The following is a 57,671-nucleotide window of genomic DNA, read 5'->3' on the forward strand; positions in this document are numbered from 1 at the left end:
GCCCGGTTACATTCCGAACCCGGAAGCTAAGCCTTACAGCGCCGATGGTACTGCAGGGGGGACCCTGTGGGAGAGTAGGACGCCGCCGAACAATTATTCCGAAAAGCCCCTTCCCATCCGGGAAGGGGCTTTTTGCGTTACCCTCTGCCAATGCAGAACCTGACCCTGACCTGGCAGTCCGCCGGGGCCGTCTCCGTCGGCCTCTACGCGGGCGCGTACGCCGCGGCGAAGGGCCGGAAGCCGGCGCTGTCCGCGCTGTTGCGGGAGGCCGGCACGCTGCTGGCGCTGTTCGCCCTCTGGCAGCTGGTCGGGCACCTCTCGGTGATGAGTACGGACCACGCGCTGGACCGCGCGAGCTGGATCCACCACACCGAGCAGGTGATCGGACTGCCGGACGAGGCCTCCTGGCAGAAGGCGGTCACGCCGTACCCGGTGCTGGTGAGGCTGGCGAACTACTACTACGCGGCCATGCACTTCGCCGTGATGCTAGGCGTCCTGCTCTGGGTGTTCGTGCGGCACCGCGAGCGCTACGCGTGGGTGCGCAACACGGTGGTGATCACGACCGCGGTCTGTCTGCTGGTGCAGTTCATCCCGGTGGCGCCGCCGCGGATGCTCCCGGAGAGCGGCTTCGTCGACGTGGCCGCCCAGTACGGGCAGTCCGTGTACGGTGGCGCGGTCGGCGGTGTGCTGGTGGCCGACCAGCTGTCGGCGATGCCCTCGGTGCACGTCGCCTGGTGCGTGCTGGCGGCGGTCGCGGTGATCCGGGTGTCGCGCAGTTCGCTGCGATGGGTGATGGTGCTGCACCCGGTGCTGACGGTGGCCGTGGTCGTGGTGACGGCCAACCACTTCTGGCTGGACGGCATCGTGGCGGTGGCGATCCTGCTCCTGGCCTACGCCGCGTTGGCGGTGGCGGCACGGCGCCGGGGCCGGGCCTCCGCCGGGACGGAGGTCCGGCCCCTCAGCGCCGCCGAGGAGCGGCTGGAGCAGGTGGGCTGAACCGACGGTCACTTGACCGGCAGGGCGAGCTTTCCCCAGGAGCCGTTGCTCAGTGCGGAGGTGGCCCGGTACCAGGCGGCGAGCCCGGAGGCGGCCGCGATCCAGCCGCCGGTCTTGGCCAGGCCGCCGTAGCCGCCGAAGCTGGCGACGGCGGAGAGCACCAGGGAGACCGTCAGCAGGCCGTAGACGGCGCGGCCGAGCAGGCCGGCGCCCCAGCTCGCGGCGGTCAGGGTGAGGCCGAGCAGGGCCCACAGCAGCAGGAAGAGGCCGGCGGCGTTCTTGCCGGCTCCGCCGGCCGCGGACCAGGCCGCCCAGAAGGCGCCGAGGCTGGTGAAGGCGGTTCCGGTGAAGCCCTCGCCGCCGCGGAGCTGCCAGAGGCCCGCGATGAAGAGGGTGACGCCGCCGAGGAGGAGGGCGAGGTCGGCCGCGTTCCCGACTCCGGCGCCGTGCAGGACGCCGGTGGAGAGCAGGCCGTAGGCGAGCAGTGTGAGACCGAGCGCGAGGTAGCCAAGGTTACCCGCGTCGGCTCCGGTGGAGCGGGCGTTCGTTGCCCCGGTAGCTTCGTTGCTCACCGGAGGCTCCTTTCACTCTGGGCGCGCGCAGGGCGCAGTGACGCTGTGGTGTCGTCCGGATGAGTGCGGAGAGGAGTGCAGAGAGGTGGAGAGAAGGAGTGGGGATGAGGGCCGCGCGCGACCGCGCCGAGGGCGCACGGCTGTGAGCGTGCGCGGCTGCGGTCGAAGGTGATGGGCCGGCGGACGTGGTGGGCCGGCGGAGAGCCGCCGGTCACGTCCCGGCCGGGGGATTCCCCGGTGGGATCGGTCTACCCGGCCGAAGGCGCTTGTACCATTGTGAATATAACAATTTGTGACTGCGTCAGCGGATGACCGCTCACACCTGACGCCGGGTGGGCACCCGCAGGGTCAGGATCGCCATGTCGTCGGACGGCGGCTCCGGGGCGAAGCGCTCGACCGCGCGCTGCACCCGAGCCGCGACCGCTCCGGCCGTCAGCCCGGTACAGCCGGTGAGCACCTCGGCGAGGCCGTCGTCGCCCAGCATCCGCCGGCCCTCGCGGCGTTCGGTGACCCCGTCGGTGACGCAGAGCAGGACCTCGCCGGGCGCGAGCACCAGGCGCTCGGCGGTGAGGTCGAGGTCGTCCATGACGCCGAGCAGCGGCTGCGGGGTGGCGGCGCGGTCGACCTGGCCGTCGGTGCGCAGTCGCAGCGGCAGCGGATGGCCGGCGCAGACCAGGGAGAGCTCGGTGCTGCCGTCCGGAAGGGGCGTCAGTTCGCCGTAGAGCAGGGTGAGGAAGCGGCTGCGCGAACCCTCGTCCAGGATGGCCGCGTTGAGCCGGCGCAGCACCTGCGGGGCGTCCAGGCCCTCGCGGGCGAGCAGCCGCAGTGAGTGCCGGGCCAGGCCGGTGACCGAGGCGGCCTCGGGGCCGGTGCCGCAGACGTCGCCGATGGCGAAGCCGTAGGTGCCCTCGCGGATGGTGAACAGGTCGTAGAAGTCGCCGCCGACCTCGTTGCCCTCGCCGGCCGCCTGGTAGTAGACGTCCACCTCGACGCCGGGGATCTCCGGCAGGTCCGGCGGGAGCAGGCTGCGCTGGAGGGCCTGGCTGGTGGCGGTGCGCTCGGAGTAGAGGCGGGAGTTGTCCAGGGCGAGGGCGGCCCGGCGGGAGAGGTCCTCGGCGAGTTCGAGGATCTCCTGGCGGAACCGGACGCCGGCCGGGACGCCGAGCACCAGCAGGCCGATGACGCGGTTGCGGGCGGTCAGCGCGAGGACGACGGTCTCGCCGAGCAGGCCCGCGAGGTCCGGGCCGTCGGTGAGGCCGCCGGCCTCGGCGGTCTCGGCGGGGGCCGTCCAGAACCGGACGCCGTGCGAGGGGCCGGCCTCCGGGACGGGGGTCTTGTCGAGCAGGGCGCGCAGCGGGTCGATGCGGTCCTCGTCCTCGTGCAGGACGAAGGCGAGCCGGGCCGGGGAGGCGTGGTCGGCGGTGGTGTAGACGGCGCACCAGGAGGCGAGGGTGGGGACGGCCATCTGGGCCATCAGCGCGAGGGTCTGCTCGTGTTCGAGGGTGCCGGCCAGCAGGTCGGAGGCCTCGACCAGGAAGGAGAGCGAGCCGCGGCGCAGCTGTTCGAGCTCGGTCAGCCGGGTGCTCTCGACGGCGAGGGCGACCCGGTCGGCGGCGAACTGGAGGCGCAGCGCGTCCTCGTTGTCGTAGCGGCCGGGCACGGCGGCGGCGATGCCGAGCGAGCCGATCAGCCGGCCCTCGACCTTGAGCGGGACGGTGATCAGGGAGCGCATGCCGCTGTCGGAGAGCAACGGCAGGCCGGTGGGCCGGGTGGCGAGGTCCTCGTGGACGGAGGGCAGCCGGGCGGAGTCGTAGCGGTTGCCGGTGCCGACCGGGAAGCGGGCGTGTCGGCGGTGCCCGGAGGTGAGTCCGGTGGCGGCGCGGACCTCGAACTCGGCCTCGTCGTCGGTGGTGAGCAGCAGGTACGCGGCGTCGCCGTCGAGCAGGTCGCGGGCGCGTTCGACGGTGCGCTGCAGCAGGGTGTCGAGGTCGTCGGTGGCGACCGGGCCGGCCAGCAGGTCGAGCCGGGGGCCGGCCGGGTCGGGGCGCTCGCCGGGCAGGGCGCGGGCGGGGGAGCGCAGCACCGCGCGGTCGGGTTCGAGGACGAGCAGGCAGAGGGTGGAGGGGACGCCCTCGGTGTCGCGCAGCCGGACCTGGACGCCGTACACCTCGACCTCGCGGCCGTCCTGGCGGCGGACGCCGTAGCCGCCCTCCCAGCGGGCCATCCGCAGGGTGTCGGTCAGGCCGAGGCCGCGGGCGGGGGCCTGCGGCCAGACCGCGAGGTCGGCCCAGGGACGGCCGAGGACGGTGGCGGCGGGGTGCTGGAAGAGCGCCTCGGCGTCCGGGTTCCAGGCCAGCACCCGGCCGTCCTCGTCGAGCTGGACGACGGCGACGTGCACCGGGCCCGGGCCGCTGGGCAGGTCGCTGCCGGGGGTCGCGGGAACGGCGTAGCGGGTGCCGGACACGTGTACGGGCAGGGCGAGGCGGAACCAGACGGTCTTGCGGCCGGCCGCGTACTCGACGCCCCACCGTTCGGCGAGGGCGGAGCACATCAGCAGGCCGCGGCCGCCCTCGCCGTCCGGGTCGGCGTAGCGGTCGGAGTCGACGACCGGACCGTCGCCGAGCGAGGGCAGGCCGCGCTCGGGGTGGTGGTCGGTGACCTCGATCCGGACGCTCTCCTCCTCGCGCAGGCAGCAGACCTCGGCGGCGGTGCCGGCGTGCACGACGGCGTTGGTGACGAGCTCGCTGACCAGCACGACCGCGTCGTCGACGACCTCGGGCAGCCCCCAGCCGAGCAGCGCGTCCCGGACGAAGCCCCGTGCGGCGGCCGCGGACCGGCCGTCGGGGTCGAAGGTGGCGGCTGCGCGCGCGGTGACCACGTTGCCACTTCTCCTCTGCTGCTCTTGCCCTGGCTGTCCGGGGGCGCGGCGCCGACTCCCCGTGCGCGCCGTCGGGGTGAGCGGCGGCGCTGGGTCGGGCCGTGGCCCGGTGCAGCGCTCCACCCTACTTTCCGCTTGGTTCCCCGTGGGGGCGGGGAGTCGAAACTGGCACCAGAGGGTGATTCTGCCCACCTGTTTCGGACGGTGCGGTACGAACCGAGCGCAACCGGCCCTTCACCCGGTGCCGGTGCTGCCAGACTGGGGGGTCCGCGACGGCCGGTGGGAGCAGTACGGTCGTCGGGGTGCCGGCGCGCCGCGGGCCGCCGGTACGCAGCCCGACCGGGCCGGTGCCCGGGTGCGTGCCGCACCGGCACGGGTCGGTCACCGGACAGTTCACGATGTGGGAGGGGCCCGTTGAGTTCGGCCACCAAGGACGCAACCGGAACGACGCCGCCCGCCCCGCGCGGTGGGCGCCCCGGGGCCGCGCCGCGGAACGCGGCCGGTCGGCGGGTGAGTCACAACCGTGGCGCGGAGCCCGCCGAGCTGCGCAAGCTGCTGTCGGCGCTGACCGCGATGCGGGACGGCAACTTCCGCCGCCGGCTGACCGTCCCCGGGGACGGGCCGCTGGCCGAGATCGCCGCGGTCTTCAACGAGGTCGCCGAGCGCAACCAGCACCTGACCGGTGAGCTGGCGCGGGTCCGCCGGGCGGTGGGCCGCGAGGGCCGGCTGAACGAGCGGCTGGAGACCGGCGCGGGCGAGGGCGCCTGGATGGCGGCGGTCGACAACTGCAACGCGCTGATCGACGACCTGGCCCGCCCGATGGCCGATGTGGGCCGGGTGCTCACCTCGATCGCCGAGGGCGACCTGGACCAGAAGATGGAGCTGCGCTCGCTGCACAGCAACGGGGTGAGCCACCCGCTGCGCGGCGAGTACCTGAAGATCGGGCGGACCGTCAACGGGCTGGTGGACCAGCTCTCCGAGTTCACCGACGAGGTGACCCGGGTGGCCCGCGAGGTCGGTACCGAGGGCAAGCTCGGCGGCCAGGCCAAGGTCCGCAGCGTGTCCGGGAGCTGGAAGGACCTGGCGGACTCGGTCAACACCATGGCGGGCCGGCTGACCGCCCAGGTCCGCAACATCGCCCAGGTGACCACGGCGGTCGCCAAGGGCGACCTGTCCCGCAAGGTCACCGTCGAGGTGGCCGGCGAGATGCTGGAGCTGAAGAACACCGTCAACACGATGGTGGACCAGCTGAACGGGTTCGCCGCGCAGGTCACCGGGGTGGCCAGGGACGTGGGGACGGAGGGCCGGCTCGGCGGTCAGGCCCAGGTGCCGGGCGTGGCCGGGGTCTGGCGGGACCTGACCGACTCGGTGAACTTCATGGCCGACAACCTGACCGGCCAGGTCCGCAACATCGCCCAGGTGACCACGGCGGTGGCGCGCGGGGACCTCTCGCAGAAGATCGAGGTGGACGCGCGCGGCGAGATGCTGGAGCTGAAGAACACCATCAACACGATGGTCGACCAGCTCTCCGGCTTCGCCGAGCAGGTGACCAGGGTGGCCCGCCAGGTGGGCACCGAGGGGCGGCTCGGCGGGCAGGCCCAGGTGCCCGGGGCGGCCGGGGTCTGGCGGGACCTGACCGACAACGTCAACTTCATGGCGAACAACCTCACCGATCAGGTGCGCAACATCGCCCAGGTGACGACCGCGGTCGCCAAGGGCGACCTGTCGCAGAAGATCCAGGTGGACGCGCGCGGGGAGATCCTGGAGCTGAAGAACACCATCAACACGATGGTGGACCAGCTGGGCGCCTTCGCGGACGAGGTCACCCGGGTCGCCCGGGACGTCGGCACCGAGGGCATCCTCGGCGGCCAGGCCAGCGTGCCCGGCGTGGCCGGCATCTGGAAGGACCTGACCAACTCCGTCAACCTGATGGCCAACAACCTGACCAGCCAGGTCCGGAACATCGCCGAGGTGACCACGGCGGTGGCGCGCGGCGACGTCTCCAAGAAGATCACCGTCGACGCCCGGGGCGAGATCCTGGAGCTGGTGACGACCGTCAACACCATGGTCGACCAGCTGTCGGCGTTCGCCGACGAGGTGACCCGGGTGGCCCGCGAGGTGGGCACCGAGGGCATCCTGGGCGGCCAGGCCCGGGTGCGCGGGGTGTCGGGCATCTGGAAGGACCTGACCGACAACGTCAACTTCATGGCGTCGAACCTGACCGGACAGGTGCGCAACATCGCCGAGGTCGCCGGTGCGGTGGCCCGTGGCGACCTCTCCAAGAAGATCGCGATCGACGCGCAGGGCGAGGTGGCGGCGCTCGCCGCGACCCTCAACACCATGGTCGACCAGCTGTCCTCCTTCGCGGTGGAGGTCACCCGGGTGGCCCGCGAGGTCGGCACCGACGGCACCCTGGGCGGCCAGGCGAGCGTGCCGGGCGTGGCCGGCATCTGGAAGGACCTGACCGACAACGTCAACCTGATGGCCAACAACCTCACCGGCCAGGTGCGGAACATCGCGCTGGTGATCACCGCGGTGGCCCGCGGCGACCTCTCGCAGAAGATCGACGTCGACGCGCGCGGCGAGATCCTCCAGCTCAAGACCAGCATCAACACCATGGTCGACCAGCTCTCCGCGTTCGCCGACGAGGTCACCCGGGTCGCCCGAGAGGTGGGCACCGACGGACGGCTCGGCGGCCAGGCCCGGGTACCCGGCGTGGACGGCACCTGGCAGGACCTCACCGAGTCGGTGAACGAACTGGCCAACAACCTGACCCGGCAGGTGCGCGCGATCGCCCAGGTCGCCACCGCGGTCACCAGGGGCGACCTGAGCCTGCGGATCGACGTGGACGCCGCGGGCGAGCTCGACGAGCTCAAGGACAACATCAACCAGATGATCGCCAACCTGCGCGAGACCACCCGCACCAACCAGGAGCAGGACTGGCTCAAGACCAACCTGGCCCGGATCTCCGGCCTGCTCCAGGGCCGCCGGGACCTGGAGGCCGTCGCCTCGCTGATCATGACCGAGCTGACCCCGGTGGTCTCGGCCCAGCACGGCGCCTTCTTCCTCGCCCAGCCGGCCGGCCGCACCGCCGAGCTGATCACCGAGGACGACGACGAGAACGACACCGTGCTGCGCCTGATCGGCAGCTACGGCTACCAGCGGCGGGCGATGCCGACCACCTTCCGGCCCGGCGAGTCGCTGATCGGCCAGGCCGCGGTGGAGAAGCGGGCGATCATCCTCAAGGAGGCGCCGCCCGGGTACCTGAAGATCGCCTCCGGTCTCGGCGAGGCCTCCCCGGCCCACATCGTGGTGCTGCCGGTGCTGTTCGAGGGCCGGCTGCTGGGCGTGATCGAGCTGGCCACCTTCAGCTCCTTCACCACCGTCGCGCTGGACTTCCTGAACCAGATCGCCGACCTGATCGGCGTCACCGTCAACACCATCAGCGTCAACACCAAGACCGAGGGCCTGCTGCTGGAGTCCCAGCGGCTGACCGCCGAACTCTCGATGCGGTCCGCCGAGTTGGAAGCCCGCCAGGAGGAACTGGAGCGCACCAACGAGGAGTTGCAGGAGAAGGCCGAGCAACTCGCCCAGCAGAACCGCGACATCGAGATCAAGAACGGCGAGATCGAGGAGGCCCGGCAGGTCCTGGAGGAGCGCGCCGAGCAGCTCGCCCTGGCCTCCCGGTACAAGAGCGAGTTCCTCGCCAACATGTCGCACGAGCTGCGCACCCCGCTCAACTCGCTGCTGATCCTGGCCAAGCTGCTCTCCGACAACAACGAGGGCAACCTCTCGCCCAAGCAGGTCGAGTTCGCCGACACCATCCACGGCGCGGGTTCCGACCTGCTCCAGCTGATCAACGACATCCTCGACCTGTCCAAGGTCGAGGCCGGGAAGATGGACGTCCGCCCGGCCCGGATCGCCCTGGTCCAGCTGGTCGACTACGTCGAGGCCACCTTCCAGCCCGTCGCGCTGGACAAGAACCTGGACTTCGCCGTCCGGGTCTCGCCCGCCCTGCCGGTCACCCTGCACACCGACGAGCAGCGGCTCCAGCAGGTGCTGCGCAACCTGATCTCCAACGCGGTGAAGTTCACCGACGCCGGAGCCGTCGACTTCTCGATCCGCCAGGCCGGCCGGGAGGTCCCGCAGCACGTGCGCGAGCGGCTGCTGGAGTCCGGCTCGATCCAGGGCCCGGACGACGAGCTGATCGCCTTCTCGGTCTCCGACACCGGCATCGGCATCCCCGACAACAAGCTGCGGGAGATCTTCGAGGCGTTCAAGCAGGCCGACGGCACCACCAGCCGCAAGTACGGCGGAACCGGCCTCGGCCTGTCCATCAGCCGGGAGATCGCCCGGCTGCTCGGCGGCGAGATCCACGCCGAGAGCGAGCTGGGCAAGGGCTCGACCTTCACGCTCTACCTGCCGCTGCGCACCGAGGCCCCGGAGCCCGTCGGCGACCCGCGCCAGGGCGCCCCGGGCAGCCTGGCGCCGCGGGCCTCGGTCGGGGTGACCCCGGTGGGCCTGCCGGTGCCGGTCGGCGAGAACCCGGCCGACCACTGGGCCCAGGAGGTCCGCGAGCTGGCCGAGGAGCGCCGCCGCGGCGCGGTGGAGCGCCGGCGCAGCGCCGCCCTGGAGAGCGCCGCAGGGCCACGGACGGTGGAGCCCGTACCGCCCCGCCCGGCCGGCGGCGGCCGCCGCTTCGACGGCCAGCAGGTGCTGATCGTGGACGACGACGTCCGCAACGTGTTCGCCCTCACCAGCGTGCTGGAGCAGCACGGCCTGACCGTCCTGTACGCGGAGAACGGCCGCGAGGGCATCGAGATGCTGGAGCAGCACGAGAGTGTGGCGCTGGTCCTGATGGACATCATGATGCCGGAGATGGACGGCTACGCGACCACCGAGGCGATCCGCCGGATGCCCCAGTTCGCCGGCCTGCCGATCATCGCGCTGACCGCCAAGGCGATGAAGGGCGACCGGGAGAAGTCGCTGCAGGCGGGCGCCACCGACCACATCACCAAGCCGGTGGAGACCGACCACCTGCTGTCGGTCATGCACGAGTGGTTGAGCGGCGACCGGGCGTGACCCGGGGGGAGGCGTGAACCCCGGCCCGGGCCCCGGGGTTCACGCCGGTCGGTCGGCCGGTTTGCTGGCGGTCGGGCCCGGGAACCCGGTAGGGTCACCGATCGTTGCGAACAGTGACCGGACGGCAACACGCTGGTGAGCGTGCGCCGGAGCACTGACTGCGCGCCGCCCCGGATCGGGTCACGACGGGGCGATGTGCCGGGCGAGGGGGTGCGGCTAGCATGACCGGGGTAGCGGTGGGCAGTACGCGGGTGCCTGCACCGGGCGGCAGGCAGGCGACAGGAGGGCGAGCCCTGATGCAGAAGGCCAAGATCCTCCTGGTCGACGACCGACCGGAGAACCTGCTGGCGCTGGAGGCGATCCTCTCGGCGCTGGACCAGACGCTGGTGCGCGCGGCCTCCGGTGAGGAGGCGCTGAAGGCGCTGCTCACCGACGACTTCGCGGTGATCCTGCTGGACGTGCAGATGCCGGGGATGGACGGCTTCGAGACGGCCGCCCACATCAAGCGCCGGGAGCGCACCCGGGACATCCCGATCATCTTCCTGACCGCGATCAACCACGGTCCGCACCACACCTTCCGCGGCTACGCGGCCGGCGCGGTGGACTACATCTCCAAGCCCTTCGACCCGTGGGTGCTGCGCGCCAAGGTCTCCGTCTTCGTCGACCTGTACGCGAAGAACTGCCAGCTGAAGGAGCAGGCGGCGCTGCTGCGCCTGCAGCTGGAGGAGGGCGGCGGCGAGCAGGCCCTCGGCGGGGCGCTGCTGGGCGAGCTGTCCGCGCGGCTGGCGGCGGTCGAGGAGCAGGCGGAGGCGCTCGGCAAGCAGCTGGACGGGGGCGAGGACGCCGGGGTGGCCGCCACCGCCGCGCACCTGGAGCGCAAGCTCGCGGGGCTGCGCCGGGCCCTGGACGCGATGCGTCCGGGCAGTTCCTGACCCGCGGTCGGCGTTCACCCGTCCGGGTGGTCCAGTGTGCTGCGACCGGGTGAATCCCGGTCAGGGTGACGGTGTGTCTGCGACACGTCCGGGCGCCCGGGCTCGGGCACATGTGCACTGGTCGCCCGCCCCGGTAGGCTGCTGACCCATGGCCACTCGCACGCCCGGGAACGCAGCACGTAAGACGAGTCCGGGAGCGTCCAGGAAGGCCGCGGCGAAGGCCCCGGGCAAGCCGCCCGCGAAGAAGGCGGCGGCGAAGAAGGCGGCCCCCGCGAAGAAGGCCGCGGCCAAGCAGGCCCCGCCCCCGCCGAAGCCGTCCAGGTCGGTGCTGATGGGCACGCTCAACGCCCTGGGCAGCCCGATCGCCGCGATCTTCCGGGGCTTCGGCGACGGGGCCAAGAACCTGCACCCGGCCCACCGCAAGGACGGCGTGGGCCTGCTGCTGTTCGGGCTCGCGCTGGTGACCGCGGCCGGCACCTGGTTCAGCCCGCAGGGCTGGCTGGGCGAGGGCGCCACCGCCGTGGTCTCCGGGCTGTTCGGCCGGCTCGACGTGCTGGTGCCGTTCCTGCTGGCCGCGATGGCGATCCGGCTCTGGCGCCACCCGGAGCTGCCGGAGGCCAACGGCCGGATCATGATCGGGCTGAGCGCGCTGCTGGTCGGCGTCCTCGGCCTGGTCCACATCGGCTGCGGCGCGCCCATGATGGGCAGCGGCGCCTCCCGGATACGGGCGGCCGGCGGGATCATCGGCTGGGCCGTCTCCACCCCGATGATGGCCGCCGCCGGACCGGCGCTCGCCGTGCCGCTGCTCCTGCTGCTGGCCTTCTTCGGCCTGCTGGTGGTCACCGCCACCCCGATCAACCGGATCGGCGACCGGGTGCGCGGGGTCGGCATACGGCTCGGCGTGGTCGAGCCCGGGCCCGAGGACGAGCAGCTCTGGGGGCGCACGCCGGAGCGCGAGCTGTCCACCGACCCGCCGGAGGACGCCGACCCCGACGCGCTGCCGTTCACCGTGGACACCGGCAGTGACGACCCCTCGGACGAGGTGGCCGCCCGCCGGCGCCGCCGTCGGCGCAAGCAGACCGACGAGCCGGAGGACGCCGAGCGGATCTCCCTCGACAAGGAGCCGCTGGACCCGTACGCCACCCGCGACCTCGCCGCCGGCGCGGCCGCCGACCTGGACGGCGCGCTGGTCTACGGGGTGCCCGCCTCCTCCGCGGTGGCGGACATGATGCACCAGGTGCAGGACCGCACCGCCCCGCCGGAGGAGGCCGCCGTCCCGGCCGCCCGCAGCGGCGGGCCGGGCGCGCCCGAGGAGCACGGCGCGGCGCCGGTGCGGATGGAGCAGCTCCAGCTCGGCGAGGGCGTCACCTACGCGCTGCCCTCGCTCGACCTGCTGGAGCGCGGCGGCCCGGCCAAGGCCCGCAGCGCCCTCAACGACGAGGTGGTCGCCCAGCTGACCGGCACCTTCGCCGAGTTCAAGGTGGACGCCAAGGTCACCGGCTTCACCCGGGGCCCGACGGTCACCCGCTACGAGGTCGAGCTCGGCCCGGCCGTCAAGGTGGAGCGGATCACCGCGCTCGCCAAGAACATCGCGTACGCGGTGGCCAGCCCGGACGTGCGGATCATCAGCCCGATCCCGGGCAAGTCCGCGGTCGGCATCGAGATCCCCAACCGGGACCGCGAGATGGTCAACCTCGGCGACCTGCTGCGCTCGCGCACGGCCGCCGAGGACACGCACCCGATGGTCGTCGGCATGGGCAAGGACGTCGAGGGCCACACCGTGATGGCCAACCTCGCCAAGATGCCGCACATCCTGGTGGCCGGCGCGACCGGCGCCGGAAAGTCCTCCTGCATCAACTGCCTGATCACCTCGATCCTCGCCCGGGCCACCCCCGACGAGGTGCGGATGGTGCTGGTCGACCCCAAGCGGGTCGAGCTGACCGCGTACGAGGGCATCCCGCACCTGATCACGCCGATCATCACCAACCCCAAGAAGGCCGCCGAGGCCCTCCAGTGGGTGGTGCGCGAGATGGACATGCGCTACGACGACCTCGCGGCGTTCGGCTTCCGGCACGTGGACGACTTCAACGCCGCCGTGAAGGCCGGCAAGGTCACCCCGCCGCTCGGCAGCGAGCGCGAGCTGAGGCCGTACCCGTACCTGCTGGTGATCGTCGACGAGCTGGCCGACCTGATGATGGTCGCGCCGCGCGACGTCGAGGACTCGGTGGTCCGGATCACCCAGCTGGCCCGCGCGGCCGGCATCCACCTGGTGCTCGCCACCCAGCGGCCCTCGGTGGACGTGGTCACGGGCCTGATCAAGGCCAACGTGCCGTCCCGGCTGGCCTTCGCGACCTCCGCGATGGCCGACTCCCGGGTCATCCTGGACCAGCCCGGCGCGGAGAAGCTGATCGGCAAGGGCGACGCGCTCTTCCTGCCGATGGGCGCGAGCAAGCCGATCCGGATGCAGGGCGCGTTCGTCACCGAGGCGGAGATCGCCAGGGTGGTGGAGCACTGCAAGGACCAGCTGAGCGCCGTCTACCGGGACGACGTGATGGTCGGGGCCGGGCCGAAGAAGGAGATCGACGAGGAGATCGGCGACGACCTGGACCTGCTGGTCCAGGCGGCCGAGCTGGTGGTCTCCACCCAGTTCGGCTCGACCTCGATGCTCCAGCGCAAGCTCCGGGTCGGCTTCGCCAAGGCGGGCCGGCTGATGGACCTGATGGAGTCGCGCGGGATCGTCGGCCCGAGCGAGGGCTCCAAGGCCCGCGACGTGCTGGTGAAGCCGGAGGAGCTGGACGGGGTGCTGATCACCCTTCGGGGTTGACGGTCGACCCCTGGGGCCGGCGGCCCGTGTCCTGACCGAGGTGTCACTCGTTCGGAGGAGGGTAGGCGCCGTGTGGGGAACCGAACGTCCGTACGCCGCGTCACACGGCGGAAAGCGACCGCCGGGCTCCCCCCGCACGGCTCCGCTGACGGTTCGTCAGCGCCGTGCCGGACCCCGGTCGGACCGGGCGCGCGCATTCGGCCCGTTCCGCTTGAGAAACGATCCGCCCGCGCCCCTAGACTGTTCCCCAGCAGGTGGCCATCCGCTCGAAAGGCGTGCCCCGTGACCATCGGCAAGTCCTCCGACCGCGAGAACGCCATGCCGTCCGTCGAGCCGACCGACGACGTGGTGCAGGCGGCCGATGCCCCGAGCATCGGCCGGGTGCTGTCCACCGCCCGGATCGACGCGGGGCTCACGGTGGACCAGGTGAGTACCGCCACCCGGGTGCGGGTGCCGATCGTCCATGCCATCGAGGAGGACGACTTCGCCCGCTGCGGCGGCGACTTCTACGCCCGAGGGAACATCCGGCTGATCGCCCGCGCGGTCGGCCTGGACGGCGAGGCGCTGGTCGCCCGGTACGACGCCGCGCACGGCGGCCCGCCCGCCGCCAGGCGCCCGGCGACCCAGCTGATCGACAGCGGCCCGATCAAGGTGCCCCGGCGCGGCCGGCCGAACTGGGCGGCCGCCATGGTCGCCGCGATCGTCGCCGTGGTCGCGCTGATCGGCTTCAACCTGGTCAGCGGCAAGGGCGGGCACGGCACCACCGGCTCGGCCAGCGCGCCGCTGCCCAGCGGCTCCGGGACCGGCTCGGTGGCCCCCGCCGCCACCCCCGCCGTCCAGCCGCCGGCGCCCGTGCCGAGCGCCGCCGCGATCGCCGCCGTCCCGGCCGACAAGGTCACCGTGAAGCTGGTCGCCGAGGGCACCAGCTGGGTCTCGGCGATGGACGGCAACGGCAAGTCGCTGTTCCAGAACAACATCGGCAACGGCCAGGACCAGACCTTCACCGACCCCAAGCAGATCAAGCTGGTGCTCGGCAACGGCGGGGCCGTGCACGCGTACGTCAACGGGAAGGACCTCGGCCTCCTGGGCAAGGACGGCCAGGTGGTGCACGTCACGTACACCCCCGGAGACCCGCAGGCGGGCTGACCACAGGGGCCGTCCGGCCCGCTGATGATCAGCTGATCCGAGGCGCGCGGCCTCCGGGGCGAACGGCACCGGAGCCCGCGCGTTAATCTTGGGCCTATGCCTGAACGCCGTACTGTCGCCCTTGTCACGCTCGGATGCGCCCGCAACGAGGTGGACTCCGAGGAACTCGCCGGGCGACTGGAGGCCGACGGCTGGTCGCTGGTCGACGACGCCTCCGAAGCGGACGTCGCCGTGGTCAACACCTGCGGCTTCGTCGAGGCCGCCAAGAAGGACTCGGTGGACGCCCTGCTGGAGGCCAACGACCTCAAGGGGCACGGCCGCACCCAGGCCGTCGTCGCGGTCGGCTGCATGGCCGAGCGGTACGGCAAGGAGCTCGCCGACGCCCTCCCCGAGGCGGACGGCGTCCTCGGCTTCGACGACTACGCGGACATCTCCGACCGCCTCCAGACCATCCTCTCCGGCGGCCACCACGCCCCGCACCTCCCGCGCGACCGCCGCAAGCTGCTGCCGATCAGCCCCGCCGAGCGGCAGAGCGCCGCCGAGACCGTCGCCCTGCCCGGCCACGGCACCGAGGCCGCCGCCGAGCCCATCGCCGACCTGCCCGACGGCCTCGCCCCGGCCTCCGGCCCGCGCACCCTGCGCAAGCGGCTGGACGACAGCCCGGTCGCCTCCGTCAAGCTCGCCTCCGGCTGCGACCGGCGCTGCTCCTTCTGCGCCATCCCGGCCTTCCGCGGCTCCTTCATCTCCCGCCGCCCCTCCGACGTGCTCAACGAGGCCCAGTGGCTGGCCGGGCAGGGCGTGCGCGAGATCGTCCTGGTGAGCGAGAACAACACCTCGTACGGCAAGGACCTCGGCGACATCCGGCTGCTGGAGACGCTGCTCGGCGAGATCTCCGCGATCGAGGGCGTCGAGCGGGTCCGGGTCTCCTACCTCCAGCCGGCCGAGATGCGCCCGGGCCTGGTCGACTCGATGACCGGCACCGCCGACGTGGTGCCCTACTTCGACCTGTCCTTCCAGCACTCGGCGCCCGCCGTGCTGCGCCGGATGCGCCGCTTCGGCTCCACCGACCAGTTCCTGGAGCTGCTGGGCACCATCCGCGGCAAGGCCCCGCAGGCCGGCGCCCGGTCCAACTTCATCGTCGGCTTCCCCGGTGAGACCGAGGAGGACTTCGCCGAGCTGGAGCGCTTCGTCACCCACGCCGGGCTGGACGCGATCGGCGTCTTCGGCTACTCGGACGAGGACGGCACCGAGGCCGCGACCTACGACGGCAAGCTCGCCGACGACGTGATCGCCGACCGGGTGGACCGGCTGAGCCGGCTGGCCGAGGAGATGACCGCCCAGCGGGCCGAGCAGCGGATCGGCACCGAGGTCGAGGTGCTGATCGAGTCGATCGAGGACGGCGTGGTCGAGGGCCGCTCCGCCCACCAGGCGCCGGAGACCGACGGCCTGACCACCCTGGAGGGCGTCGAGGCCCCCGCGGTCGGCCAGTTCTGGCGGGCCAAGGTGGTCGCCAGCGAGGGCGTCGACCTGATCGCCGAGGCGCTGGAGCAGGTGCGACTGCCCCGGACGTCGGGGGCCGAGGCCTCGGGAGCCGGGGAATGACCAAGGGGCCCGGCGCCCCGGCCGCGGCCCACCCGGGCAGACCGGTGGCCGCGGCGCCGTCGACCCCGGGGATCTGGAACATCGCCAACGTGCTCACGATGGTTCGGGTGCTGCTGGTGCCGGTCTTCGTGGCGCTGCTGTTCGCCGGCGGCGGGCACGACCCCAAGTGGCGCTCGGTCGCCTGGGCCTCGTTCGCGATCGCGATGATCACCGACCTGTTCGACGGTGAACTGGCCCGGCGCAAGGGCCTGGTCACCGACTTCGGGAAGATCGCCGACCCGATCGCCGACAAGGCGATCATGGGCTCGGCGCTGATCGGCCTCTCGCTGCTCGGCGACCTGCCCTGGTGGGTCACCGCGGTGATCCTGGCCCGCGAGCTCGGCATCACCCTGATGCGGTTCTGGGTGATCCGCTACGGGGTCATCCCGGCCAGCCGCGGCGGCAAGCTCAAGACGCTGACCCAGGGCACCGCGGTCGGCATGTACGTACTGGACCTGACCGGCTGGCTGGCCACCGGGCGGGCGGTCCTGATGGGGCTGGCGGTACTGCTGACCGTCGGCACCGCGCTGGACTACATCGGGCAGGCGCTGCGCCTGCGCCGCGAGGGACGGACCGCGGCGCGGGCCGGCCGCTGAGCGACGGGGGAACCGGGTGTCGGAGCGGGACGTGGCGGAGCACGGCGCGGCGGCGCGGGGCGTGCCGGTGCGGGACGCGGTGGCGCCGGACGCGGCGGCGCGGGACTTCGCACTGGCCGAGCGGGCGCACGCCGCGCTGCGGGCCGAGGGCGGCACGCTCGCCGTCGCCGAGTCGCTGACCGGGGGGCTGCTGGCCGCCGCGCTGGTGGACGTCCCCGGGGCGTCCGCGACCTTCCGGGGCTCGGTCACCGCGTACGCGACCGAGCTGAAGGCCTCGGTGCTCGGGGTGGACGAGGGCCTGCTGGACGTGTACGGGCCGGTCCACCCGGTGGTGGCCCGACAGATGGCCGAGGGCGTGCGCGCACTGCTGGGGGCCACGTACGGGCTCGCGACGACCGGGGTGGCCGGGCCGGACCCGCAGGACGGGCAGCCGGTGGGCACCGTACACCTGGCCGTCGCCGGCCCGGGGGGAACTCTGGTCAGTTCTCCCCTGCTGTCGGGCGGTCGTGCCACAATCCGTCACGAAGCGGTGACCGCCGCGCTGGAGCTGCTGGTCGGTCGGTTCGCGCGGTAGGCCGGTTCGTACGGCCGGCCGGTTTCGCGCGACCGGGGCCCGTGGGGAGGGCCTCCACCGACCGGGATCGCCGGGCGGGCGCGCGGGTATGGGACAGCGGGAGGATCGTGTTACATCCAACACCCTGGTTGGGCAGAAACCAGGTGGCGAACGAGTTGCGTGACGGTGGCCGGGTGGGTCGCTACGGGTACCACGAGGGGCCCGCGAACCCGGGTGCGACACCGGAACAAGGAGGGGGACGGCCTTGCAGCCCAGAGTGAACACGACCAGGGTCCCCGCACGCGAAGCGGGCAAGGCGGTACGGTGGGGTCGTGACATCTCGATCCGCAGTCCGAGGAGGGAGGCACCGATGATCCTGCTTCGTCGCCTACTGGGCGATGTACTGCGTCGGCAGCGCCAGCGCCAGGGCCGCACACTCCGCGAGGTGTCGGCGGCAGCCAGGGTTTCGCTCGGATACCTCTCCGAGGTCGAGCGGGGACAGAAGGAGGCCTCCTCGGAGCTGCTCTCCGCCATCTGCGACGCACTCGACGTCCGGATGTCCGAGGTCATGCGCGAGGTCAGCGACGAACTGTCGCTCGCTGAACTTGCGGCGATGGCCACCCTCTCCGAAGGTGATCTGCTGAGGCCGGTACTCGAACCGGTTCCGCTGCCCGCCCCCGGCACCGACCGGGCGAACATGTCGCCCAAGGCCGCCGCGATGGACGTGGTCGCCGCCTGATCCCGGCCTCGACTCCCGGGCGCCCCTGCCCGGGGCGAGCGAAGGGAGGGCGGTCGTGCGAACAGACGCGCAGACGCGCCCGATGGCCCGAATACGGGCCCGGGCGCGGCTGTTCCTCCGGGTACGGCGTCCGGTGCGGTGGGTGCTGGCGGCCTCGGCGGCCGGGCTCGCCTGGTGGCTCCTGGTGGTCCGGGGACAGCTGACCGACGGTGCGGCGCTGGGGCTGCTCGTGGCCGGCGGCTGGGGACTCGGTCTCATTCCGGTCCACGCCGACTGGAACGCGACCGGACCGGCCCGGCGCCCGCGCGCGGAGCCGGCGGGACCGGTGGAGGTACAGCCACCGCCGATCGGGTGATGGACGTGGCCGGAGGCCGCGGGGTCGACGACCCCGCGGCCTCCGGTGTCTTCCGGCCCTGGTTCCGTGGCCGTGGATCAGGGGCGCAGGCGCAGGCCGCGCGGGGTGGCGTGGAAGCCCGCCTCCTCCAGGGCTCGGCCGAGGGCCGAGCCCAGGGCGGGCTCGCCGTTGGCCCGTTCGACCGTGACGCTGCCGAGCGCGCCCTCCCGGACGGCGGCCGCGAGCGCCCCGGCCGCCAGTGCCCGGGTGGCCTCGTCCTCCGGCCAGGCCAGCAGGGACTTGCCGCCGCGCTCGACGTACAGCGCCGGCTCGCCGTCCACCAGGACCACCAGGGCGCCCGCCTTGCGGCCCGGGCGGTGGGCGGTGGGCTCCTTGCCGTCGGGGGCCGCCGGCGGGTCGGGCCAGGGCAGCGCCGCGCCGTAGGCGTTGGCCGGATCGGCGGCGGCCAGCACCAGCGTCTGCGGCGGCTCGCCCGCCGGGGCGGCCGGCCACTCGGCCGCGCGGGCCCGCTCCAACCGGCCGTTCACCGAGCGCAGCCGGTCGGCCGCGCCCTCCATGGCGAACTGGGCGCCGCCCAGGCCCTCGACGAAGTAGCCCCGGCGGGCCCGGCCGCGCTCCTCCATCGCGGCGAGCACCCGGTAGACCCCGGCGAAGCCGCCGGGCACCCGTTCGGCCGCCACCGCGCCCCGGGTGAGCAGGCCGTGGCGGTCCAGCAGGTTCTGTGCCTGGGCGGTGGCCCGGACCGTCGGGTCGGCGGCGAAGGCGGGCAGCAGCGACCAGCGGCCGGCCACCGTCGGCGGGCCGCTGCGCAGGGTGCCGCCGACCCGGCCGAGGGCGCGGCCGGCCCCGCCGTAGCGGCCGCGCGGGGTGGACCGGGGCGCGCGGTGGGCGGTGGCGCCCGCCGTCCGGCCGGAGCCGAGCAGGGCGCGCAGCGGGGCGAGGGTGTCGTTGGTGACGAAACCGGCCCAGACCAGGTCCCAGAGCGCCTCGACGACCTCCGGCTCGGCGGTCTCCTCCGGGAGTTGCTGGACGAGTTGGCGGAAGAACAGGCCGTAGCCGCCGGCCAGCGCGGACATCAGGGCGCTGTGCACCGGGGTGAGCGCGGGCGGGACGGGCTCGGGGCGCAGCAGGTGGGCGTTCTCGGCGAGGTGCAGGCTGAGCCAGCCGTCCTTGCCGGGCAGGGCGCCGGCCCCGCACCAGCCGATCTCGCCGGCCGCCATCAGCTCGTCCAGCAGGCCGGGGGAGTAGTCGGTGAGCCGGGCCGGGAGGATCAGCTTCTCCAGCGCGGAGGCGGGCAGGGCGGTGCCCTGGAGCTGCTCGACCACCCGCAGCAGGCCGTCCGGGCCGCGCAGCCGGTGGCCGGCCAGGTGCTGCCACTGCGGCAGGAAGGCGGCCAGGGCGCGCGGCGGGACCGGCTCGACCTCGTGGCGCAGGGCGGCGAGCGAGCGGCGGCGCAGCCGGCGCAGCACCTCGGCGTCGCACCACTCGGGGGCGGTGTGCCACTCGGGGTCGGTCTGGCTCCCGGCGGGCCTGAAGTGGCCCTGGACCAGGCGGCCGGCGGCGGTCAGGCGGTGCAGGGTGCCGGTGACCACGGCGGTGCCGAGGCCGTAGCGGGCGGCGGCCTCGGCGGCGGTGAACGGGCCGTGGGTGCGGGCGTGGCGGGCGATCAGATCGCCCAGCGGGTCCTTGACCGGCTCGGTGAAGGCCTCCGGGACGCCGACCGGCAGCGGGGTGCCCAGCGCGTCGCGCAGCCGTCCGGCGTCCTCGATCGCGGCCCAGCGGCGCTCGCCGGCGATCCGGACCTGGATCACCCGGCGGGCGGCCTCCAGCTCCAGGGCCCAGAGCGGCTCGGCGCCGCGGACGGTCAACTCGGCCTCGGAGAGCGGGCCGAGCAGGCGCAGGGCGTCGGCGACGCCCTCGGCGTCCTTGATCCGGCGCTCGGGGGTGAGGCGTTGGAGCTCGGCCTCCAGTTCGGCGAGCACCCGCGGGTCGAGCAGTTCGCTCAGCTCGGCCTGGCCGAGGAGTTCGGACAGCAGCCGGGAGTCGAGCGAGAGGGCGGCGGCGCGGCGCTCGGCGAGCGGGGAGTCGCCCTCGTAGAGGAACTGGGCGACGTAGCCGAACAGCAGCGAGCGGGCGAAGGGCGAGGGCTCGGGGGTGGTGACCTCGACCAGGCGGACGGCGCGGGACTCCAGATCGCCCATCAGCTCGACCAGGCCGGGGACGTCGAAGACGTCCTGCAGGCACTCCCGGACGGCCTCCAGGACGATCGGGAACGAGCCGTACTCGGAGGCGACTTCGAGCAGTTGGGCGGCGCGCTGGCGCTGCTGCCAGAGCGGGGTGCGGCGGCCGGGGCTGCGGCGGGGGAGCAGCAGGGCGCGGCCGGCGCACTCCCGGAAGCGGGAGGCGAACAGGGCGGAGCCGCCGACCTGGTCGGTGACCAGCTGCTCGATCTCGCCGGGGTCGAACAGGGTGGCGTCGGCGCCGACCGGGGCCTCGTCCTGGTCCGACTGCGCCGAGGGGCTGCCGAAGTCGAAGTCGAGGCTCAGCAGGTCGGCGTCGGGCAGGCGCAGCACGATGCCGTCGTCGGCGTGCATGACCTGCGGGTCCAGGCCGTGCTGCTCGCGCAGCCGGGCGCCGAGGGCGAGCGCCCAGGGGGCGTGGACCTGGGCGCCGAAGGGGGAGTGGACGACGATCCGCCAGTCGCCGAGCTCGTCCCGGAAGCGTTCGACCACGATGGTGCGGTCGTCGGGGAGGTGGCCGCAGGCGGCGCGCTGCTCGGCCAGGTAGTCCAGCAGGTTGGCCGCCGCCCAGTCGTCCAGGCCGGCCCGCTTGAGGCGCTCGGTGGCGGCCTCGGGCGGCAGGGCACCCAGTTCGCGGGTGAAGGCGCCGAGGGCTCGGCCGAGTTCGAGCGGGCGGCCGAGCGTGTCGCCCTTCCAGAACGGGAGCCGGCCGGGGACGCCGGGGGCGGGGGTGACCAGCACCTTGTCGTGGGTGATCTCCTCGATCCGCCAGGAGGTGGTGCCGAGGGTGAACACGTCGCCGACGCGGGACTCGTAGACCATCTCCTCGTCGAGCTCGCCCACCCGTCGCCCACCACCACCCTTCTTCTCGGGGTCCGAGCCCGCGATGAAGACGCCGAACAGGCCGCGGTCGGGGATGGTGCCGCCGGAGGTGACGGCCAGTCGCTGGGCGCCGGGGCGGCCGGTCACGGTGCCGGCCACCCGGTCCCACACCAGGCGGGGGCGCAGCTCGGCGAAGGCGTCCGAGGGGTAGCGGCCGGCCAGCATGTCGAGCACGGCGTCGAAGGCGGACTGCGGGAGGGTCGCGAAGGGCGCGGCGCGGCGGACCACGGCGAGCAGGTCGTCCACCGGCCAGGTGTCCAGGGCCGTCATCGCGACCAGCTGCTGGGCGAGCACGTCCAGCGGGTTGCGCGGGATGCGCAGCGCCTCGATCCGGCCGGCCCGCATCCGCTCGGTGACCACGGCGGACTGGACGAGGTCCCCCCGGTACTTGGGGAAGAAGACGCCGGTGGAGACGGCGCCGACCTGGTGGCCGGCCCGGCCGACCCGCTGCAGGCCGGAGGCGACCGAGGGCGGGGACTCGACCTGGACGACCAGTTCGACGGCGCCCATGTCGATGCCCAGCTCCAGGCTGGAGGTGGCGACCACGGCGGGCAGCCGGCCGGCCTTCAACTCCTCCTCGACGAGCGACCGTTGCTCCTTGGAGACGGAGCCGTGGTGGGCCCGGGCGATGACCGGGGGCGCGCCCTTGGCCGCGCCCGAGCCGCCCATCAGCTCGGCCGGGGAGTGCGCCTCGGGGACGGCGGTGCCGGTGGCGCGCTCGTAGGCGATCTCGTTCAGCCGGTTGCACAGCCGCTCGGCCAGCCGGCGGGAGTTGGCGAAGACGATGGTCGAGCGGTGCGCCTCGACCAGGTCGACGATCCGCTCCTCGACGTGCGGCCAGATCGAGGCCTGCCGCTGCGGGTCGGTGCCGGCGGCGCCGCCGGTGGCCGGGGCGGCGGGCAGGTCGTCCAGGTCGGGGACGGGGACGACCACCGAGAGGTCGAACTCCTTGGCGGCGGCGGGCTGGACCACGGCGGCGCCGCGCCGCGGGCTCAGGAAGCGGGCCACCTCCTCGACCGGGCGGACCGTCGCGGACAGGCCGATCCGGCGGGCCGGGCGGTCCAGCAGTTCGTCCAGCCGTTCCAGGCTGAGCGCGAGGTGCGCGCCGCGCTTGGTGCCGGCGACCGCGTGCACCTCGTCCAGGATCACCGTGTCCACGCCGCGCAGGGCCTCCCGGGAGGCGGAGGTGAGCAGCAGGAACAGCGACTCGGGGGTGGTGATCAGGATGTCCGGCGGATGGGTCGCGAAGCGGCGGCGGTCGGCGGCCGGGGTGTCGCCGGAGCGGATGGCGACCTGGACCTCGGGCTCGGGCAGGCCGAGTCGGACGGCGGCCTGGCGCAGGCCGGCCAGGGGGGCGCGCAGGTTCCGTTCGACGTCCACCGCGAGGGCCTTGAGCGGTGAGACGTAGAGGACCCGGCAGCGGTGCCTCGGCTCGGCGGGGGGAGGGGTGGTGCTGAGCCGGTCGAGGGCGGAGAGGAAGGCGGCCAGCGTCTTGCCGGAGCCGGTGGGGGCGACCACCAGGACGTCCGTCCCCCGCTGGATGGCCTGCCAGGCCTCGGCCTGCGCGGCGGTGGGGGTGGAGAAGGCACCGGTGAACCAGGCCCGGGTGGCCGGGGCGAAGCCGGCCAGGGGGTCGTCGGCGGACGGGGTCGGGTGCTGGGGCGCCATGCCCCCATGGTGCCGGGTGGGACCGACAAGCGGGGGCGGGCGGGAGGTTCGGAGGAGGGGTGCAAGCCGGGGAGCAGAAACCACAATCCGCTCATATGGTGAGGAATCGGATGCTTGATCCACCCGTGACCCACCGGACCGACGAGCGGAGACCGTGCGATGGCGCAGGCGCACCCGTCGGGCGGGCCCGCCCGACGCCGTCGGGTCCGCGGGCCCGCCCGGGCGCTGCTTGCGATGCTGCTGATGGCGCTCGTGGTGGGCGGCGCCGTCCCGTCCGTGTCCGGGGCGGGGCGGGCGTACCTCAGCTACCTGGTGCTGGCCGAGGGCGAGGACGCCGCCGGCGCCGCCCGGGCCGGGGCGGAGAGCCGGGCGGCGGGCGGGCAGGTGGTCCAGGAGTACCCGCAGATCGGGGCCGTGCTGGTGTACGCGACCGGCCCGTTCGCCGACCGGGTGCGGGCCCGGCCCGGGATCGCCGCCGTCGGGGCGACCAGGACCGCGCCGGTGGTCGCGCCGCCGCGGGCGGTGACGGGGGCGGGGGACTTCACGGCGGGGGCCGGGACCGGTGGCCGGGCGGGCGGCGACCGGATGGACGGGGAGACCGTCACGGTGCCCGACCCGGGGGAGGCGGGCGCCTGGAACCTCGCCATGCTCGGCGGCGCCGCCCGCGGGGCGGCGGACGCCTCGGCGGTCTCCGGCGGTGCCGCACCGAGCGCCGACGCGCTGCACGGGGTGCTGGTCGCGGTGCTGGACTCCGGGGTCGACGACACCCACCCGGACCTGCGGGCCGCCGTCGACCCGAAGGCCTCCGCCTCCTGCGCGGACGGCCGGCCCGACGCCCGCACCGGCGCCTGGCGGCCCGACCCCGGGGTGGTCGAGAGCGGCCACGGCACGCACGTCGCCGGGATCGTCGGCGCCACCCGGGACGGCCACGGCGTCACCGGGGTGGCGCCCGGGGTGCGGATCGCCGCCGTCCGGCTGCTCGGGCCGCTCGGGCAGTACTACGCGGAGAACATCGTCTGCGGCATGCTCTGGGCCGCCGACCACGGGGCGAAGGCGGTCAACAACAGCTACTTCGCCGACCCGTGGAAGTACAACTGCCCGGGGGACGCGGACCAGGCCGCGCTGATCGCGGCCGTCGGGCGGGCCGCCGGGTACGCCCGCCGGGCGGGGGCGGTGGTGGTCGCCTCGGCGGGCAACGACGGGCAGGACCTCGGCGCCTCGCGGACCGACGAGCGGAGCCCCAACGACCGGGTCTCGGGGCCGGCGCCCCTGCGTCACCTGGGCACGGAGTGCGTACGGCTGCCCGGTGAGCTGCCCGGGGTGGTCACCGTCACGGCGGTGAACCGGGACGGGCACCCGGCGGCCTACTCCAACTACGGGCGCGGACGGGTCTCGCTGGCCGCGCCCGGCGGCGACCCGGACGGCGGGCCGCAGGGGGCGGTCGTCTCCGACTGGCCGGACGGGCGGTACGCGGCGCTGGCGGGGACCTCGATGGCGGCCGCGCACGTGACCGGGGCGGTGGCGGTGGCGGCGGCCCTGCACCCGGAGCTGGGGGCGGACGGGTTGGCCGCGCTGCTGGCCGGGGCGGCGGCGCCGGGGTGCCCCCCGGGGCTCCTGGGCTGCGGGGAACGGCAGTACTTCGGGGCGGGGCTGCTGGTGCTGCCCCGGTGACGGGGGCGCGGGCCGCGCCCCGCGCGCCCGTCGGGTGGTGGGGCGGGGAAAAGCAGGTGACGGGGCGGTGGGACGGGGGTGAGGATCGGGGCATGGGTGATTCGGGTGCGGCCGTGTTCCTGACGACCGAGCGGCTGGTGCTGCGGCGCTTCACGACGGCGGACGCGGACCGGCTCGTGGAGCTGGACGGGGACCCTGCGGTGATGCGCTTCCTCACCGGGGGGAAGCCGAGTCCGCGGGAGTGGGTCGAGGGGGAGCTGCTGCCGCGCTACCTGGAGCACTACCGGCGCTACGGCGACCTCGGCTGGTGGGCGGCCGAGGAGCGGGCGGGCGGGGCGTTCCTGGGGTGGTTCGAGTTCCGGCCGACGCGGGAGGGGGAGCGCGGGGAGGTCGAGCTCGGGTACCGCTTGCGGCAGGCCGCGTGGGGGTGCGGCTACGCGACGGAGGGGGCGCGGGCGCTGGTCCGGCTCGGGTTCGCGGAGCTGGGGGTGGAGCGGGTGGTGGCGTACACCATGGCGGTGAACGCGGGCTCGCGGCGGGTGATGGAGAAGAGCGGGCTGTCGTACGTCCGCACGTTCCACGAGGACTACCCGGGCAGCGAGCACGGCGAGGTCGAGTACGCGCTGACGGCCGGGGAGTGGCGGGCCCGGTCCGGGATACTTGGGGCATGAGGCTGACGGAGTTCTGGCGACGGATGTACGCGCACTTCGGGGAGGCGTACGCGGAGTCGTTCGCGACCGACCACGTGATGAGCGAGCTGGGCGGGCGGACGGTGCGGCAGGCGCTGGAGGCGGGCTGGGAGGCCAAGGAGGTCTGGCGGGTGGTCTGCGACACCCAGGGCGTCTCCGGGGTGCTGCGCTGACTGCCGGCCCCCCGGGGGCATGGGACAGACTGTTCGGGTGACAAATAGCGCGGAACAGAAGAATTCGGACCGGGACGCCGAGGGCGCTCCGGCGGGTGGGGGCCTGTGGGGCGGCGGGATGCCGCGCTGGCTGCCGCGGGCGATGGTGCTGTTCCTGGTGCTGGTGGGGGCCTTCCAGCTCGCGGACTGGGCGTTCCGGCAGTTGATCGACCTGTTCGTGATGCTGCTGGTGTCGTTCTTCCTGTCGCTGGCGCTGGAGCCGGCCGTGGACCGGATGGCCGCGCGGGGGGTGCGCCGGGGGGTCGGGACCTTCCTGGTGTTCGTGGCGGTCGGGATCGCGGTGGTGGGCTTCCTCGCCGCGCTCGGCACGCTGCTGGTCGACCAGGTGGCGAAGCTCGCGGGGGACCTGCCGCACCTGGTCGACAACCTGATCGACTGGATCAACCGGACCTTCCACCAGGACCTCTCGCTGGGCGAGTTGCAGAATCGGTTGCTCAAGGATTCCGGCACCATCGAGACCTACGTCCAGCAGGCCGCCGACAACGCCTGGGGCGTCTCGTCCACCGTGATCGGCGGGCTCTTCAAGGCCTTCACGGTCGGGCTGTTCACCTTCTACTTCACCGCCGAGGGCCCGCGGGTGCGCCGGACGGTCTGTTCGATGCTGCCGCCCGCCAAGCAGGCCGAGGTGCTGCGGGCCTGGGAGATCGCGCTTGCCAAGACCGGCGGCTACCTGTACTCCCGGGCGCTGCTCGCGGTGGTGTCGGCCGCCGGGCACTGGGTGATGTTCGAACTGCTCGGCCTGCCGTACGCGGCGGCGCTGGCGGTCTGGGTCGGCGTCATGTCGCAGTTCGTGCCGACGCTCGGGACCTACCTGGCCGGGACGCTGCCGGTGCTGGTCGCGCTGACGGTGAAGCCGGTGGACGCGCTCTGGGTGCTGGTCTTCGTCGTGGTGTACCAGCAGATCGAGAATTACCTGCTGCAGCCGAGGATCACCGCGCGGACGGTGGATGTGCACCCGGCGGTGGCCTTCGGCTCGGTGATCGCGGGCGCGGCGCTGCTCGGCGCGGTCGGCGCGGTGATCGCGATCCCGGCGGCGGCGACGCTCCAGGGCTTCGTGGGGACGTACGTACGGCGGTACGAGGTGGCCACCGACCCGCGGATCGACCGGGGCGAGCAGCGGCGGGCCCGGCGGGAGCTGCGCCGGGAGGCGGCCCGGCGGCTGCGCCGGATGGTCGGCGGGGACGGGGCGAGGCGCGGGGAGTGACCCGGGGCGCCGCCCCCGGGGTGTTTCCGGGGGCGGCGGGGCCCGGACGTGCGACGCTTGAATCGAACAGATGTTCTTTGTACTCTCCGGCGTGGAGTTTTCCACAGGCGGAGCCCGGCCGGGCCCGTTTGTCAGTGGGACGCGCTAGCGTCGAGGACGATGAAGCGCACAGCACAGAACCCGAGGGAAAAAGCCATGGCAGGTACGGATCGCGAGAAGGCCCTTGAGACCGCGCTCGCCCAGATCGAGCGGCAGTTCGGCAAGGGCTCGGTGATGCGCCTCGGCGAGAAGGCCAACGAGCCGGTCGAGGTGATCTCCACCGGGTCCACCGCCCTGGACGTCGCCCTCGGGGTCGGCGGCATCCCGCGTGGCCGCGTGGTCGAGATCTACGGCCCCGAGTCCTCCGGCAAGACCACCCTGACCCTGCACCTGGCCGCCAACGCCCAGAAGGCCGGCGGCACGGTCGCGTTCGTCGACGCGGAGCACGCGCTCGACCCGGAGTACGCCAAGAAGCTCGGCGTGGACACCGACGCCCTGCTGGTCAGCCAGCCGGACACCGGTGAGCAGGCGCTGGAGATCACCGACATGCTGATCCGCTCCGGCGCGATCGACCTGGTGATCATCGACTCGGTCGCGGCGCTCGTGCCGCGCGCCGAGATCGAGGGCGAGATGGGCGACTCGCACGTCGGTCTGCAGGCCCGGCTGATGAGCCAGGCACTGCGCAAGATCGCCGGTGCGCTGAACCAGTCGAACACCACCGCGATCTTCATCAACCAGCTGCGCGAGAAGATCGGCGTGATGTTCGGTTCGCCGGAGACCACGACCGGTGGCCGGGCGCTGAAGTTCTACGCCTCGGTCCGCCTCGACATCCGCCGGATCGAGACCTTGAAGGACGGCACCGAGGCGGTCGGCAACCGCACCCGCGTCAAGGTGGTCAAGAACAAGGTCGCCGCGCCGTTCAAGCAGGCCGAGTTCGACATCCTCTACGGCGTGGGCATCAGCCGCGAGGGCGGCCTGATCGACATGGGCGTGGAGCACGGCTTCATCCGCAAGTCGGGCGCCTGGTACACCTACGAGGGCGACCAGCTCGGCCAGGGCAAGGAGAACGCCCGCAACTTCCTGCGGGACAACCCGCAGCTCGCCGACGAGATCGAGCGGAAGATCAAGGGCAAGCTCGGCATCGGCCCGAAGGTGGAGGAGCCGGCCGAGGAGAGTGCCGAGGCCGCCGCCGACGGCGCGGCCAAGCCGATCACCGCGACCGCCACCAAGACGGCCGCGGCGAAGAAGACGGCGGCGGCCAAGGCCTGAGCCGTTGACGCAGTACGACACGGTGGGCGGCGGCCCGGCGGGCCCGGAGGACGACGACTACGGGCCGCCGGACTGGTTCGCCGCGGTCGCGGAGGAGGACGAGCACGGGCCGCCGGACTGGTTCGCAGCCGTCGCGGAGGAGCCCGAGCCGGTGGCCGCGAAGCCCCGGGCCTCGCGCTCCCGGCGCGGCCGTCCGTCCACCGCGCAGTGGGCATCCGGCGCCGAGCCGGAGTTCGACCTGGCTCCGACCCGGGCGGTGCGCGGCGCGGCGCCCGGGCCGGAGCCGGCGGAAACCCCGGTCGAGGCGCTCGGCCTGGTCTCCGCCTCCGAGCTGCCCACCGGCCGCCGGCGGCGGCGCTCGGCCCTGGAGGCCGAGCAAACCGAAGCGGCCGGGCCCGCTTCGACACCGACGGCCGTGGAGAGCGGCCGCGGCGGCGGCGAGGCGGCCGGTCACGGGGGTGTGGCCGCCTCGGCCTCCCGTCGCGGCGGGCGCCGGGGCCGCTCCGGCACCGGGCTGCCCGGGGAGGAGCACTCCGGCCGTACCTCCCGGAAGCAGGCCGAGCAGCCGGCCGACCCGGAGACCCGCGCCCGGGACATCTGCCTGCGGCTGCTGACCGGCGCCGCCAAGACCCGCAAGCAGCTCGCCGACGCCCTGCGCAAGCGGGAGATCCCGGAGGAGGCCGCCGACGCGGTGCTCACCCGGCTCGAAGAGGTCGGGCTGATCGACGACGCGGCCTTCGCCGCGGCCTGGGTGGAGTCCCGGCACGCCGTCCGGGGCCTGTCCCGGCGGGCGCTGGCCCAGGAGCTGCGCACCAAGGGCGTCGCCGCCGACCTGGTCGAGCAGGCCGTCGCCCAGCTCGACCACGACGACGAGACGGACGCGGCCCGGGCGCTGGTCGAGCGCAAGCTGCGGTCCACCCGGGGGCTGGACGCCCAGGTCCGCACCCGGCGGCTGGTCGGGATGCTGGCCCGGCGCGGCTACTCCGAAGGACTGGCGTTCCGGGTGGTGCGCAGCGCGCTGGAAGAGGAGTGGAGTGAACCGTCGGGTCGGGAGTAGTGGCAGTTCTGTAGGTGTCTTGGAGTGGACCAGGTCAACTCTTGACCCTCCCGTGACCCCCACCTAGCCTCGCCTTCAGTGCCCGGGGCGCCTCCGGACGGCGGCGCGCGCGGCGACGGGGGAGTGGGCGGGAATGGGGATCTCGGCGGGCACCGGCCCGGGCGGCTCACTGGTGCCGGTCGCCGGATCGGCCGCACTCCTGCTGCTGGTGGTCGTGGCCGCCGCCGGGCTGGCGATCAGGCGGCTCCGGGCGGCCCGGCGCGGTGCGCTGGCCGAGGCCGAGCAGGCCCGCCGGTGGGCCGAGGAGCAGTCCGCCCGCCAGCGGACCGAACTGGCCCGCCGCGAGGAGGACATGGCCGAGGAGCTGCGCAGGCTGCGCCGCCGGGAGGACGAACTGGCCGAGCGCTCCGCCGAGGTGGAGCAGTCCCGGGGCGAGGCCGAGGCGCTGGTCGCCCGGCGGGCGGCGGCGTTGGAGCGGGCCGCCGGGCTCTCCGCCGAGCAGGCCCGCGCCGAACTCCTGCGGGAGGCCGAGGACTCGGCCCGGCGGGAGGCCGCGGTCACCGTCCGGGAGATCGAGCGCGAGGCCCGGGAGGAGGGCGAGCGCCGGGCCCGGGACATCGTCGCCGGGGCGGTCCAGCGGCTGGCGACGGAGCAGACCGCGGAGAGCGCCGTCACCGTCCTGCGGCTGCCGAACGAGGACATGAAGGGCCGGATCATCGGCCGCGAGGGCCGCAACATCCGCGCCTTCGAGGCGGTCACCGGCGTGAACCTGATCGTCGACGACACCCCCGAGTCGGTGCAGCTGTCCTGCTTCGACCCGGTCCGCCGGGAGACCGCCCGGCTCACCCTGGAGCAGCTGGTCGAGGACGGCCGGATCCACCCGACCCGGATCGAGAGCCTGTACGAGCGCAGCCGCGAGGAGGTCGGGCAGAGCTGCGTCCGGGCCGGCGAGGACGCCCTGCTGGAGGCCCGGGTCGACGGGGTGCACCCCGAACTCGTCCGCACCCTGGGCTCGTTGCGCTACCGGGCGTCGTACGGGCAGAACGTGCTCGGGCACCTGCTGGAGTCCGCGCACCTGGCCGGGATGATGGCCGCCGAGCTCGGGGTGGACCCGGAGCCGGTGCGGCGCGCGGCGCTGCTGCACGACATCGGCAAGGCGCTCACCCACGAGTCGGAGGGCAGCCACGCCGCGGTCGGCGCGGAGCTCGCCCGGCGGTACGGGGAGTCCGCCGAGGTGGTGCACGCGATCGCCGCCCACCACAACGAGGTCGATCCGCGCACCGTGACGGCCGTGCTGACCCAGGCCGCGGACGGCTGCTCGGGCGGCCGGCCGGGCGCGCGCAAGGAGTCGCTGGAGCTGTACGTCCGGCGGCTGGCGCGGCTGGAGGAGATCGCGCGCTCGCACGAGGGCGTGGCCGAGGTGTTCGCGATGCAGGCCGGCCGCGAGGTGCGGGTGATGGTCCGTCCGGACGCGGTGGACGACCTCGGTGCGGAGCTGATCGCCCGTGAGGTCGCCCGCCAGGTCTCCACCGAGCTGACGTACCCGGGCCAGATCCGGGTGACGGTGGTCCGCGAGAGCCGGGCCACGGCGGTGGCCGGCTGAGACCCCCGACTCGGGGAAGCCTCAGCTCGGGGAGTCCACCTGCTGGGGCGAGGGCTGCTCGGCCGGGTCGGGGGCCGGGCCGAGCGTGGCCGGGCCGCCGCGGGCGCGGTCGGCGAGGGCGAGCAGGTCCTCGGCGACGGCCCCCTGGGTGGTGCCGACCAGGTGGCCGTCCGGGCGGATCAGCAGGACGGTGTGCGGCCCGGCGCCCGGGTAGTCCTCGGTGACCAGCACCTCGGCGGGGACGGGCAGCGCGGCGGCGACCTCGGCGAGGCGGGGCATCAGGCCGGCGCCGAGCCAGTGCTCGGAGGACCAGACGGCGGTGCCGGGGGCGACCAGCAGCAGCAGGAAGGTGGTGCCGAGCCGGGCGTGCAGGTGGTCGGGGGTGCCGTCGTCGGCGAGCACCGGCAGGTCCGGGACGAGTACGCCGGGGGCGGTGGCGGGCAGCAGCTCGCTGAGCGAGGTGGTGCCGCGCGCGCCGCGCTGCACCGGGACCCGGGCCGGGACGCCGGAGGGGGCCGCCGGGTAGGCGGGCGCGCCGCCGAACCGGCCGGTGCCGAGCTGGCCGTCGGCGAGCAGCGGGGCGTGCTTGCGGAAGCCGCCGACCAGCAGCGAGCGCCGGGTCTGCTGCCAGCCGCGCAGCGGGCGCAGCAGCGGCATGGACTGGTCGACCGCGCGCAGCCGGGCGCCGACCGCCCCGCGCCGCTCGGCCTCGTAGCCGTCCAGCAGGGAGCCGCCGGGCTGCGGGCCGCCGGAGTGGAGGTGCCAGGCGAGGGCGAGCCGCCAGGCGAGGTTGTCGGCGTCGCGCAGCCCGTCCGCGAGGTTCTGCATGCCGAGCGCGCCGTGCAGGTGGGCGGCGTCGCCGGCCAGGAAGCAGCGGCCGCTGCGGAAGCGGGCGGCGAGCCGCTGCTGGGCGGTGTGGTCGGCGGCGGCCAGCAGTTCGAAGCGGGGCAGTTCGCCGCACCAGCCGGTGAGGGTGGAGGTGACCCGGGTGAGCAGGGTGTCGCCGGTGACGATGCCGGGCCAGGTGGCGTGCGGGTCGACGGTCTCGGTGGCGGCGGGGCGGCCGGGGGGCAGCCGCCAGTCGAGCCGCCAGACGCCGTCCGGCAGCGGACGGGCGGAGGCCTCGCGGTCGCCCCGCCACGGGGGCTCGCGGTGCAGCCGGGCGCCGTCGAAGGGCAGGTCGACCCGGACGGTGGCGATGGCGTTGCGGTCGACCGCCGGGCGGCCGGGGAAGCGGATCTTCAGGAGCTTGCGGACGGTGGATCTGGCGCCGTCGCAGCCGACCAGGTGGCTGCCGCGCCACCAGGTGGCGGAGCCGTCCTGGGTGCCCGTGGTGCGGAGGCTGACGCCGTCCCGGTCCTGTTCGAGTTCGACGACCCGGTTGAGCGGGACCAGTCTGATCAGCGGGGTGCCGGTCAGGGCGTCGCGCAGCCCGCGCTGGAGGCGGTGCTGGGGCAGGTGGTAGGTGGGCGAGTCGGTGAGGTCGATCCGCAGCACCTCCTGGCGGCGGCGCCAGACGGCGAAGGAGTCCCACAGCGCGGAGTCCGAGACGGCCCGCGGGTAGCCGATCCGGGTCAGGAAGGCGGCGGTGTCGGCGCCGAGGACGAGGCTGCGCGGGCCTTCCGGGCAGAGGCCGGAGCCCTCGTCCAGGACGATGGTGGGGACCTCGTGCCGGGCCAGGGCGAGGGCCAGGGCCAGACCGACCGGTCCGGCCCCGACCACGATCACCGGGTCCATGAGGGAACCTCCGGGCACGAACCGGCCGATCGGCCGGCGTCAGTTACCGCTGCCGCATATGCCGCGTGGATGCTCCCGGGAGGTGTCACGAAGAGCAATGCAACAGTTCGCCTGCGTGTCCGTCAAGCAGAAGTCGAAGTGCGCCGGTTCGCGCCGCGACGGCCGCGTGCTTCGATCCAGCGTGCGAGCGCGGTCAACAGGAGGCACATCGCGATGTAGATCGGGCCGATCACCAGCACCACGGGGATGTAGGGGAAGCCCGCGGCGTTCATCGGCTGGCTGGCGATCTTCTTGCCGATGAACAGCAGCTCCTGGTAGGTGATGATCAGACCGAGCGAGGTGTCCTTGAGGGTGACGACCAGCTGGCCGATCATCGAGGGCAGCATCGAACGGACGGCCTGCGGCACCAGGATCGACGTCATCACCTGGGTCTTGCGCATGCCGAGCCCGTACGCCGCCTCGCCCTGGCCGCGCGGGACGGCGTTGACGCCGCTGCGGATGATCTCGGCCTGGACCGCCCCGTTGTAGAGGGTGAGGCCGAGCACCAGCGCCCACATCGACTCCTTGGCGAAGAAGGCGTAGTAGAGCCCGACGATCAGGATCAGCAGCGGCATCGCCCGGAAGAACTGGGTGAAGGCCGTGCAGAACCAGCGGACCGGTTTGTGGTCGGAGAGCTGACCGGCCGCCAGCAGGGCGCCCAGGGCGAGCGAGAAGACCGCCGCCAGCCCGAAGGCCTTCAGGGTGGCCAGCAGGCCGTCCAGGATCATCTGCTGGACGAAGTTGTACTGGAACGGGTCCCACAGGTCGGGGTCGAACTGGCCGTTGTCGTTCAGCGCGGTGAAGACGTACCAGAGGAGACCGGCGATGCCGAGCACCGAGAGGACGCCGAACGCGCGGTACCGGGTGCGGGCCTTCGGGCCGGGGGCGTCGTAGAGGACGCTGGCCGAAGCCTGGCGGTTCAGAACACTCATCGGGCCACCGCCAGTCGGGATTCCAGGAAGCGGAAGAACGTGGCGATCGTCGCGCTGATCAGCAGGTAGGCGCAGGCCACCCAGAAGAAGATGGCGAAGATCGAGAAGCCGCGCTCGGAGAAGGTCTGCTGGGCGCTGTACAGCTCGGAGACGCTGAACGCGCCGGCGATCGCCGAGTTCCTGGGCAGGGCGATGAACACGCTGCTCATCGGGCCCAGGACGGTCCGGGCGGCCTGCGGCAGGACGACCAGGGTGAGGGTCTGGCCGAAGGACATGCCCAGGCTGCGGGCGGCCTCCGCCTGGCCGAGTGGCACGGTGTTGATGCCGGAGCGGATCACCTCGCAGACGAACGAGGCGGTGTACCCGCCGAGCGCCAGCACCGCGAACACCAGGTGGCTGAAGTGCACGCCCAGCGGCGGCAGGCCGAAGGTGACGGCGAAGAACAGCAGGGTCAGCGGGGTGTTGCGGAAGAGCGTGACCCAGGCGGTGCCGAAGGCGCGCAGGACCGGCACCGGGGAGACCCGGAAGGCCGCCAGCAGGGTGCCCAGCAGCAGGGCGAGCAGAGCGCTGAGCGCGCTCACCTCGATCGTCTGTAGGAAGCCGTCGCGGAACAACGCGAAGTTGTCGTCCTCGAACAGGAACCCCATCCGGCGGCCCTCCTCTCAGTTCATGGTCGGGAAGTCGACGTACGGCGGGCGGATCAGTAGCGCTCGAGGGCCGGGACGTCCGGCGCGGCGGAGCCGGAGGCGCCCAGGGTCGCGTCGTAGGCCTTCTTCCAGTCGCCGTTGTCCTCGTGGGCCTTGAGGGCGTCGCTGATGGCGTCGCGCAGCGCCTTGTCGTCCTTGTTGAGGCCGACGCCGTAGTTCTCCTTGGTGAACGGCTTGCCGACCACCTTGAGCTTGGGGGCGTACTTGGAGGCGTAGCCCTTGAGGATCGCGTCGTCGGTGGTGACCGCGTCGACCTCGCCGGACATCAGCTTCTCGACGCAGGCCGAGTAGGTGTCGAACTGCGTGACCTTCGGGTTGTACTGCTGGATGTTCTTGATCGAGGTCGAGCCGGTGGCGGTGCAGACGTTCTTGCCGCCGGTGCTCTCCGCGCCGGTGATCGTGGTGTTGTCGGCCTTCACCAGCAGGTCCTGGCCGGCGATGTAGTACGGGCCGGCGAAGGAGACGCTCTTCTTGCGCTCGTCGTTGATGCTGTAGGTGCCGACGTAGAAGTCGATCTGGCCCTTGGCGATGGCCGGCTCGCGCTGCGAGGAGACCAGGGTCTGCCACTTGATCTGCTGCGGGGTGAAGCCGAGGTCCGCAGCGATCATCTTGGCGATCTCGATGTCGAAGCCGCTGCGGTCGCCGCTGGCGACGTCCTCCCAGCCGAGGTTCGGCTGGTCGGCCTTGGCGCCGATGATCAGCTGGCCGCGCTTCCTGGCCTCGGCGAGGACCGCGGAGTCGACCTTGACGTCGGTCTTGACCGTGTAGGTCGGCAGCGCCGGGGCGGCGCTGCCGCCGCTGCTCGCGGCGGTGGTGCCGGGGGTGCCGTCCTTGCCGCAGGCGGCGGTGGCGGTGAGCGCGACGGCACAGAGCGCGACGGCGAGGGTGCGGGACGTCCTCATGAGGGTTCTCCTGGGGGTGGGCCGCGGTGTCAACCGGGCTCTGGCGTCTGGAAGGCGTTGCACGGCGGGACCGGCCGGCACCGGTGACGAAGCCGGGGGCGGCCCCGCTGGTCTCGAAGCGTCAGTGGTGGAGGATCTTCGAGAGGAAGTCCTTGGCGCGGTCGGAGCGCGGTGCGGTGAAGAAGGCGTCCGGGGTGTTCTGCTCGACGATCTTCCCGTCGGCCATGAACAGCACCCGGTTGGCGGCGGAGCGCGCGAAGCCCATCTCGTGGGTGACCACGACCATCGTCATGCCGTCCGCGGCCAGTTGGCGCATGACCTCCAGCACCTCGTTGACCATCTCCGGGTCCAGCGCCGAGGTGGGCTCGTCGAAGAGCATCACCTTGGGCTTCATCGCCAGCGCCCGGGCGATCGCCACGCGCTGCTGCTGGCCGCCGGAGAGCTGGGCCGGGAACTTGTCCGCCTGCGCGCCGACGCCGACCCGCTCCAGCAGCTCCCGGGCGGTCTTCTCGGCCTGCGGGCGGGGCACCTTGCGCACCTTCACCTGGCCGATGACCACGTTCTCCAGCACGGTCTTGTGCGCGAACAGGTTGAAGCTCTGGAACACCATGCCGACCTCGGCGCGCAGCCGGGCCAGCTCCTTGCCCTCGTCGGGCAGCGGCCGGCCGTCGATGGTGATCGTGCCGGAGTCGATCGTCTCCAGCCGGTTGATCGTCCGGCAGAGCGTCGACTTGCCCGAACCGGACGGGCCGATCAGTACGACCACCTCGCCCTGGGCGATCCTGAGGTCGATGTCCTGCAGCACGTGCAGCGCGCCGTAGTGCTTGTTGACCTTGCTCAGCACGACCAGGGGGGCGGCTGCGGTGGTTGAGTCCTCGACCGGGCTCTCGGTCATCGCGCCTGCTCCCTCTGTCGTCGAATAACGCCTGCCCGAGAAGTCTCAACTCCCTTGGGAGGCAGTGGTGGTGCGAATCCGGGGGCCGCGGCCGGCGGAGCCGCAGCCCCCGGTGGGCCGACCTTAGGAGCCGTGACCGTTCGCCGTCAGCCGATCTGAGCGGAACTTGAGGATCACGAAACGGCCACGCGTCGCCCACGCGCTGTTCGCGCGGGCGCCGACGGGGCATGTCACAGCGGGAATCCGCTCCGGTGCTCCCCGTCCCCCACGGGCCCGGTGCGCGGTCGAACCTGGCGTCGGGCCGTTCACTGGCTCATACTGCGCAGGACCGGGACCTGACCGATCGGCCCGGTGATCACTGGTGATCAGGTGGGGGAAGGAGGAGAACAGGATGCGACTTCTGCTCGTCGAGGACGACGAACGCGTGGCCGCCGCGCTGGTCGCGGTGCTGGGCCGGCACGGCTTCCAGGTCCGGCACGCCCGCAGCGGGCACGAGGCGCTGGACGCCCTGGTGCCGGACGGCAACGAGCCGTACCGCGTGGTGCTGCTCGATCTCGGGCTGCCCGACCGCGACGGCTTCGAGGTGTGCAGCCGGATCAGGGCCGGCAGCGGCGTCCCGGTGATCATGGTCACCGCCCGCGCCGACGTCCGCTCCCGGATCCACGGCCTCAACCTGGGCGCCGACGACTACGTCACCAAGCCGTACGACATGGGCGAGCTGCTCGCCCGCATCCACGCCGTGGCCCGCCGCGGCGCCGCCCCCGCCGCGGTGCCGGTGCCCGCGCCCGACACCGTGCCGCAGCAGCGCGGCCCGCTGGAGTCCCGCGGCATCAGGATCGACCGGGAGCGCCGCCGGGTCAGCGTGGACGGCCGCGACGTGCCGCTCACCCGCAAGGAGTTCGACCTGCTCGCGCTGCTCGCCCAGAGCCCGGGCGTGGTCTACCGGCGCGAGCAGATCTTCAGCGAGGTCTGGCGCAGCGGCTGGGAGGGCAACGGGCGCACCCTGGAGGTGCACATCGGCTCGCTGCGCAACAAGCTGGCGCTGCCCGGACTGGTCGAGGCCGTGCGCGGGGTCGGCTACCGGCTGATCCCCGACTGTCCGGCGCCGTCCGCCCCCGCCCCGTCGGCCCCCGCTCCCGCGGAGCACTGACCGCACGTGCGCACCCGCCTGCTCGGCATCCTGATCGCCCTCATGCTCTGCGTCCTGGCCGCCCTGGGGCTGCCGCTCGCGGCGGCGGTCGCGGCGGCCGAGCAGACCAAGGTCGTCGTCGACCGGCTCGACGACGCCGCCCGCCTCGCCCAGGACCTGCCCACCTCCGGCGCCGCCGACTCCGCCCGCAAGGGCGAACCGGAACCCGCCCCGGGCGACCTCAGCCGGCAGCGCGCGATCCTCTCCGAGGTCCGCCGCTACCACGACCTGTACGGCGTCCGCCTGGGCATCTTCCAGCGCGACGGGGTGGCGATCGCCGCCGCCCCGGGCGACTGGCGGGTGCCTGGCGAGGGCTGGGGCGCCCAGGCCTTCCAGGAGGCGCTGGACGGGCGGCGCAGCCACAACCCGCCGCAGGTCTGGCCGTGGACGCCGGACCGGACGATCATCGTCGCCGCCCCGGTGGTGCGCGACGGCGACGTGGTCGCGGTGGTGCTGAGCGAGTCCCCGACCGAGGCGCTGCGCACCCGGGTGCTGCACAAGTGGCTGGTGATCGTCGCGGGTGAGGCCGCCGCGATGATCGTCGCCGTGCTGCTCGCCGTCCGGCTCACCGAGTGGGTGCTGCGCCCGGTGCGCACCCTGGACCGGGCCACCCACGACATCGCCACCGGCCGGATGGCCGCCCGGGTCGCCCCCGGCGGCGGACCGCCCGAACTCCAGCGGCTGGCCCGCTCGTTCAACGAGATGGCGGACCACGTGGTGCTCGCCATGGACCAGCAGAAGGCCTTCGTCGCGGATGCCTCGCACCAGCTGCGCAACCCGCTGTCGGCCCTGCTGCTGCGGGTCGAGCTGCTCGGCCTGGAACTGCCCGAGGGCCACGAGGAGGAGCTCAGCGGCGTACGGGAGGAGGGCGTCCGGCTGGCCCGGGTGCTGGACGACCTGCTCGGGCTGGCCACCGCCGAGCACGCCCGCCCCGAACCGGAGCGCACCGACCTCGCCGAGCTCACCCTGGCCCGGGTCGACGCCTGGCGGCCGGCGGCCGAGCAGCGCGGGATCACGCTGCGCTGGGACGGCCCGGCGCTGGCGATCGGGATGGCCGACCCGATCGGCTTCGGCTCGGCCCTGGACGCCGTGGTCGACAACGCGCTCAAGTTCGGCCCGCCCGGCAGCGAGGTGCGGCTGCGGGTCGCGGTGCGCCGGGACGAGGTCGCGGTGACCGTCACCGACGCCGGGCCCGGCCTCACCGAGGACGAGCTGTCCCGGGCCGGGGACCGGTTCTGGCGCAGCCCGCGGCACCAGAACGTGGACGGTTCGGGGCTCGGGCTGTCCATCGCCCGCACCCTGCTGGCGGCCGGCGGCGGCACGCTCGGCTTCGCGCCGGTCAAGCCGACCGGGCTCGCGGTGACGCTGGCGGTGCCCCGGCCGGAGAAGCCGGAGAAGTAGCCGCCGGGGCGGGGCCTACGGCTTCACCGAGCGGTAGTAGCGCGCCGCGCCGGTGTGCAGCGGGAGCGGGTCGGTGTAGACGGCGGTGCGCAGGTCGACCAGCTGGGCCGCGTGCACCTGGGCGCCGATCTGGTCCCGGCTGTCGATCACCGCGCGGGTCATGCCCTCGACCAGGCCCGGGTCCACGTCGTCCCGGGTGATCAGCAGGTTGGGCACGGCCACCGTGGCGACCGCGTCCTTCGGTTCGGCGTTCGGGTAGGTGCCCTTGGGCATGGTGGCCGCCCGGTAGGCGTCGGTGCCGCCGCCCTCGGCCTTGTGCAGGGCCTCGGCGAGGTCGCTCAGCGGCACGATCCGGATCCGGACGTGCTCGGAGAGGTCGGTGAGCGCGCTGGTGGGCAGGCCGCCGGACCAGAAGAAGGCGTCCAGGGTGCCCGCGCGCAGGTCGTCGGCGGCCTCGCCGACGCCCTTCGGCACCGGGACGATGTCATGGTCCGGGTCCAGCCCGGCGGCGGTCAGCAGCCGCCTGGTCACCAGGTTCACCCCGGACTGCGGCAGCCCGACGCCGACCTTCAGGCCCTTGAGGTCGGCGGTGCGCCGCACCGGGGAGGAGGCCGGGACGACCAGCTGCAGGTAGTCGTCGTACAGCCGGGCGATCGCCCGCAGCTTCTCCTTGCCGGGCTCGTGGTAGTCGGCGACCGCGTCGGCGGTGGCGATCGCGAAGGTGTCCCGGCCGTTGATCACCCGGCCGATGTTGTCGACCGAGCCCTCGGAGTTGTCCAGGGCCAGCCGCACCCCCGGCATCGCCCGCGAGACGTGGCCCTGGAGCAGCTGCCCGTACCGGTCGTAGACGCCGCGCTGCACCCCGGTGGCGAAGCGGACCTCGCCGCGCGGGTACCCGGGCGAGCGGCCCGCCGACAGCCACCAGCCGCCGAACCCGGCCACCAGCAGCACCAGCACCAGCACCGTCCGCCACAACGGGCTGCGGGCCGCGGCACGGACGGCGGCGCCGGGACGGTACGGAGTGGTGGGGGTCATGCAGGGATACTGCCAGGCGCTCCGGCCGAACGGGAGGGGAACGGGTGGTGGAAGCTCCGGGAAAAGCCCTTCGCCGCTGCCCGTACCCTGGTCTGGTGAGCGGTGAGAGCGGATTGAAGAGCTACAAGGTCGTCACGCACGGCTGTCAGATGAACGTCCACGACTCCGAGCGGCTGTCCGGCCTGCTGGAGGACGCGGGGTACGTCAAGGCCGGGCCCGAGGGCGACCCGGACCTGGTGGTGTTCAACACCTGCGCGGTGCGCGAGAACGCCGACAACAAGCTGTACGGCAACCTCGGCCAGCTCGCGCCGGTCAAGACCCGCCACAAGGGCATGCAGATCGCCGTCGGCGGCTGCCTGGCCCAGAAGGACCGCGAGACCATCGTCAAGCGCGCCCCCTGGGTCGACGTGGTCTTCGGCACCCACAACATCGGCCACCTGCCGGCGCTGCTGGAGCGGGCCGCGGTCGAGCGCAAGGCCCAGGTCGAGATCCTGGAGTCGCTGGAGACCTTCCCCTCCACCCTGCCGACCCGCCGCGAATCCGCGTACGCCGCCTGGGTCGCCATCTCGGTCGGCTGCAACAACACCTGCACCTTCTGCATCGTCCCCGCGCTGCGCGGCAAGGAGGAGGACCGCCGCCCCGGCGACGTCCTCGCCGAGATCGAGGCGCTGGTGGGCGAGGGCGTCATCGAGGTGACCCTGCTCGGCCAGAACGTCAACGCCTACGGCTCCGACCTGGGCGACCGCGAGGCCTTCTCCAAGCTGCTGCGCGCCGCCGGCCAGATCGAGGGCCTGGAGCGGATCCGCTTCACCTCGCCGCACCCGCGCGACTTCACCGACGACGTGATCGCCGCGATGGCCGAGACCCCGAACGTGATGCACCAGCTGCACATGCCGCTGCAGTCCGGCTCGGACCGCGTCCTCAAGGCGATGCGCCGCTCCTACCGGCAGGAGCGTTTCCTCGGGATCATCCGGAAGGTCCGCGAGGCGATGCCCGACGCGGCGATCTCCACCGACATCATCGTGGGCTTCCCCGGCGAGACCGAGGAGGACTTCGAGGAGACGATGCACGTCGTCCGCGAGGCCCGCTTCACCAACGCCTTCACCTTCCAGTACTCCAAGCGCCCCGGCACCCCCGCCGCGGAGATGGCGGACCAGGTGCCGAAGGAGGTCGTGCAGGCCCGCTACGACCGGCTGATCGCCCTCCAGGAGGAGATCTCCTGGGAGGAGAACAAGAAGCAGGTCGGGCGGACCCTGGAGATCCTGGTCGCCGAGGGCGAGGGCAAGAAGGACGACCAGACCCGGCGGCTCTCCGGCCGCGCCCCCGACAACCGGCTCGTGCACTTCACCAAGCCCGAGGAGCCGGTGCGCCCCGGCGACACGGTGACCGTCGAGATCACCTACGCCGCCCCGCACCACCTGCTCGCCGAGGGCCCCGCGCTCGCGGTGCGCCGCACCCGGGCCGGTGACGCCTGGGAGAAGCGCCAGGCCGCGCCCGCCGCCAAGCCGGCCGGCGTGCTGCTCGGCCTGCCGAAGATCGGCGCCCCGGCGGAGCTGCCACTGGCCGCGCCGGCGGGCGGGGCCTGCTGCGGCGACTGACACCGTGCCCGGTACGGCGGCCTGACGGGAGGATCCACTCCCGCCGGGCCGCCGTCGTCGTTGGCTAGAGTGATCCGCATGCTGGTAGCCGCCGCCGTGTGCCCCTGTCCGCCGCTGCTCGTCCCCGAGGTCGCCGCCGGGGCCGCGCCCGAGCTGGACGGCCTGCGCGCGGCCTGCGACGAGGCGCTCGCGGCGCTGGTCGCGGCCGGACCGCAGCTGGTCGTGGTGGTCGGCACCGGGCCGGCGGCCGAGGTGTGGACCGAGGGCGGGGCCGGCTCCTTCCACCGCTACGGAGTGCCGCTGGTCGCCAAGCTGCCCGGCGAGCGGGTCGAGGGGCCGGAGCTGGCCCCCTCGCTGACCGTCGGCGCCTGGCTGCTGGAGCGCGCCGGGGTGGGCCTGCCCACGCACGCCTGCGCGGTGCCCGCCGACGCCCCCGCCGACCGGATGCTCGGCCTCGGCCAGGGCCTGGCCGGGCTCGCCGACCGGGTCGCCCTGCTGGTGCTCGGCGACGGCAGCGCCTGCCGCTCGGTGAAGGCGCCCGGCTACCTGGACGAGCGGGCCGAGGGCTTCGACACCGCGCTGGCCGCCGCCCTGGGCACGGCCGACCTGCCCGCCCTGGCCGCACTGGACCCGGGCCTGGCCGCCGAGCTCAAGGCCGACGGCCGGGCACCCTGGCAGGTGCTGGCCGGCGCCGCGCAGGGCGCCGGCCTCACCGGGCGGCTGGGCTACCAGGACGCGCCGTACGGGGTCGGGTACTTCGTGGCGTCCTGGTCCTAGCAAGTCGGCGGGGCAGGCCTGCGGTTCAGGACCGCGGGGCCTGCGGGGGCTGCTCCTCGTCGCCGGGCTTCGGCTTGTGGGCGAAGTCGCCGACCGCGCCCTTGGCCTTGCCGGCGCCGTGCTCGATCTTGTCGCTGTACTTGCCCTTGGTCGCCTTGTCGATCGCGCCGCCGGCCTTGTCCACGGCCTTCTCGATCTGGTCGCTGTGCTTGCCGGCGAACTCGCTGGCCTTGTCCTTGAGCTCCTCGGCCTTGCCCTTGAGGTTGTCCATCAGACCCATGGCGATCTCCTTCATCCGCTGTTCCCCGCACAACGACCGGGCTCGGCAAAGCGTTCGCAAACCGGCCCAACCGGGGAAACGGCCGGAAAGTGTCCGGGAAACAGTCATATCCTCGCGCAGTCGCGGGCGGGTGGCAGCCCGGTCCGCGGGCGCCCGGCCGTTTTGCGAGACTGGAGCGGTGAGCAGCTCCCGTACCCCGCGCGTCATCTCGATCGTCGGCGCGACCGCCGCCGGCAAGTCCGACCTGGCCGTCGCCATCGCCCGCAGTCTCGACGGCGAGGTGATCAACACCGACTCGATGCAGCTGTACCGGGGCATGGACATCGGCACCGCCAAGCTCACGATGGAGGAGCGCGGGGGAGTGCCGCACCACCTGATGGACGTCTGGGACGTCACCGAGGCCGCCAGCGTCGCCGAGTACCAGCGGCTGGCCCGGGCCGAGATCGACCGGCTGCTCGCCGCCGGCCGCACGCCCGTCCTGGTCGGCGGCTCCGGGCTGTACGTCCGGGCGGCGATCGACGAGATGGAGTTCCCGGGCACCGACGCGGCGGTGCGGGCCCGGCTGGAGGCCGAGCTGGAGCAGGCCGGCCCGTACGCGCTGCACCGGCGGCTGGCCGAGCTGGACCCGGCGGCCGCCGAGGCGATCCTCACCGGCAACGGGCGGCGGATCGTCCGCGCCCTGGAGGTCATCGAGATCACCGGGCAGCCGTTCACCGCCAACCTGCCGAGCAACACCGCCGTCTACGAGGCGGTGCAGATCGGCGTCGCCGTGCCGCGCCCCGAGCTGGACGAGCGGATCGCGCTGCGGGTCGACCGGATGTGGGAGGCCGGACTGCTGGACGAGGTGCGGGAGCTGGAGAAGGTCGGACTGCGGGAGGGCAGGACCGCCTCCCGGGCGCTCGGCTACCAGCAGGTGCTCGACCACTTCGCCGGCGGGTGCACCGAGGACGAGGCCCGGGCCGAGACCGTCCGGGCCACCAAGCGCTTCGCCCGCCGCCAGGAGTCCTGGTTCCGCCGCGACGACCGGATCCACTGGCTCTCCCGGCCGGCCGGCACCGACCCCGTCGAGCTGCTGGAACGCTCCATGGAACTGATCGACCGTCAGGGAGTTCCGGCCGCGTAGGAAGGGTTTCCGGCCAATCCGGCGGTGCACCTGCGCGCGCAGGCGCCCGTGCAGGACGAACCGGCGGTCACGGGCCGATCACGTGATGGCCACGGATCACCCGTCGACCCCGGTCAGGCCCGGAACGCCCCTCTGGACATGCCATCATCGATGCCGTAGGGGTCGACCGAACGGGCCGGCCGTGCCCGGCCGCGAGTCCGCTCGTGTCGAACTGTCAGGGGAGGCCGTGTGTCGACGGGTACCGGCCCCGAATCCGGCCAGGGCGGGAGCGTCACCGTACCGGCCGAGGAGTTCGACGAGTCGACGATGGGCGACCTGCCCGTGCTGACCGGCCTGGAGGCGCCGACCTCCTACGCGGCCGCGGTGCCCGCCCTGGACACCCGCACCCCGCCCGGCGGCGCGGTGCACGAACGGGAGATCCGCCCGCTGCGCCGGCTGCGCTGGTGGCAGACGCTGCCGATCGCCCTGCTGGGCACCCTCGGCTCGCTGATGTTCGCCTTCCCGCTCGCCTTCGGCTCGGCCGGGGCGCGCGCCACCATGGTCGGGATGCTCGGGCTGCTGTTCACCGCCGCCTCGATGGGCTGGGGCGCGATGGCCGCCCGGCACGCCGGCTACACGTGGCCGGGGCTGCCGCGCCGGGGCTCCGGGCAGCGGGCCGGCTGGAAGGCGATCGCGGTCTACACCCTGATCGCGCTGGCCGCCTGCGCGCTCGCGGTCTGGCGGGTCGCCTACCTGCGCTGAGCGCCTCCCGGCGGCTCAGTACCATCGGAGGGGTGAGCGCATCCTCCCCCCAGCAGGTCGGCATCCCCTTCTTCAAGGGCCACGGCACCCAGAACGACTTCGTCATCGTCCCGGACCCGGACGGCGCGCTGGAGATCGGTCCCGAGACCGTCGCCGCGCTGTGCGACCGGCGGGCCGGCATCGGCGGGGACGGGCTGCTGCGCGTGGTGCGCGCCGCCGCCGACCCGGCCGCCGCGGCGATGGCCGACCGGGCCGAGTGGTTCATGGACTACCGCAACTCGGACGGCAGCGTCGCCGAGATGTGCGGCAACGGCCTGCGGGTCTTCGCCCGCTTCCTGGTCGAGGCCGGACTGGCCGAGCCGGGCGCACTGGCCGTCGCCACCCGCTCCGGGGTGCTCACCGCGAAGGTCGCCGGGGCCGCCGCGGACGGCACGCCCGGCGACGTCACCATCGACATGGGCCGGGCCCGGCTGCCCGGGCCGGACGGCATCGAGGTCGCGGTCGGCGAGCGGCGCTGGCCGGCCCTGAACGTCAACATGGGCAACCCGCACGCGGTGGCCTTCGTGGAGAGCCTGGAGCACGCCGGGGACCTGTACACCGCGCCGCTCACCAGCCCGGCGGACGCCTACCCGGAGGGCGTCAACGTCGAGTTCGTGGTGGACCGCGGGCCGCGGCACGTCGCGATGCGGGTGCACGAGCGCGGCTCGGGCGAGACCCGCTCCTGCGGCACCGGCGCCTGCGCGGTGGCGGTGGCGGCCATCCGCCGGGACGGCGCCGACCCGGCGGTCACCGGCGAGGCGGTCTCGTACACCGTGGACGTGCTGGGCGGTCGGCTGGTCATCACCGAGCACCCGGACGGCCGGGTGGAGATGGCCGGGCCGGCGGTGATCGTGGCCGAGGGCCGGCTGGACGGGCGCTGGTGGGAGTCGGTCCGTTAGGGCTCGTCTCCGGTGGGGCTCGTCCTCGAACCCGCGTCCGCGGGGCGACAGGCCCGGGGGCCGGCAGCCCGGTTTGCCCAATTCGTTCGGTGATGAATCCCCCCGATCGGGTGATACCGGTCGCGGACGGGAATCAGGGCGTCGCGGAACGTGCTCTGCTCGGTAGCATGGACCACCGGGTCGATCACCCCATGGGGAGGGGTGTCGAGATCACCCCCTCGGACGGGGCGGCGCCCGGCGACCGTTGCCGGAGGTGCCGATGACCATCGAAGCCGGGCAGCCCCTGGGGCAGCCGACGACCGTACGGCAGGGAGGGGCCAGGCGGCCCCTCGGGGAGCTCGGCCTGGCCGCCCTCGGCCGGGCCGGGCGGGCCGCCCTGCTCGCCACCGGCCGGCCGCCCGTGCCGGACGCCCTGGAACCGCTCGTCCGGGTCCACCGCCGGCACCATCCGCAGGCCGACCTCGGCCTGCTCGCCCGGGCCTACCGGCTCGCCGAGGCCAGCCACCGCGGCCAGAAGCGCAAGAGCGGCGAGCCGTACATCACCCACCCGCTGGCCGTCACCATGATCCTGGCCCAACTCGGCGCCGGGACGACCACCCTGGTCGCCTCGCTGCTCCACGACACCGTCGAGGACACCGAGTTGACGCTGGACCAGGTGGGCGCCGGGTTCGGGCCCGAAGTCGCCTACCTGGTCGACGGGGTGACGAAGCTGGAGAAGGTCGACTTCGGGGCCGCCGCCGAGGCCGAGACCTTCCGCAAGATGCTGGTCGCCACCGGGGACGACGTCCGGGTGATGGTGATCAAGCTCGCCGACCGGCTGCACAACATGCGCACCATCCGGCACATGAAGCCGGCCAGCCAGGTGCGGATCGCCAAGGTCACCCGGGACGTGCTGATCCCGCTGGCCGAGCGGCTCGGCATCCAGGTGCTCAAGGCGGAGCTGGAGGACATCGTCTTCGCCACCCTGCACCCCGAGGAGCACGCCCGCACCCGCGCCCTGATGACCGGTCACGAGGCCGAGCCGGACACCCTGCTGGAGCCCTTCGCCCGGCAGCTGGCCCGCCAGCTGGCCGAGGGCGGGGTGGCCGCCGAGGTGACCGTCCGGCCCCGGCACTGCGTCTCGCTGCACCGGGTGCTGCTCCGGCGGGCCGCCGTGCCCGGGCCGGACGGCCGGCCGCAGGGGCCGCGGCCGGCCGACTTCGGGCGGCTGCTGGTGGTGGTCGAGGAGAACGCCGACTGCTACGCCGTGCTCGGCGAGCTGCACACCTGCTGGACGCCGCTGCCCGGGGAGTTCAAGGACTTCGTGGCCGCGCCCAAGTTCAACCTCTACCAGTCCCTGCACACCGCCGTGGCGCTGAGCGGCGGCGCGGTGGTCGAGGTGCTGGTCCGCACCCGGCGGATGCACGAGGTGGCCGAGACCGGGGTGGTCGCGCTCGGGGACCCGTCCCCGGCCGGCGCCGTCCAGGACGCCGACGAGCTGGACCGCACCGACCCGGCCCGCCCGGGCTGGCTCAGCCGGCTGCTGGAGTGGCAGCAGGAGACGCCAGACCCGGACGCCTTCTGGTCCGCGCTCACCGCCGACCTGGCCGGCGACCGCGAGATCACCGTGGTGACGGAGAGCGGCGAAACGCTTCAGCTGCGGGCCGGCGCCACCTGCGTGGACGCGGCCTACCTGCTCGGCGAGGAGACCGGCCACCGATGTATCGGCGCGCGGGTCAACGGGCGGCTCACCGCGCTGTCCACCGTGCTGGAGGACGGCGACCAGATCGCGGTGCTCACCGAGACCCTCCCGGCCGGCGGCGGACCGCCCTCCGGGCCCGCCCCCGAGTGGCTGGCGCACGCCCGCACCCCCGCCGCCCGGCTGGCCATCGAGCGCTGGCTGGCCGATCCCCCGGCCCGGCAGCCGGCGGTCCGCACCGGCCCGGCCGGCGGCCAGCCCGTCCCGCCCGGGCGCCCGGCCGCCGAGCGGCGGGCGGCCCCGGTCGCGGTGGCCGGCCGGCCCGGGGCGTCGGTCCGGCTGGCCCGCTGCTGCACCCCGGTGCCGCCGGACGAGGTGGCCGGCTACCCGATCCGCGGCGGCGCGGTCGCGGTGCACCGCACCGGCTGCCCGGCGGGGGAGCGGATGCGCGCGGACGGGCGGGCCGAGCTGGAGGTCCGCTGGCGGTCGGAGGGCGCGCCGGCCGCCGGGCACCGGGCCACCCTGCGGGCCGAGGCGCTGAACCGGCCCCGGCTGCTCGCCGACCTCACCGCGGCGATCTCCGGCGCGGGCGTCGGCATCGTCTCGGCCGAGGTCGAGCCGCCGCAGGAGTCCCGGGTCCGGCACACCTACACCGTCGAACTGCCCGAGCCGGCCGCGCTGCCCGGGCTGATGCGGGCGATGCTCAAGGTCTCCGGGGTGTACGACGTGAGCCGGCCGCAGGCCCCGGAGGGTTCGTAGGGGCCGCCGTCCCGGGGAAAATGGGGATGACCGGCCCGCGCCGGGCGTGCGACCATCATGGGGAATTCACGGCCGGTCCACGGCGTTCTCCGGGCACAGGAGCCCGGGGGCACCCGGGGACCTGAGGGGTAGCTCACCCCGCCCGGACGGTAGCCGGGGCGGCAGCTGGGCAGACTCCGTACGGGACCGCCACCGCGGTCCCCGAAGGCCACCCGTACCAGCCAGCCAAAGGACAGAATGACCTCCACGTTCGACACCCGCGACCACGCCGACGCTCCGCGCCGCCTCGACGGTCTGCGGGCGGAAGCCCTCATGGACGAGGACCTCGCGGCCATCGACGAGGACCGCGGCCACCACTACGACGGCGACCAGTACGACCGCAGCGAGCGAGCCGCCCTGCGCCGTGTCGCCGGCCTCTCCACCGAACTCGAGGACGTCACCGAGGTCGAGTACCGCCAGCTCCGCCTGGAGCGCGTGGTGCTCGTCGGCGTCTGGACGGACGGCACGCTGGAGGAGGCGGAGAACTCGATGGCCGAGCTCGCCGCGCTCGCCGAGACGGCCGGCTCCCAGGTGCTGGACGGCGTCATCCAGCGCCGTGACAAGCCCGACGCGGCCACCTACATCGGCTCCGGCAAGGCGAAGGAGCTGCGCGACATCGTCGCCGCCACCGGCGCCGACACCGTGGTCTGCGACGGTGAGCTCACCCCGGGCCAGCTGATCCACCTGGAGGACGTGGTCAAGGTCAAGGTCGTCGACCGGACGGCCCTGATCCTGGACATCTTCGCCCAGCACGCCAAGTCCCGGGAGGGCAAGGCGCAGGTCTCGCTCGCGCAGATGCAGTACATGCTGCCGCGGCTGCGCGGCTGGGGTCAGTCGCTGTCCCGGCAGATGGGTGGCGGTGGCTCCGGCTCCTCGGGCGGCGGCATGGCCACCCGCGGTCCCGGTGAGACCAAGATCGAGACCGACCGGCGCCGGATCCGCGAGAAGATGGCGAAGCTCCGCAAGGAGATCGCCGACATGAAGAAGGGCCGCGACACCAAGCGCCAGGAGCGCAGGCGCCACCAGGTGCCGTCCGTGGCCATCGCCGGGTACACCAACGCCGGCAAGTCCTCCCTGCTCAACCGGCTCACCGGCGCCGGCGTCCTGGTGGAGAACTCGCTGTTCGCCACCCTGGACCCGACGGTGCGCCGGGCCGAGACCCCGACCGGGCGGCTCTACACCCTGGCCGACACCGTCGGCTTCGTCCGGCACCTGCCGCACCACCTGGTCGAGGCCTTCCGCTCGACCATGGAGGAGGTCGCCGACGCGGACCTCATCCTGCACGTGGTGGACGGCTCGCATCCCGAGCCGGAGACGCAGCTGGCCGCCGTCCGCGAGGTCATCGTCTCGGTCGACGCGCAGAACGTGCCGGAGGTCGTGGTGATCAACAAGGCGGACGCCGCCGATCCGCACGTGCTCCAGCGCCTGCTGCGCCGCGAGCCGCACGCCATCGTGGTGTCGGCCCGCAGCGGCGCCGGCATCGAGGAGCTGCTGCGGCTGATCGACGACGAGCTGCCGCGTCCGGCGGTCGAGGTGCGGGCCCTGGTGCCCTACACCCAGGGCGCGCTGGTCTCCCGGGTGCACGCCGAGGGCGAGCTGCTCTCCACCGAGCACACCGGCGAGGGCACCCTGCTGCACGCCAAGGTGCCGGCCGAGCTGGCCGCCGAGCTGGAGTACTTCGCGGTGGCCCTGCAGGGCTGAGCCCGAAGCGCACGCAGGGGCCCCGGGACGGATCGTCGTCCCGGGGCCCCGCTGTTTCCGGCGGTGCTACCGGACGTTCTTGGCAAAGTAGTCGAAGGCCTGCTTCGCCTGGTCCTGGAGGGAGGGGCCGGCCTGGTAGCCGGCCGGGTTGCGGTTGCCGACCGCGCCGACGCTGACCAGGTTGGGCTTGCCGTCCCGGATGATGAACCAGCCGCCGCCAGCGGCGCCCGCCGTCATGGTGCAGCCGATCACGTACATCGGCGGGCGGTCCCGGTCGAAGGAGAGCAGCCCGGGGGCCAGCGGGGAGTCGCAGTGCTCGAGCTCCAGGCCGTCGAACGGCCGCTCGGCCGGGTAGCCGTAGGCGGCGGTCCCGGTGATCTGGTCGCGCGGGGCGTTGAACCAGATCGGCACCGAGCCGCCGACCGTCTCCTCCAGGGACCTCCCGGAGCCGTCCTCGCCGCGCACCCGCAGGACGCCGTAGTCGTACTGGTGGTGGGCCCCGACGCCGCTCTCCTGGAGCCAGGTCGGCGAGACCAGCGCGCGCACCGCCGTCCACCGGCCGTACGGGGCGACCAGCCGGTCGGCGTTCGCCTTGCCGTGGACCGCCTGGCCGTCCCGGTTGAAGCCGGGCACGAAGACCGGGTTCTTCAGCCAGCCGCCGCCCTTGCCGTCGTGCAGGCAGTGCGCGGCGGTGTAGACGAGGTTGCTGCGGCCCGGGTTGACCGGATCGGAGACCACGGTGGCGGAGCAGGACACGTCGCCCTGCGACGTGGTCGCGAAGAGCCGGCCGACCACCGAGCCGACCGGTCCGTACGGGTGCGGCTGCGGCCTGGCCGGCACGGCGGCGGGCGGGGCGTCCCGCTCGACGCCGGCCGCCGCGGGGGCGGTCAGCGAGTACTCCGGGGTGGGCCGGGGCCTGGCGGCGTCCATCCGGACCGCCGTCCAGGCGCCGGGCGCCGCGTCGTTGGCGAAGGCGCTCTCGGCGACGTAGCGGGCCCAGTCGTCCACCTTCCAGCCGCTCAGGTCGCCCGGGCTGGTGGGCGACGACCTGGGCAGGGCGAGGGGCGCGGTGGCGGGCCGGGCGGGGCCGTCCGGGCCGCACCCGGCCGCGCCCAGCGCGAGCGCGGCGAGCAGCGCGGCGCCGCCCGTCGCGGCCCGGCGCCGACGGCTGGTGGTTCTCGGCATGCTGGCTCGTCCCCCCGTGCTGTGCTGGTGGTTCCCTACCGCCCCCCGTCGGCGGCGGCTACTTCTTGGAGATCCAGTCCAGCGCCTGCCGGGCGACCGCCTCCAGGTACGGCCCGCTCAGCGAGGTGTGCTCCTGGGTGCCGATCGAGGTGTTGCTGACCAGCGCGGTCCGGCCGTCCGGCATGGTGGCGAACCAGCCGCCGCCGCTGGCGCCCTGGGTCATGGTGCAGCCGATGGTCAGCATGGTCGGGCGCTTGGCGTCGAAGGAGAGCCGGGTGGGCTTGCCGCCGTCGCACTTGTACAGCTCCTGGCCGTCGAACGGCTTGGCGAGCGGGTAGCCGACGGCCGAGACCTTGAGCTGGTCGCGCGGTGCGTCGAACCAGACCGGGACGGCCGAACCGACCGTCTCCTCCAGGGACTTGCCGGTGTCGTTCTGGTTGTGCACGCGCATCACCGCGAAGTCGTACTGGTTGGCGGCGTTGCCGGTGCCGCCGCCCTCGACCATCCACTGCGGCGAGGTGGTGACCTGGTCGGCCCACCAGGTGCCGAGCGGGGCCAGCTCGGACAGCGGGGCCCGCTTGCCGCCGCTGGAGGCGCCGGAGTTGTTGTAGGCGGGCACGAAGACCAGGTCCTTGTAGAAGTTCCCGCCCTTGCCCTCGTGCACGCAGTGCCCGGCCGTCCAGACCAGGTTGCTCTTGCCCGGGTGCTGGGGGTCGGCGATCACCGTCGCCGAGCAGTTGCCGCGGCCGCCCTGGGCGGAGAAGAACACCTTGCCGGAGGGCTGCTTCAGGTACGGGCGGGGCACCGTCACGGCCTTGACCGCCGCAGGATCGGGGTCGGTCACGCCGTCGTCGGTGGCCGGCTTGGGCGTGGCGGGGGCGGGCTTGGCGGTGGGCGGGGCCGGGTCGGCGGGCTTGGAGTCACCCATCTTGTCCGGGTCCCAGAAGTCCTTCACCACCGGGTTGTTGAAGACGTGCTTGGACGCCCACTTGTCCCAGTCCTCGTACTTCCACTTCTTCAGGTCGTCCCAGCTCCTGGGCAGTCCCTCCAGCAGGCTGGTCGGCAGCCCGGACGGGAGCGGGATCCCGCCGATCACGCCGCCCGAACCCGCGGCCTGGGTCGACTCGGTGGAGGGCGGCGGTGCGGGGCTCGTCCCGCCGCCCGCCGGGCCGTCCGGCCCGCAGGCGGTCACGGCGAGCAGGGTGCCCGCGGCCAGGGCGGCGGCCAGGGCTGACCGGTGGATCGTGGGCATCTGTGCGCTTCCCCCTGTGCTCGGTCGGTCGGTGCCGGTCGGTGCCGGGCCGCCCGGTGGTGTCACGGCCGGCGGTTGCGCACCGCGGTGGTGCGTGTCCGGCCGGTTCGCGGTGCGGCGGTTCGCCGCCATGGAGTCTTCCATCGCGGACGAGGACGGCGCTGCCCGCCCCCCCGGGTTGCGGTGCGGGCCGGAGGTCACCGATCCGTGATCCGGGCCCGCCCGGTCCGCCGACGCAGCAGGGCTTCGGGCCCCGTTGGTGGACAATCCCCGATCTTCACCCTGACGAGTGAGCCGTCCTTGTGATCACCCGTCAGGGATAGGTAACCCTTACCTGACGCGACGGTGCGAGCGCCCGCCGACCCCTCCACCACAGTGCGCGTCCGCACCCCCACGCGCCCCAAGGAGCAGCCTTGAGCACCGCCGCCCTCACCGTCGCCCCGCCCGTACCGTCGCCCACCGTGGAGCGGGCCCACGGGCACGACCTCCTGCTGCACCCCGACCCGGCCGTCGCCGCCGAACAGGCCGGACTGGAGGCCCTGCTGCGCTGCTGGACCCGGGAGACCGGAGCCCGGCCCGGCCCGGACGGCCGGCTGCGGATCGCCGTCCTCGGCGGGGCCGCCCGGCTCACCGCCCCGGTCCGCTACTGGTCGCCCGGCGGCTGGCACCGCTTCGGACCCGCCACCCTCGCGGTCGGGGAGACCGGCGCGGCCGGGGACGTCCGCGAGGCCCCCGTCGACGCCGTCACCGCCGCCGCGCTGCTCGCCGCCGCGGCCGCCGAACGGCCCGACCCCGGGCAGGTCGCCGACCTGGCCGCCAGGGTCGGCGACTCGGTCGTGCGCACCGCCGAGATCCTCGCCCACCGCCGCACCGCCGCCGTGCCCGGCGGGCCGGAGCGCTCGCACTTCCTCGCCGCCGAGCAGTCCCTGCTGCTCGGCCACCCGCTGCACCCCACGCCGAAGAGCCGCGACGGCCTCGGCCCGGCCCAGAGCGCCGCCTACTCGCCCGAACTGCACGGCTCCTTCCAACTGCACTGGTACGCCGTCGACCGCGAACTGCTCGCGGCCGGCTCCGCCGTCGCCGAGAGCGCCGAACGGCTCACCGCCGGCCTGCTCGACGGCGCCGTGCCGCTGCCGCCCGGCACCGCCGCCGTCCCGCTGCACCCCTGGCAGGCCCGCGAACTCGCCCACCGCCCGGCCGTCGCCGCCCTGCTCGCCGACGGGCTGCTGCACGACCTCGGCCCGGCCGGCGACCCCTGGTACCCCACCTCCTCGGTGCGCACCGTCTACCGGCCCGGCACCCCGTGGATGCTCAAGCTCTCGCTCGGCCTGCGGATCACCAACTCCCGCCGGGAGAACCTGCGCAAGGAACTGCACCGCGGCCTGGAGATGCACCGGCTACTGGAGAGCGGGCTGGCCGCCGAGTGGCGGGCCGCCCACCCCGGCTTCGACATCGTCCGCGACCCGGCCTGGATCGGCGTCGACCACCCCGCCCTCGGCGACCCGGGCGGCCTGGACACCGTGCTGCGCGCCCAGCCCTTCGCGCCCACCGACCGGGCGCTGTGCGTCGCCGGCCTGGTCGCCGAACAGCCGCTCGGCACCGGCGACACCGTGCCCTCCCGGCTCGGCGACACCCTGCGGGCCCTGGCCGTCCGCTGCGCCCGCCCGCTGCCGACGGTGGCCGCCGAATGGTTCCTGCGCTACCTGGACGCGGTCGTGCTGCCCATCCTCTGGCTGGACGGCCGGGGCGGCATCGCCCTGGAGGCGCACCAGCAGAACAGCCTCGTCCTGCTGGACGCCGAGGGCTGGCCCTGCGGCGGCCGCTACCGCGACAACCAGGGCTACTACTACCGGGAGAGCGCCGCCGCGCGGCTCGCCGCCCGGCTGCCCGGACTCGGCGCGGACAGCGACACCTTCCTGCCGGACGAGGTGATCGACCACCACTTCGCCTACTACCTCGGCATCAACCACGTGCTCGGCCTGATCGGCGCCCTCGGCTCCCAGCGGCTCGCCGACGAGACGGTGCTGCTGGCCGCGCTGCGCCGGTTCCTGGCCGGCCCGCGGGCCGCCGCCACCGGCTCGGCGCTGCCCGCGCTGCTGCTGGACGCGCCCGCGCTGCCCTGCAAGGCCAACCTGCTCACCCGGGTCAACGGCATGGACGAACTGGTCGGCCCGGTCGCCAGCCAGTCCGTGTACGTGGACATCCCCAACCCGGTGGCGGGTGCCTGATGACGGACGACGGGTGCCGGGTGCCGGACGGCCTGTCCGGGTGGGGCGCCGTCCCCACCCCGGCCGGCGAGTTCCGGCTCGGCCCGGTCCGGCTGCCCGCCGACCTGGCGCTGCTCGCCGGGTGGATGAACGACCCCGAGGTCGACGCCTTCTGGGAGCTCGCCGGGCCGCCGGAGGTCACCGAACGGCACGTCCGGGCCCAACTGGACGGCGACGGCCGCAGCCTCCCGTGCCTCGGCCTGCTCGACGGCGAGCCGATGAGCTACTGGGAGGTCTACCGCGCCGACCTCGACCCGCTCGCCGCGCACTACCCGGCCCGGCCGTACGACACCGGCGTGCACCTGCTGCTCGGCCCCGCCGCCAGCCGCGGCCGCGGCCTGGGCGCCGTCCTGCTGGCCGCCCTCGCAGAATTGATTCTCCGCCGGAATCCGCGCTGCGAACGGGTGGTGGCCGAGCCGGACGTCCGCAACCGGCGGTCCGTCCGGGCCTTCGAACGGGCCGGATTCCGGGCCGCCGCCGAACTCGACCTGCCCGACAAGCGCGCCGCCCTGATGGTCCGCGACCGGGCCGACGGGCCCGCCGCGCAGGCCCAACTCCCCGCCTAGGACGACCCTGTGGACACCTCGACACCCCCTCCGTACGACCTGCTCGGCGTCGGCATCGGCCCGTTCAACCTCTCGCTCGCCGCACTCGCCGAACCCGTCCCCGGCCTGCGCACGCTCTTCTGCGACCAGCGCCCGGAGTTCCGCTGGCACCCCGGGATGCTGGTCGACGGGGCCCGGATGCAGGTGCCGTTCCTCGCCGACCTGGTCTCCCTGGTCGACCCGACCAGCCCGTGGTCCTTCCTCAACTACCTGCGCGACCAGGACCGGCTGTTCCCGTTCTACTTCGCCGAGCGCTTCCAGCTGCCGCGCCGCGAGTACGACCACTACTGCCGCTGGGCCGCCGAGCGGCTGGCCAACTGCCGCTTCGGCACCGAGGTCACCGCCCTGCACTGGGAGGCGCCCTGGTACCGCGCCGAACTGACCGACACCGCGACCGGCCGGCGCTCCGAGGTCAGGGCCCGCGACCTCGCCCTCGGCGTCGGCACCCGGCCGGTGCTGCCCGAGGCCTTCGCCGCGCTGGCCGGCCACCCGCGGGCCTTCCACTCCGCCGAGTACCTGGACCGCCGCGCCGACCTGGCCGGCGCCCGCGACATCACCGTCGTCGGCAGCGGGCAGTCCGGCGCCGAGGTCTTCCTCGACCTGCTCCGGCGCCACGAGGGCGACGACGTCCGGCTGCGCTGGCTCACCCGGACCAGGGCGCTCGCCCCCATGGAGTACTCCAAGCTCGGCCTGGAGCACTTCACCCCCGACTACACCCGCTACTTCCACGGCCTGCCCGCGGCCGTCCGGGACGCGCTGGTCACCGCCCAGTGGCAGCTGCACAAGGCCGCCAGCGCCGAGACCCTCGCCGAGATCCACGACCACCTCTACGAGCGCACCATCGGCCGGCCGATCGACGCCGCCCCGGTCGAGATCACCCCCGGCACCGCCGTCGACGCCGCCCGCCCCGGCCCCTGCGGCGGCCTCGAACTGCACTGCCGGCACACCGACTCCGGCGCCGAACACCTGCTGCGCACCGACGCCGTGGTGCTCGCCACCGGCTACCGGGCGGCCCGCCCGGCCGCGCTCGAACCGCTCGCCGAACTGATCGACTGGGACGAGGCCGGGCGCTACCGGGTCGACCAGGACCACCGGGTCGCCACCCGGCCCGGACTCACCGGCGGGCTGTACGTCCAGAACGCCGAACTGCACACCCACGGCGTCGGCACCCCCGACCTCGGACTCGGCGCCCACCGGGCCGCCGTGATCCTCAACGCCGTCACCGGGCGCACCGTCCACCGGCTGCCCGGCCGCACCGCCTGGACCGGCTTCGCGCCGCCCGGCCCCGCCGGGCCCGCCGACCAGCCCACCTCCGCCGGTCCCGTAGAACAGCCCACCCCCGCCGGTCCCGTGGAACAGCCCACCCCCGCCGTCCCCCGCCCCCAGGAGTTGACCCGTGCCGCAACCGTCGGCCGCTGAACCGCCGCTCCACCTGCCCCCGCACCTCACCGCCGGGCACTGGCAGCGGGCCGGCCGCGCCCTGCTGGCCAAGATGCTGGGCGAGTTCGCCTACGAGGAACTGCTCCGACCCGTCCCCGGCGACGAGCCCGGCGAGTACCGGCTGGAGCTGCCCGAGGCCGAGTACCGCTTCACCGCCCGGCGCGGCTCCTACGACAGCTGGCAGGTCGACCCGGAGTCCGTCCGCTGCTCCCGCCCGGACGGCCTGGACCCGCTGCGCTTCCTCCCGTACGCGCGGCAGACCCTCGGCCTGCGCGGCGAGACCACCGGCCACCTGATCCGCGAGCTCTCCGCCACCCTCACCGCCGACGCCCGCCAGCTCGCCACCGCGCTGACCGCCGCCGAACTCGCCGACCTCGACCACGCCGCGCTGGAGGGCCGGCAGACCGGCCACCCCTGGATCGTCCCCAACAAGGGCCGGATCGGCTTCTCCGCCGCCGACGCCGCCCGCTGGGCCCCGGAGGCCCGCAGCCCGCGCCCGCTGCCGTGGATCGCCGTGCACCGCCGGCTCGCCGAGTACCGCGGCGTGCCCGGCCTGGAGCGGCCCGAGCAGCTGTACGCCCGCGAGCTCGACGACGTGGACGCGCTGCGCGCCGCGCTCGGTCTGGACGCGGAGGACTACCTGCTGCTGCCCGTCCACCCCTGGCAGTGGGACGAGACGGTCCTGCCGCTGTTCGCGCCCTGGATCGCCTCCGGCGAGATCGTCCCGCTGCCCTCGGACGGCGACCCACGGCTGCCCCAGCAGTCCATCCGCTCCTTCTTCAACACCGCCCACCCCGAGCGCTGCACCGTCAAGCTGCCGCTGTCCATCCTCAACACCCTGGTCTGGCGCGGCCTGCCGGTCGAGCGCACGCTGGCCGCGCCCGCCGTCACCGCCTGGCTGCTCGGCCTGCGCGACGCCGACCCGTACCTGCGCGACGAGTGCCGGGTGATCCTGCTCGGCGAGATCGCCTCCGTCACCGTCGACCACCCGCTCTACCGCGAGCTGCCCGAGGCGCCGTACCAGTACAAGGAGCTGCTCGGCGCGATCTGGCGCCAGCCGCTCGGCCCCTTCCTGGACGGCGGCGAGCGCGCCCGCACCCTGGCCTCGCTGCTGCAGACCGGCTCCGACGGGCGGGCGCTCGCCGCCGAGCTGATCGACCGCTCCGGCCTGCTCCCCGGCGACTGGACCGCCCGGCTGTTCGCCGCGATGATGCCGCCGCTGCTGCACTTCCTCTACCGCTACGGGCTGGTCTTCTCCCCGCACGGCGAGAACGCCATCGTGGTCTTCGACCCCGCCGACGCGCCGGTCCGGCTCGCGGTCAAGGACTTCGTGGACGACGTCAACCTCAGCGCCCAGGACCTGCCCGAACTGCGCGGCCTGCCCGACGAGGTGGCCGAGGTGCTGCTGCGGGAGAGCCCGCAGGGGCTCTGCCAGTTCATCCACTCCGGGCTGTTCATCGGCGTCTTCCGCTTCCTCGCCCCGCTGCTGGAGGCGCAGACCGGACTGCCCGAGACCGAGTTCTGGGCCCTGTTGCGCGCCGAGGTGCTGCGCTACCAGGACCGCTTCCCCGAGCTGCGCGAG

The 57,671-nt window shown here is 74.0% G+C and carries 42 protein-coding genes and 1 rRNA gene (1 of these 43 running past the window's edge); 31 read left to right on the top strand and 12 right to left on the bottom strand.

Annotated elements, in window-relative coordinates:
• Both rrf and ACFVXH_RS31895 read left to right on the top strand, forming a co-directional pair.
• A 5S ribosomal RNA gene (rrf, locus tag ACFVXH_RS31890) occupies positions 1-91 on the top strand; the annotation flags it as partial.
• A 59-nt stretch (positions 92-150) separates the two neighbouring features.
• The gene (locus tag ACFVXH_RS31895) at positions 151-996 is read left to right on the top strand and encodes a phosphatase PAP2 family protein (protein WP_387829374.1); all 846 of its coding nucleotides are present in this window, start codon (positions 151-153) and stop codon (positions 994-996) included.
• Positions 997-1,004: 8 nt separating this feature from the next.
• Here ACFVXH_RS31895 and ACFVXH_RS31900 read toward each other — a convergent pair whose 3' ends face one another.
• Together ACFVXH_RS31900 and ACFVXH_RS31905 are read right to left on the bottom strand one after the other, a co-directional pair.
• The gene (locus ACFVXH_RS31900) at positions 1,005-1,568 is read right to left on the bottom strand and encodes a GPR1/FUN34/YaaH family transporter (protein ID WP_049658771.1); all 564 of its coding nucleotides are present in this window, start codon (positions 1,566-1,568) and stop codon (positions 1,005-1,007) included.
• Positions 1,569-1,884: 316 nt separating this feature from the next.
• A complete protein-coding gene (locus tag ACFVXH_RS31905; RefSeq protein ID WP_387829376.1) occupies positions 1,885-4,446 on the bottom strand; it encodes a SpoIIE family protein phosphatase in 2,562 nt (853 codons plus the stop codon).
• A 573-nt stretch (positions 4,447-5,019) separates the two neighbouring features.
• Here ACFVXH_RS31905 and ACFVXH_RS31910 point away from each other — a divergent pair.
• The 9 genes from ACFVXH_RS31910 (at position 5,020) to ACFVXH_RS31950 (ending at position 18,314) form a co-directional block, all read left to right on the top strand.
• On the top strand, positions 5,020-9,528 hold the full coding sequence (locus tag ACFVXH_RS31910) for a hybrid sensor histidine kinase/response regulator (protein WP_074005718.1): 4,509 nt from the start codon (positions 5,020-5,022) through the stop codon (positions 9,526-9,528).
• Between the two features lie 293 nt (positions 9,529-9,821).
• Positions 9,822-10,460 carry a response regulator gene (locus tag ACFVXH_RS31915; RefSeq protein WP_049659044.1) on the top strand — a complete coding sequence of 213 codons (639 nt, stop codon included), beginning with the start codon at positions 9,822-9,824 and terminating at the stop codon, positions 10,458-10,460.
• Between the two features lie 148 nt (positions 10,461-10,608).
• On the top strand, positions 10,609-13,284 hold the full coding sequence (locus tag ACFVXH_RS31920) for a DNA translocase FtsK (protein ID WP_049659043.1): 2,676 nt from the start codon (positions 10,609-10,611) through the stop codon (positions 13,282-13,284).
• Positions 13,285-13,566: 282 nt separating this feature from the next.
• A complete protein-coding gene (locus tag ACFVXH_RS31925; protein WP_375877275.1) occupies positions 13,567-14,430 on the top strand; it encodes a helix-turn-helix domain-containing protein in 864 nt (287 codons plus the stop codon).
• 96 nt (positions 14,431-14,526) lie between these two features.
• Positions 14,527-16,032, top strand: a complete 1,506-nt coding sequence (gene rimO, locus ACFVXH_RS31930; protein ID WP_049660304.1) for a 30S ribosomal protein S12 methylthiotransferase RimO — start codon at positions 14,527-14,529, stop codon at positions 16,030-16,032.
• Positions 16,029-16,667 (top strand): CDP-diacylglycerol--glycerol-3-phosphate 3-phosphatidyltransferase, encoded by a 639-nt coding sequence (pgsA, locus tag ACFVXH_RS31935; protein ID WP_049660306.1) that lies wholly within the window; start codon positions 16,029-16,031, stop codon positions 16,665-16,667. Before rimO ends, pgsA begins: the two co-directional genes overlap by 4 nt.
• 79 nt (positions 16,668-16,746) lie before the next feature.
• Positions 16,747-17,241, top strand: coding sequence for a CinA family protein (locus ACFVXH_RS31940; protein ID WP_199823226.1), 495 nt, complete (start codon positions 16,747-16,749; stop codon positions 17,239-17,241).
• Positions 17,242-17,590: 349 nt separating this feature from the next.
• The gene (locus ACFVXH_RS31945) at positions 17,591-17,959 is read left to right on the top strand and encodes a helix-turn-helix domain-containing protein (RefSeq protein ID WP_049660741.1); all 369 of its coding nucleotides are present in this window, start codon (positions 17,591-17,593) and stop codon (positions 17,957-17,959) included.
• Between the two features lie 55 nt (positions 17,960-18,014).
• Entirely contained in the window at positions 18,015-18,314 is a 300-nt protein-coding gene (locus ACFVXH_RS31950) for a hypothetical protein (protein WP_234348721.1), read from the top strand.
• 77 nt (positions 18,315-18,391) lie between these two features.
• On the opposite strand, the gene ACFVXH_RS31955 is transcribed toward ACFVXH_RS31950, so the two are convergent.
• Positions 18,392-23,104, bottom strand: coding sequence for an ATP-dependent helicase (locus ACFVXH_RS31955; RefSeq protein ID WP_387829379.1), 4,713 nt, complete (start codon positions 23,102-23,104; stop codon positions 18,392-18,394).
• Between the two features lie 159 nt (positions 23,105-23,263).
• Here ACFVXH_RS31955 and ACFVXH_RS31960 point away from each other — a divergent pair, with 159 nt between their 5' ends.
• The 7 genes from ACFVXH_RS31960 to rny all read left to right on the top strand — a co-directional run bounded on the left by ACFVXH_RS31960 (position 23,264) and on the right by rny (position 30,869).
• Entirely contained in the window at positions 23,264-24,775 is a 1,512-nt protein-coding gene (locus ACFVXH_RS31960; protein WP_387829381.1) for a S8 family serine peptidase, read from the top strand.
• A 92-nt stretch (positions 24,776-24,867) separates the two neighbouring features.
• Complete coding sequence (locus ACFVXH_RS31965; RefSeq protein WP_387829383.1) at positions 24,868-25,446, top strand: GNAT family N-acetyltransferase; 579 nt, start codon at positions 24,868-24,870, stop codon at positions 25,444-25,446.
• Positions 25,443-25,637 carry a DUF3046 domain-containing protein gene (locus tag ACFVXH_RS31970; RefSeq protein WP_117489691.1) on the top strand — a complete coding sequence of 65 codons (195 nt, stop codon included), beginning with the start codon at positions 25,443-25,445 and terminating at the stop codon, positions 25,635-25,637. Before ACFVXH_RS31965 ends, ACFVXH_RS31970 begins: the two co-directional genes overlap by 4 nt.
• A 37-nt stretch (positions 25,638-25,674) precedes the next feature.
• Positions 25,675-26,901 (top strand): AI-2E family transporter, encoded by a 1,227-nt coding sequence (locus ACFVXH_RS31975; protein ID WP_380740146.1) that lies wholly within the window; start codon positions 25,675-25,677, stop codon positions 26,899-26,901.
• Between the two features lie 195 nt (positions 26,902-27,096).
• Positions 27,097-28,209 (top strand): recombinase RecA, encoded by a 1,113-nt coding sequence (gene recA, locus ACFVXH_RS31980; RefSeq protein WP_049659177.1) that lies wholly within the window; start codon positions 27,097-27,099, stop codon positions 28,207-28,209.
• Between the two features lie 331 nt (positions 28,210-28,540).
• Positions 28,541-29,266, top strand: a complete 726-nt coding sequence (recX, locus tag ACFVXH_RS31985) for a recombination regulator RecX (RefSeq protein WP_387829465.1) — start codon at positions 28,541-28,543, stop codon at positions 29,264-29,266.
• Positions 29,267-29,399: 133 nt separating this feature from the next.
• Positions 29,400-30,869, top strand: coding sequence for a ribonuclease Y (rny, locus tag ACFVXH_RS31990; RefSeq protein WP_375877269.1), 1,470 nt, complete (start codon positions 29,400-29,402; stop codon positions 30,867-30,869).
• A gap of 21 nt (positions 30,870-30,890) precedes the next feature.
• On the opposite strand, the gene ACFVXH_RS31995 is transcribed toward rny, so the two are convergent.
• From ACFVXH_RS31995 to ACFVXH_RS32015, 5 genes are all read right to left on the bottom strand, one after another.
• A complete protein-coding gene (locus tag ACFVXH_RS31995; RefSeq protein ID WP_375877268.1) occupies positions 30,891-32,606 on the bottom strand; it encodes an FAD-dependent monooxygenase in 1,716 nt (571 codons plus the stop codon).
• A gap of 122 nt (positions 32,607-32,728) precedes the next feature.
• Entirely contained in the window at positions 32,729-33,577 is an 849-nt protein-coding gene (locus ACFVXH_RS32000) for an amino acid ABC transporter permease (RefSeq protein ID WP_074005696.1), read from the bottom strand.
• Positions 33,574-34,224 carry an amino acid ABC transporter permease gene (locus tag ACFVXH_RS32005; RefSeq protein WP_049655583.1) on the bottom strand — a complete coding sequence of 217 codons (651 nt, stop codon included), beginning with the start codon at positions 34,222-34,224 and terminating at the stop codon, positions 33,574-33,576. Before ACFVXH_RS32005 ends, ACFVXH_RS32000 begins: the two co-directional genes overlap by 4 nt.
• Before the next feature lie 53 nt (positions 34,225-34,277).
• Positions 34,278-35,186 (bottom strand): glutamate ABC transporter substrate-binding protein, encoded by a 909-nt coding sequence (locus ACFVXH_RS32010; RefSeq protein ID WP_074005695.1) that lies wholly within the window; start codon positions 35,184-35,186, stop codon positions 34,278-34,280.
• Positions 35,187-35,307: 121 nt separating this feature from the next.
• Positions 35,308-36,081 (bottom strand): amino acid ABC transporter ATP-binding protein, encoded by a 774-nt coding sequence (locus tag ACFVXH_RS32015; protein WP_049655580.1) that lies wholly within the window; start codon positions 36,079-36,081, stop codon positions 35,308-35,310.
• Between the two features lie 391 nt (positions 36,082-36,472).
• Between ACFVXH_RS32015 and ACFVXH_RS32020 the strand changes: the two genes are divergently transcribed.
• Complete coding sequence (locus tag ACFVXH_RS32020) at positions 36,473-37,231, top strand: response regulator transcription factor (RefSeq protein ID WP_387829388.1); 759 nt, start codon at positions 36,473-36,475, stop codon at positions 37,229-37,231.
• Between the two features lie 6 nt (positions 37,232-37,237).
• Positions 37,238-38,671: a HAMP domain-containing sensor histidine kinase gene (locus ACFVXH_RS32025; protein WP_049655577.1), complete on the top strand. Its 1,434-nt coding sequence runs from the start codon at positions 37,238-37,240 to the stop codon at positions 38,669-38,671.
• A gap of 15 nt (positions 38,672-38,686) precedes the next feature.
• Here the strand turns inward: ACFVXH_RS32025 and ACFVXH_RS32030 are convergent, their stop codons facing one another.
• A complete protein-coding gene (locus tag ACFVXH_RS32030; protein WP_117489705.1) occupies positions 38,687-39,706 on the bottom strand; it encodes a TAXI family TRAP transporter solute-binding subunit in 1,020 nt (339 codons plus the stop codon).
• A gap of 95 nt (positions 39,707-39,801) precedes the next feature.
• Here ACFVXH_RS32030 and miaB point away from each other — a divergent pair, with 95 nt between their 5' ends.
• Together miaB and ACFVXH_RS32040 are read left to right on the top strand one after the other, a co-directional pair.
• The gene (gene miaB, locus ACFVXH_RS32035; RefSeq protein ID WP_255357448.1) at positions 39,802-41,304 is read left to right on the top strand and encodes a tRNA (N6-isopentenyl adenosine(37)-C2)-methylthiotransferase MiaB; all 1,503 of its coding nucleotides are present in this window, start codon (positions 39,802-39,804) and stop codon (positions 41,302-41,304) included.
• 78 nt (positions 41,305-41,382) lie between these two features.
• Entirely contained in the window at positions 41,383-42,081 is a 699-nt protein-coding gene (locus ACFVXH_RS32040; RefSeq protein WP_117489707.1) for a class III extradiol dioxygenase subunit B-like domain-containing protein, read from the top strand.
• A gap of 25 nt (positions 42,082-42,106) precedes the next feature.
• On the opposite strand, the gene ACFVXH_RS32045 is transcribed toward ACFVXH_RS32040, so the two are convergent.
• Positions 42,107-42,376 (bottom strand): antitoxin, encoded by a 270-nt coding sequence (locus ACFVXH_RS32045; RefSeq protein ID WP_241853171.1) that lies wholly within the window; start codon positions 42,374-42,376, stop codon positions 42,107-42,109.
• A gap of 163 nt (positions 42,377-42,539) precedes the next feature.
• Between ACFVXH_RS32045 and miaA the strand changes: the two genes are divergently transcribed.
• The 5 genes from miaA (at position 42,540) to hflX (ending at position 49,340) form a co-directional block, all read left to right on the top strand.
• Positions 42,540-43,484 (top strand): tRNA (adenosine(37)-N6)-dimethylallyltransferase MiaA, encoded by a 945-nt coding sequence (miaA, locus tag ACFVXH_RS32050; protein ID WP_387829391.1) that lies wholly within the window; start codon positions 42,540-42,542, stop codon positions 43,482-43,484.
• A gap of 228 nt (positions 43,485-43,712) precedes the next feature.
• Positions 43,713-44,225 (top strand): hypothetical protein, encoded by a 513-nt coding sequence (locus ACFVXH_RS32055; protein WP_049658893.1) that lies wholly within the window; start codon positions 43,713-43,715, stop codon positions 44,223-44,225.
• Between the two features lie 32 nt (positions 44,226-44,257).
• Entirely contained in the window at positions 44,258-45,163 is a 906-nt protein-coding gene (gene dapF, locus ACFVXH_RS32060; RefSeq protein ID WP_387829393.1) for a diaminopimelate epimerase, read from the top strand.
• A gap of 259 nt (positions 45,164-45,422) precedes the next feature.
• Complete coding sequence (locus ACFVXH_RS32065; protein ID WP_380776733.1) at positions 45,423-47,600, top strand: RelA/SpoT family protein; 2,178 nt, start codon at positions 45,423-45,425, stop codon at positions 47,598-47,600.
• Positions 47,601-47,837: 237 nt separating this feature from the next.
• The gene (gene hflX / locus ACFVXH_RS32070) at positions 47,838-49,340 is read left to right on the top strand and encodes a GTPase HflX (protein ID WP_049658942.1); all 1,503 of its coding nucleotides are present in this window, start codon (positions 47,838-47,840) and stop codon (positions 49,338-49,340) included.
• Positions 49,341-49,406: 66 nt separating this feature from the next.
• Here the strand turns inward: hflX and ACFVXH_RS32075 are convergent, their stop codons facing one another.
• Together ACFVXH_RS32075 and ACFVXH_RS32080 are read right to left on the bottom strand one after the other, a co-directional pair.
• Positions 49,407-50,525 carry a trypsin-like serine peptidase gene (locus ACFVXH_RS32075; RefSeq protein ID WP_387829396.1) on the bottom strand — a complete coding sequence of 373 codons (1,119 nt, stop codon included), beginning with the start codon at positions 50,523-50,525 and terminating at the stop codon, positions 49,407-49,409.
• Between the two features lie 58 nt (positions 50,526-50,583).
• Positions 50,584-51,777, bottom strand: a complete 1,194-nt coding sequence (locus ACFVXH_RS32080) for a trypsin-like serine peptidase (RefSeq protein ID WP_387829398.1) — start codon at positions 51,775-51,777, stop codon at positions 50,584-50,586.
• 413 nt (positions 51,778-52,190) lie between these two features.
• Between ACFVXH_RS32080 and ACFVXH_RS32085 the strand changes: the two genes are divergently transcribed.
• The 4 genes in view from ACFVXH_RS32085 to ACFVXH_RS32100 are tightly spaced (at most 9 nt apart) and all read left to right on the top strand, a layout consistent with a single transcriptional unit that may run on beyond the window.
• The gene (locus tag ACFVXH_RS32085; RefSeq protein WP_387829399.1) at positions 52,191-54,005 is read left to right on the top strand and encodes an IucA/IucC family protein; all 1,815 of its coding nucleotides are present in this window, start codon (positions 52,191-52,193) and stop codon (positions 54,003-54,005) included.
• Entirely contained in the window at positions 53,897-54,610 is a 714-nt protein-coding gene (locus tag ACFVXH_RS32090; RefSeq protein WP_375876206.1) for a GNAT family N-acetyltransferase, read from the top strand. Before ACFVXH_RS32085 ends, ACFVXH_RS32090 begins: the two co-directional genes overlap by 109 nt.
• 9 nt (positions 54,611-54,619) lie before the next feature.
• Complete coding sequence (locus tag ACFVXH_RS32095) at positions 54,620-56,068, top strand: lysine N(6)-hydroxylase/L-ornithine N(5)-oxygenase family protein (RefSeq protein ID WP_387829401.1); 1,449 nt, start codon at positions 54,620-54,622, stop codon at positions 56,066-56,068.
• Positions 56,046-57,671, top strand: partial view of an IucA/IucC family protein gene (locus ACFVXH_RS32100; RefSeq protein ID WP_387829405.1) — the 5' portion only. Its footprint extends 198 nt past the window's final position; only the first 1,626 of its 1,824 coding nucleotides appear in the window; the start codon lies at positions 56,046-56,048; the stop codon falls past the right edge of the window. Before ACFVXH_RS32095 ends, ACFVXH_RS32100 begins: the two co-directional genes overlap by 23 nt.

This window comes from Kitasatospora sp. NPDC058184, assembly GCF_042883725.1.
Classification (GTDB): Bacteria; Actinomycetota; Actinomycetes; order Streptomycetales; family Streptomycetaceae; genus Kitasatospora.

Excerpts from the sequence above, each read along its gene's own strand:
- ACFVXH_RS31945 (WP_049660741.1), top strand. The coding sequence starts at position 17,591 with ATGATCCTGCTTCGTCGCCTACTGGGCGATGTACTGCGTCGGCAGCGC.
- ACFVXH_RS32030 (WP_117489705.1), bottom strand. The coding sequence starts at position 39,706 with ATGACCCCCACCACTCCGTACCGTCCCGGCGCCGCCGTCCGTGCCGCG.
- ACFVXH_RS32000 (WP_074005696.1), bottom strand. The coding sequence starts at position 33,577 with ATGAGTGTTCTGAACCGCCAGGCTTCGGCCAGCGTCCTCTACGACGCC.
- ACFVXH_RS32065 (WP_380776733.1), top strand. The coding sequence starts at position 45,423 with ATGACCATCGAAGCCGGGCAGCCCCTGGGGCAGCCGACGACCGTACGG.
- rny (WP_375877269.1), top strand. The coding sequence starts at position 29,400 with ATGGGGATCTCGGCGGGCACCGGCCCGGGCGGCTCACTGGTGCCGGTC.
- ACFVXH_RS31895 (WP_387829374.1), top strand. The coding sequence starts at position 151 with ATGCAGAACCTGACCCTGACCTGGCAGTCCGCCGGGGCCGTCTCCGTC.
- pgsA (WP_049660306.1), top strand. The coding sequence starts at position 16,029 with ATGACCAAGGGGCCCGGCGCCCCGGCCGCGGCCCACCCGGGCAGACCG.
- ACFVXH_RS31910 (WP_074005718.1), top strand. The coding sequence starts at position 5,020 with ATGCGGGACGGCAACTTCCGCCGCCGGCTGACCGTCCCCGGGGACGGG.
- ACFVXH_RS31970 (WP_117489691.1), top strand. The coding sequence starts at position 25,443 with ATGAGGCTGACGGAGTTCTGGCGACGGATGTACGCGCACTTCGGGGAG.
- ACFVXH_RS31995 (WP_375877268.1), bottom strand. The coding sequence starts at position 32,606 with ATGGACCCGGTGATCGTGGTCGGGGCCGGACCGGTCGGTCTGGCCCTG.
- ACFVXH_RS31965 (WP_387829383.1), top strand. The coding sequence starts at position 24,868 with ATGGGTGATTCGGGTGCGGCCGTGTTCCTGACGACCGAGCGGCTGGTG.
- ACFVXH_RS32020 (WP_387829388.1), top strand. The coding sequence starts at position 36,473 with ATGCGACTTCTGCTCGTCGAGGACGACGAACGCGTGGCCGCCGCGCTG.
- ACFVXH_RS32040 (WP_117489707.1), top strand. The coding sequence starts at position 41,383 with ATGCTGGTAGCCGCCGCCGTGTGCCCCTGTCCGCCGCTGCTCGTCCCC.
- ACFVXH_RS32075 (WP_387829396.1), bottom strand. The coding sequence starts at position 50,525 with ATGCCGAGAACCACCAGCCGTCGGCGCCGGGCCGCGACGGGCGGCGCC.
- rimO (WP_049660304.1), top strand. The coding sequence starts at position 14,527 with ATGCCTGAACGCCGTACTGTCGCCCTTGTCACGCTCGGATGCGCCCGC.
- ACFVXH_RS32015 (WP_049655580.1), bottom strand. The coding sequence starts at position 36,081 with ATGACCGAGAGCCCGGTCGAGGACTCAACCACCGCAGCCGCCCCCCTG.
- ACFVXH_RS32010 (WP_074005695.1), bottom strand. The coding sequence starts at position 35,186 with ATGAGGACGTCCCGCACCCTCGCCGTCGCGCTCTGTGCCGTCGCGCTC.
- ACFVXH_RS31955 (WP_387829379.1), bottom strand. The coding sequence starts at position 23,104 with ATGGCGCCCCAGCACCCGACCCCGTCCGCCGACGACCCCCTGGCCGGC.
- hflX (WP_049658942.1), top strand. The coding sequence starts at position 47,838 with ATGACCTCCACGTTCGACACCCGCGACCACGCCGACGCTCCGCGCCGC.
- ACFVXH_RS31960 (WP_387829381.1), top strand. The coding sequence starts at position 23,264 with ATGGCGCAGGCGCACCCGTCGGGCGGGCCCGCCCGACGCCGTCGGGTC.
- recA (WP_049659177.1), top strand. The coding sequence starts at position 27,097 with ATGGCAGGTACGGATCGCGAGAAGGCCCTTGAGACCGCGCTCGCCCAG.
- ACFVXH_RS32045 (WP_241853171.1), bottom strand. The coding sequence starts at position 42,376 with ATGAAGGAGATCGCCATGGGTCTGATGGACAACCTCAAGGGCAAGGCC.
- ACFVXH_RS31920 (WP_049659043.1), top strand. The coding sequence starts at position 10,609 with ATGGCCACTCGCACGCCCGGGAACGCAGCACGTAAGACGAGTCCGGGA.
- ACFVXH_RS32005 (WP_049655583.1), bottom strand. The coding sequence starts at position 34,224 with ATGGGGTTCCTGTTCGAGGACGACAACTTCGCGTTGTTCCGCGACGGC.
- ACFVXH_RS32080 (WP_387829398.1), bottom strand. The coding sequence starts at position 51,777 with ATGCCCACGATCCACCGGTCAGCCCTGGCCGCCGCCCTGGCCGCGGGC.